Below are 56,811 nucleotides of genomic sequence, written 5' to 3' on the forward strand. Positions count from 1 at the left end.
CCAACCGCCCGCGGAGGCGTTGGCGAGGTCGCGCGCGATGCTCGAGCAGATCGCGGGCGCGGAGTTTCCCGCGGCGTTCTCCGACGCCGACGCGCTGTTGGTGGGCACCGGGCGGCGCCGCGCCAACGACGTCGAGAGGTCGGCACTGGGGGAGTTGGCCGCCAAGCTCCCGCTCGTGGTCGGCTGACGCGATTTAGGCGCGCGCAGCGGCGCTCAGCGCACGCCAGCGCGCCGAAATCACACCGACGACGACTAGCGTGTGCCCGGGGACACCGGCGATGCGGAGGCGATGTGCGGATCGATCTGAGCGGTAAGACGGCATTGGTGACCGGATCGACGCAGGGGATCGGCCTCGCGATCGCCAAGGGCCTTGCCGAAGCCGGGGCCCGTGTCCTGATCAACGGGCGCCAGGCCGCGCGTGTCGACGCCGCCGTTGCCGAAGTCGAGGGCGACGCGGTCGGGGTGGCCGCCGATGTCACCACCGACGACGGTGTCGCCGCGCTGCTCGACCGCGCACCCGACGTCGACATCCTCGTCAACAACCTCGGCATCTTCGGCGCCACGCCGGCACGGGAGATCACCGATGAGCAGTGGCGCACCTACTTCGACGTCAATGTCTTGGCGGCGGTGCGACTCATTCGTCGGTATCTGCCAGGGATGGAAGCACGCGGTTGGGGGCGAATCATCCAGATCGCCAGCGACTCCGCGATCGTCACACCCGAGGAGATGGTCCACTACGGCGTCACCAAGACCGCGTTGCTCGCGGTGACCCGTGGATTCGCCAAGGACACAGCCGGTTCCGGTGTCACCGTCAACTCCGTCATCGCGGGGCCCACGCACACCGCAGGCGTTGAGGAGTTCGTCTACCAGTTGGTCGATCGCAGCCTGCCGTGGGACGAGGCGCAGCGAGAGTTCATGAAGAAGTACCGGCCGCAATCGCTGCTGGGCCGCCTCATCGAGCCCGAGGAGATCGCGAACATGGTGACCTATCTCAGCTCGCCGCTGGCCTCGGCCACCACCGGCGGGGCGGTGCGGGCAGACGGCGGATACGTCGACTCGATCCTGCCGTAGGCGATTTCGGCGCGCGCAGGGGCGCTGAGCGCACGTTAGCGCGCCGAAATCACGTCAGCAGGCCCTCTTTGATCAGCCAGTCGCGGGCGACGAGCGCCGGATCGTCGCCTTCGGTGTCGACCTTGGCGTTGAGCTCCAGCATCACCTCGTTGGTCAGTCGCGGGCTCAGCGCACCGAAGATCTCCGCCAGTTCCGGATGCTCCTCGAGCACTTTGCTGTTCACGACGGCCGACAGGTTGTAGTGCGGGAAGAAGTTCTTGTCGTCCTCGAGCACCCGCAGCTTCAGGCCGGGGATGCGGCCGTCGGTGGTGAAGACCTCGCCGAAGTTGCATTCGCCGTTGGCGGTCGCGGTGTAGATGACGCCGGTGTCGAGCATGGTGACCCGACCCAGCTGTTGGCGAGACAACCCGTAGGTCTTCAGCATGGGCTCGAAACCGTCGTTGCGGCTGGCGAATTCGCTCTCGATGCAGAAGGTCAGATCCTCGCGGTTGAGCTTGGTCAGATCGGACAGCGTCGTCACTCCGAGGCGCTGCGCCTCCGACTCGCGGATGGCGAACGCATACGTGTCGTCCATGGGGGCGGGCGGTAGCCAGGTCAGGCCGTTCTTGGCGTCGGCATCCTTGATCGCCTGATACTGTGCCGCTTCGCCTTTCACCGGGTTCTCGTTGCCCAGGTAGTTGATCCACCCGGTGCCGGTGTACTCCGGCGACACGTCGGCCTCGCCGCTGGTCATCGCGTGCCTGGCGCCGAAGCTGCCGGGGATGTTGGTCAGGTTGGTCACTTCGGCGCCCGCGGCGGCCAGCACCGTCGCGTACATGTTCCCGAGGATCAGCTGCTCGGTGAAATCCTTGGCGGCGACGGTCAACTTCACCCCGTCGAGTGAGTCGTAGTGACCGATGATGCCCGGCCGCGCCTCGAGCACCGCGCCGCTGGCCGACTGCAACCCGCAGCCCGCAACCAGCCCGGCGAGCAGAACACCTAACAGCATCAGAGCGCTTCTCTGGCGAATCCTCATGATTCACAGCCCCTTCGGCGCGGCGAGTATCTCCGCGACCCGCGCCAGCCAGTCGATGAACAGCGCCAGTGCCGCCACCAGCACCGCGCCGACGATCAGCGTCACGCTCTGCTGCAGCTTGATCCCGGTGGTGATCAGTTGGCCGAGTCCGCCCGCGCCGGTGAACGACGCCAGCGCGGCCGTGCCTACGATGAGCACAAGCGCGGTGCGGACGCCTGCGACGATCACCGGAAGCGCCAGCGGCAGTTCGATCCGCATCAACGTCGACCATGCCGACATGCCCATGCCGCGCGACGCCTCGACCAATCGGGGGTCGACGCCGTCGAGGCCCGTGACGGTGTTGGCGATGATCGGCAGCGCACCGTAGACCGTCAGCGCGATGACCGCGCCGAGAGGGCCGATGCCGAACAGCACCGCACCCAACGCGATCAATCCGATCGCCGGTGCGGCCTGACCGAATCCGGCGACGGTGATGATCGGTTTCGAATAGCGCCGAAACCTTCCGCGCGTCAACGCAATTCCCAATGGGATCGCCACTGCGCAGGTGAGCACGGTCGCGGCGAGGCTGACGGTCATGTGCTCGCGGAGCAATGTCAGCAGCTGCGGAACCGCAAGCGAGCGGCGCTCGGACTCCGAAACCTGCGCGTTGTGCACGAACAGAAGCGAGCCGACGACGATCACAATGCAGACGAGCGGCTGCACCAGCAACCGACCGAGGCCGGGTCCACGACGGCGCGCCGACGGTTCGGTACCGGCGCCGACCTCGTTCTCGACACTGACGACGGTCACGACGCGGTCCCCGACGGTTCTCCGCTGCGGCGCAGATTCTCCATCGCGTCCATGATCGTTTCGACCCTGACCACGCCTTGATACGTGTTGCGCCGACCGGTCACCACCACGACGCCGTGCGACGACGTCAACATCTCGTCGAGCGCGTCGTTGAGGGTGGACGCCAGGCTGACGCATTCGAGCGCCTCGTCGCGCGCGACGCCGGTGAGCGCGCCCGAATCCTCCAGCTCGGTCAGCGACATCCAACGCTGCGGCCGGTCCTGTTCGTCGAGCACGATGACGTGCTCGCGATCCAGGGCGCGGGCCGCCTCGATGGCCATGGCCGGATCGCCGCCGACGTGTGCCACCGCGGCCTCGTGCAGGTCGACATCGCGAACCCTGGTCAGCGTCAGCTGTTTGAGCGCGGCGCCGGCGCCGACGAAACTGCGCACGAAGTCGTTGGCCGGCTCGGAGAGGATGCGGTCAGGGGTGTCGTACTGCGCGATCCGTGATCCCTTCTGCAGGATCGCGATCCGGTCGCCGAGCTTGACCGCCTCGTCGAAATCGTGGGTGACGAAGACGATGGTCTTGCGGAGCTCGTCGTGCAGGCGCAGCAATTCGTCTTGCAGCCGCTGCCGGGTGATGGGATCGACAGCACCGAACGGTTCGTCCATCAGCAGCACAGGGGGGTCGGCGGCCAGCGCGCGTGCCACACCGACTCGTTGCTGCTGGCCGCCCGACAGCTCGCGGGGGTAGCGGTCGCGATATTGGCCCGGCTCCAGGCTGACCAGATCGAGCAGCTCGTCGACGCGGGCCGCGATGCGTTTCTTGTCCCACTTCAACAACCGCGGCACGATCGCGATGTTGTCGCCGACGCTGAGGTGTGGGAACAGCCCCGCGCCCTGGATGACGTATCCGATGTGTCGGCGCAACTGGTCGGGATTGCGGTGGGTGACATCGTCATCGCCGATGAGGATCCGTCCGCTGGTCGGCTCGATCAGCCGGTTGATCATCTTCATCGTCGTGGTCTTGCCGCACCCCGACGGCCCGACGAGCATGACGATCTGGCCCGCCGGGATCTCCATCGTGATGTTGTCGACGGCGGGTTCGTCTTGTCCGTCGTAGCGCTTCGTCACACCCTCGAGCAGGATCCTGGCGCCTCCAGCCGCTGCACCGGCCTCCTCAGCGGCTGCAGCCCTGGTGGTTGTCGATTCAGACACGAATCCCCCTCGGAACGGTAAGACGAGTAAGCAAATTCAGCACGGTATCGAGAATGACGGCGAGAATCAGAATGCCCACGGTGGCAGCGACGATCGAATTGGTCGCATTGGCGCCACCCATTCGGGAAATCCCGGAGAAGATGTAACCACCCAGACCAGGGCCCAACGCGAAGGCGGCAATGGCCGCGATGCCCATGAGCATCTGCGCGGACACACGCACGCCGGTCATGATCACCGGCCACGCGAGCGGCAATTCCAACCGCACCAGCGTGGCCAGGCGGCTCATCCCCATGCCGCGCGCGGATTCGACCAGCGTCTGGTCGACACCGGTGAGGCCGACCACCACGTTCCGCAGGATCGGGAAAATGCCGAAGAAGACCAGCAGAATCACCGACGGCAGCACCCCGAGCCCAACAATTCCGACCAGGATCCCGAGCAGCGCATAGGACGGCACGGTCAAACCGATGGCAGTGGCGCTGTTGCCGATGGCCACTCCGACCGGCGACCGGTAGATCAACACCCCGAGCACGATGGCGATGACGGTGGCCAGCAGGAGCGTCTGAACCACGAGGCTCATGTGCTGGTAGGCGAGGAATGACAGAACCGGCCATCGGTCGCGAACAAACTCTATGAAGCCCATAGCGGTAGCAAGCCCTCGCCTCGGTGCACGTTTTTATTGCTTAGGCAGAACCCCAAGCTAACGGCGTCCGTACCCAAAATTCCACTCAGCTAAACGTCGAATTGCGACGATTTCGATCTTGGCCACATCTACTACCGGGCGTAGTATTCGGGGCGAACCCCTACCGACAAGCCCGAGAGGTGCAGTTCGTGAAGTGGAGTTTCGCTCAGATCGGCCTGTTCATCATCGCCCTCTTCCACGTCATCCAGGCGGTGATCGGCTTCATCGCAAACCCGAGTTTCGCAACCGGTCCCGACGCGCCGACCGTGCAGATCTTCTGGATGGATTACAACGGCTGGCATGCCGTCGGCGGACTAGCACTGTTCGCGCCGGGACTGGTGTTCGCGATGCGCAAGTCCTGGTCCGTGCTGTATCTGCTGATCGCCGCGGTTGCGGGGGCGCTGCCGGGGATCTGGGCGTTTTTCTCGCATCAGGTCGCGTTCGTCCTGACCTTTCCGAACAACCTCACTGACGCGGTGGTGCACCTGGTGACCGCGGCGGTGATGATCGCCGTGGCCCTCATCCAGATCTCGATGGACGGCGGCCTGCGCAACTCGTTCGCCGATCTTCACAAGGACAATCAGGCGAACCGAAAGACGGGGTAGTCGTCGACGATTCGGGCGAAGTCCTCGAGCGGCGCGCGCCGGTCGACCGGAAAGAACGGCCGCGCACCGGGAGCCAGTTCGAGATACCGGCGCAGGATCGCGGGGCGTTTCTCTGAGAAGTCCTCGACGAGCGAGACGTTCTCCCGCCGACGGCGTGTCAGCAGCACGGCGTGTCCGTCGGCGCGCAGGTTGTGCACCCAGTTCGTCTTCTGCCCCAGCATCGCCACCACATAACGCTCACCGTCATGGTCGACGACCACAATGGGAAACGAGATCGTCCGCCCGGATTTGCGGCCGCGCACCTCGAGGGTGGCGGCCTGGCCGGGACCGATGCCTGCGGCAAATGCTATGGCGCTGAGTCGGTTCGAGATGCGCGCCGACCAACTGGGGCGGCCGCCGCGGTAATTCCAGCGTTGGTATGCACTGAAGACTTCGCGGAGCATGGCCCCGACTCTAGCTTTTCAGTCCGCCGTCACCGCGAGGCGGCGGCGCGCATAGTTCTTCAGTTCGGCTGACAGCGCGTCAACCGTCAGCAATCGGGGCAGCAGAGCGGGCTCCGACATCCGGGCACGGAAAACCAGGCCCACAGTCACGTCGTGATCGGGCCGGTAATCCAGCGAGATCGCATCGCCTGCGCGCACCTCACCGGGCGAGATGACGCGCAGATAGGCGCCGGGCTTGCCGGCATCGGTGAACGTCTTGATCCAGCCCTTCAATTGCAGGAAGGCCGAGAACGTGCGGCACGGTGTGCGAACCGCACAGACCTCCAGCAGGGGGCCGTCGCTGCCGACTCGCCAGCGTTCCCCGATCAGCGCGTTGGTGACGTCGATTCCGGCCGTGGTGAAGTTCTCGCCGAACATTCCGTTTGTCAGCGGACGCGAGAGCCGGTTCTCCCACTCGTCGAGGTCTTCGCGCGCGTAGGCGTAGACGGCCTGGTCGTCGCCGCCGTGCAGCCGCCGATTGCCGATGGTGTCGCCGACCAGTCCGCTGCCGGCCCCGCCGCGCATCGGGCCCGGAGAACGGACCATGACCGCATCGGAGGTGGGCGCCTTGTCGATACCCGTCGACCGCGACGGCGCGTCGGGATTGGTGCGGACGCGTGCCAGGTTCACCGACAGGACATGCGCCACCCCCACAGGGTATTAAGCGTCGCCCCGGTGCGCTCGCCGGGTGTGCGCTCGACGCGGGCTTGAATCTGCCTTAGCAGAAGTCCTCCTTGCAGCCGGCGCTGACGGCATGACATTGAACCGATCCGCGCCCCAGGCACAAAGGCCGCTGCTGCGTGTTGCGATGTGGAGAAGACCGTTGAGCCGAGGAGGCGTGGGTGAAGATCCGGTTCGGAGTCAGTCTGGGAGCCGACACCGGCCCCGGTGAGCTGTTCGACGCCATCGACTATCTGGAGAGCGCAGGCGTCGACTCGCTGTGGTTCTCCGAACTGGTGTACTCCACCGCCGTCGACCCCGTCGTCGGCATGTCGGTGGCGTTGGCGCGCACCAAGCGGCTGAAGGTCGGCACCTCGGTCGCGGTGCTGCCCGGGCGCCATCCGGTGTTGGTCGCCAAACAGTTGGCGTCGCTCGCGGCGGTGGCACCCAAACGGGTGCTGCCCGTCTTCGGTCTGCGCTCGGCGCTGCCCGTCGAGCGCGACCTGTTCCCGGTTCCCGACGGCAAACGCGCCGAGGTGTTCGACGAGGCGTTGCGCCTCTTGCGCGTCGCGTTGCGTGACGACGACGTCACCTTCACCGGCAACCACTTCACCGTGCGCGACGTGCGGGTGATGCCGAAACCGTCTCCACCGCTTGATATTTGGATCGGCGGCGCGTCGCCTGCGGCATTCCGGCGCATCGGCGCGCTCGGCGACGGCTGGCTGGGCAGCTTCCTGACGCCCGCCGAGGCGGGCCGCGCCCGTGACGCGATCAGCACCGCCGCCGTGCAGGCCGGCCGCGACATCGAGAACGACCACTTCGGGATCAGCCTCGCTGTCGGCGGCGGCGAACTGCCTGCGCCGGTGGTGGCGTCGATTCGCAAGCGTCGACCCGATCTCGACCCGTCCGAGCTCGTCGCCGCCGACTGGCCGACACTGCACCGTCGGCTCGACGACTACATCGACGCCGGGCTGAGCAAGTTCGTGATCCGGCCCGCCGGAAATCTGCGCACAGCCGAATTCCTCGAGACCTTCGTCGCCGAGCTATTGCCGCGGCAGAACTGAAATACCCTGCGACTGCGCGTGTTTCAGCTGCGGCTCGATGCGGGGTGGTAGTCCAGCGGCGGTGGGGCGTCCGGCGTACCCGGGATCTCGGTGCCGTTGATCGGGCATCGGGCGGTTTCGGGCAGCCTGAACAACGCGACCAGGCCGACCACACAGGCCACGATCATGTAGAAGGCGGGCACCAGATCGTTGCCGGTCTCCATCACCAGCCAGTCGTTGAACGCCGGTGCCGTGCCGCCGAACAGCGATGTCGCGACGTTGTAGGCGATCGCGAAGCCGGCGTAGCGCACCTGCGTCGGGAACATCGCCGGGAAGGTCGCCGAAATGGTGGCCAGCTGCGGCACATACAGCAGCCCCAACACCGCGTAGCCGACGGTGGCCCCGACGGCGCCGGTGGCGATCAGCAGGAACATCGGCACCGCCAGCACGATCAGCCCGATCAGCGAGACCCGCCACAGCGGCTTGCGCCCGAACCGGTCGGACAGGTGGCCGGTGAACGGCACGAACACCATCATCGCCAGCATCCCGATGATGGGCACCACCAGTGACATGTCGGTGGACAGGCCGATGGTGTTCTTCAAATACGTCGGCATATACGTCAATAACGTGTAGTTGACGACGTTCAGCGCGACGACCAGGCCGCCCAGCCGCAGGATCGGCGCCCAGTAGTCGAGGAACAGCTGCTTGAACTCCGTGCCGACGCCCTCCTGGTCGTGGCCGCTGTCCTCCAGTTCCCGGAAGACGGGGGTCTCGTCCAGGCGGCTGCGCAGATAGAGGCCGATGAGGCCGAGCGGCGCGGCGACGAGGAACGGCAGGCGCCAGCCCCACGTTCCCATCTGATCCTCGGTGAGCAGGAGTTGAAAGCCGAGCATCAACAGCGCGCCGATCGAGAATCCGGCGAGCGTGCCGAACTCCAGGAACGACCCGAGGAAGCCGCGTCGACGCGACGGCGCGTACTCGGCCATGAACGTTGCGGCGCCGCCGTACTCGCCACCGGTCGAAAAGCCCTGGATGACACGCAAACACACCATGATGACCGGCGCCCAGATGCCGATCGAGGCATAGCTCGGCACCAGCCCCATGCACACGGTGGCGCCCGACATCAGCAGGATCGTGGTCGCCAGCACGCGGCGGCGACCGAGACGGTCCCCGAGCGGGCCCCACACCAAGCCGCCGAAAGGACGCGCCAAAAACGACACCGCGAAGGTCATCAACGCCAGCAACGTCGCGCTGGCGGTGTCCCCGGGAAAGATCGCCGCCGAGATGTAGCTGACGCCGTAGGTGTAGATGCCGTAGTCGAACCACTCGGTCATGTTGCCGATCGCCGACGCCGAGATGGCCTTCCTCAGTACGGGCGTCGATTCGTCGTCGACGGCGGGGGTTGACGCGTTGTCGAATTGTTCAGGTGGCACGGATCCTCCCTCTTATCCATTTGCCTGTGCCACAGGTCTGTGTTCCCCCTCACGGGGTGGAGCAACCGGATAACGCCTACCCTGGCCGGAGTGGCCGAAACGTCCGCTCGAGAGTTGCGCAAACGTCTCGACGGTCTGACCATCCGCGACGCCGCTCGTCTCGGCAGGCGCTTGAAGAACCTGCGCCGCCCCGAACCCGCGAGACTGCAGCAGCTCGCCGACCAGATCGCCGAGGCCGAGGCGCTCGTCGCCACCCGGCAAGCCGCAGTCCCGACTATCACATATCCAGATCTGCCGGTCAGCGACCGGCGTGGGGAATTGGCCGAGGCGTTGCGAAAGCACCAGGTGATCGTGGTGGCCGGGGAAACCGGCTCGGGCAAGACCACGCAGCTGCCCAAGATTTGCCTCGACATCGGCCGCGGGGTCCGCGGCACCATCGGCCACACCCAGCCGCGCCGCCTGGCCGCCCGCACCGTCGCCCAGCGGATCGCCGACGAGTTGGGCACACCGCTCGGCGACACCGTCGGCTACAGCGTCCGGTTCACCGATCAGGTCAGCGACCGCACCCTGGTCAAGCTGATGACCGACGGTATCCTGCTGGCCGAGATCCAACGCGATCGCCGCCTGCTGCGCTACGACACCCTGATCCTCGACGAGGCCCACGAGCGCAGCCTCAACATCGACTTCCTGCTCGGCTACCTGCGCGAGTTGCTGCCGCGCCGCCCCGACTTGAAGGTCATCGTCACGTCGGCGACGATCGAGCCGGAGCGTTTCTCCGCGCACTTCGGCGGCGCTCCGATCATCGAGGTGTCCGGTCGCACCTATCCGGTCGAGATCCGTTACCGCCCATTGGAAGTCGTCGTAGCGCCCGACGACGCCGATGACCCGGACGACCCGGATCACGAGGTGGTCCGCACCGAGATGCGGGACCAGACTGAGGCCATCGTCGACGCCATCGAGGAACTGCAGAGCGAGCCGCCGGGCGACATCCTGGTGTTCCTGTCCGGCGAACGCGAAATCCGCGACACCGCAGAGGCTTTGCGTCACCTCAAGAACACCGAGGTGCTGCCGCTGTACGCGCGGTTGCCGACCGCCGAACAGCAGCGCGTCTTCGCCCCTCACACCGGCCGTCGAGTGGTGTTGGCCACCAACGTCGCCGAGACGTCGCTGACCGTGCCGGGCATCCGGTACGTCGTGGACCCCGGCACGGCGCGCATCTCGCGCTATAGCCGCAGAACGAAGGTGCAGCGGCTGCCGATCGAGCCGATATCGCAGGCCTCCGCCGCGCAGCGGGCGGGCCGGTCCGGGCGCACCGCACCCGGCATCTGCATCCGGTTGTACTCCGAAGAGGACTTCGCGGCGCGTCCGCGCTACACCGACCCCGAGATTCTGCGGACCAACCTCGCGGCAGTGATCCTGCAGATGGCGGCGCTGAAACTCGGCGACATCGAACACTTCCCGTTCCTCGACCCGCCGGAGCAACGCAGCATCCGCGACGGCATCCAACTGCTGCAGGAACTCGGCGCCTTCGACCGCGACGGAGCGATCACCGACATCGGCCGCCGACTCGCCCAACTGCCGGTCGATCCGCGGCTCGCCAGGATGATCCTGCAGGCCGACGCCGAGGGCTGCGTGCGGGAAATTCTCGTGTTGGCCGCCGCGCTGTCGATACCGGACCCGCGGGAACGCCCAACCGACCGCGAGGACGCCGCGCGCCAGAAGCATGCCCGCTTCGCCGACGAGAACTCCGACTTCCTGTCCTATCTGAACCTCTGGCGCTATCTGAGCGAGCAACGAAAAGAACGCTCGGGCAACTCGTTTCGACGCATGTGCCGCGAGGAATTTCTGCACTATCTGCGCATCCGCGAGTGGCAGGACCTGGTCGGCCAACTGCGCAGCATCGCCCGTGACATGGGCATCCGCGAGCAAGACGAGCCCGCCGATCCGGCGCGCATCCACGCGGCGCTGACCGCAGGCCTGCTATCGCACATCGGCATGCGCGCAGACGATTCCCCGCGCGGGCGAGGAGCGCGAGGAGCGGGACGAGCGGAGTTCCAGGGCGCGCGCAATACGCGGTTCGTGTTGGCGCCGGGCTCGGTCCTGACCAAGCGCCCGCCGCGCTGGGTCGTCGTCGCCGACCTGGTCGAGACCAGCCGGCTCTACGGACGGATCGCGGCGCGCATCCAACCCGAAGAGGTCGAACGCGTCGCCGCGCACCTGGTGCAGCGCGCCTACAGCGAGCCGCACTGGGACGCCCAGCGCGGCGCCGTGATGGCCTACGAACGGGTGACGCTGTACGGCCTGCCGCTGGTGGCGCGGCGCCGGGTGAACTACGGGCCGATCGAGCCGCAGGTGGCGCGCGAACTGTTCATCCGGCACGCCCTGGTGCAAGGGGAGTGGCAGACCCGCCACCACTTCTTCCGCGACAACGCCCGGTTGCGCGAGGAACTGGAGGAACTCGAGGAGCGGGCGCGGCGGCGTGATCTGCTCGTCGGCGACGACGACATCTACGCGTTCTACGACGCCAGGATTCCCGCCGACATCGTCTCGGCGCGGCACTTCGACGGGTGGTGGAAGAAGCAGCGGCACAAGACACCTGACCTGCTGAGGTTGACCCGCGATGATCTGCTGCGCACCGACGACACTGCGGCCGATGAGCGGCCCGACACCTGGGAGACGGGCGATCTCTCGTTGCCGTTGAGTTATCGCTTCGAGCCCGGCGCCGCCGACGACGGCGTGACGGTGCACGTCCCGCTCGACGTGCTCACCCGGTTGGGTGGCGATCAGTTCGCCTGGCAGGTGCCCGCGCTGCGGGAGGAGTTGATCACCGCGCTCATCCGCTCGCTGCCGAAAGATCTGCGCCGCAACTTCGTTCCCGCACCCGACACCGCCCGCGCGGTGCTGGCCCATATCGATCCGGACCGCGAGCCGCTGCTGGAGGCGCTACAACGCGAATTGCGGCGCCGCACAGGGGTCTTGGTGCCGCTTGACGCGTTCGACATGGACAAGCTGCCGGCGCACCTGCGGGTGACGTTTGCCGTCGAGTCGGCGGACGGCCGAGAGGTGGCCCGCGGTAAGGACCTGACGACGCTGCAGGAACGGCTGGCGGGCACGGCACGCGACGCCGTAGCCGATGTGGTCGCCGGTGAGCTGGAACGTACCGGATTGCGGGGCTGGCCAGAAGATCTCGACGAGCTGCCGCGCGTGGTGGAGCGCACGGTCGGCGGCCGTGCGGTGCGCGGTTACCCCGCATTCGTCGACGCGGGCGCCGCGGTCGATGTGGCGGTGTTCGCCACGCAGGGTGAGCAAACCCAGGCGATGGGGCCGGGCCTCCGGCGGCTGCTGCGGCTGAGTGTGCCGTCGCCCACCAAAGCAGTTGAGCGGCAGCTCGACCCGCGAACGCGGCTGACCCTTGGCGCGAACCCGGACGGCTCATTGACGGCGCTGATCGACGACTGCGCCGACGCCGCGACGGATTCGCTTGTGTCCGGAGCGGTTTGGACACGAGCGGAGTTTGCTGCGCTGCGCGATCGTGTCGCGGCAGAGCTGGTGTCGACGACGGCCGACATTGTGGGCCGCGTCGAGAAGGTGCTGTCGGCCGCACACGACGTGCAGCTCGTCCTGCCCGCCGATCCGCCGCCGGCGCAGAGCGAGGCGATCGCCGACATCCGCGCGCAGCTCGAGCGGCTGCTGCCTGCCCGCTTCGTCACGGCGACGGGAGCCGCGCGCCTGGCCGATCTCGTCCGCTACCTGACAGCGATCCGCAGGCGCATCGACCGGCTGCCCTACGCGCTCGAGGTCGACCGTGAGCGGATGCGGCGGGTGCACGCCGTGCAGGAGGCCTACGACGAGCTGGTGGCCGCGTTGCCGCCGTCGCGGCGGGCCGCCGCAGATATCCGCGACATCGCCCGCCAGATCGACGAGCTGCGCGTGAGCCTGTGGGCGCAGCAGCTCGGCACGCCGCGACCGGTCAGCGAACAGCGCATCTACAAGGCGATCGACGCGGCTAGCATCACCGGATGAGCGAGCCGCCGCTGACCGACGACGGGCACTACGTCGTCATCAAGGGCCGACGGTGGCGCGCGACCGATCCCGCGATCCCGGAGGCTCGGCGGACGGAGTTGACCCGCATCCTGATGGCTTGGCGTCGCGAGGTGCGGCGTAGGAAAGGCACCGCCGAGGAGGCCGCGGCGCGCGCGGGCGTTCATGCGGCGAAAGTCGCACTCGGTGAACGGGGAACACCGCCGTGGTGGGAGCAGACCGACGCACAGCGGCGGGCACGCTGGGAGGCTGACGTGCCGGAGCCGGATGGCGGTGATTCGCCCTAACCGTCGCGGTTTTCGCGGTCGCGGCGGTAGTCGGACAGCGTGTAGGTCTGACCCGATCGGCGTCGGCGTTCGAGTTCTTCGATCGCGCGCTTGCGTTCGTCGGCGGGGGCGTGGATCAGTTCCCGGTACAGGTCGTTGTCGACGGCGTAGACACCCTCGACGGGCTCGCGCAGATGCCGGCGGTAGATGATGGTTGCGTAGGCGAGAACGTCCTCGCCGGCGTTCTGTCTGCGGGTGAACTCCTCACCCAGCCGTTGCAGCGCCTCGGCGCGGGTACGCCCCGAGGCCGACCAGTCCGCGCCCGGATACGCCGCCGTCCACTCGTCGCCGACCTGACTGGTCTGCGGTTCCATGTGGAAGGCGTAGCGATGCAGGTCGCCGGCCTCAGCACTCACTTCGTCCTCCTCGTCACAGCGACCCGCCGCTGTCGTCAGTGGGACTCCAGTATGTGCCGACGCCGAGGTCGGGATAGAGCACCGAGCACCGGTACATACCGAAGGTTCCTCTCGGTCGGATACACCACACCACCGGCCCGGCGGGGAGCGGTGCGAAAAGGGCACCGCTGTTCAAGCCGTGCACCGCGGGAGTCGGCTCGGGCGCTGGAAGGGTGGCGAGCGGATAGCGAAGAGAGCGAACGTGACTGGCGACTTGCGCTGCGGAGTTCTGGACCGAATCGACGACTTCGACGGCTTGGGCCAGCTGTGACCGCAGCGCGGACAAAATCGCCCGCTGAATCGAAGGCGACGGGGCAGTCGCCCCGGCTTGAGTAGTCGCGCGTGCCTGCGCAATGAGCGTGTCGAGGCGTCGGGTCCCTGTCTGGGTTGCCGCTTTCGCCCACGCACACTCCTGCATGATGGCCATAGTTGATTATTGGGCCCTTGATCGGTGCCTTCGAGCACCAGTTTCCTCGCGCCGAACGTGCAGAATTTGTGGAAAATCGGCCGGAATTTCGCAACACCTTCACGTTGGGCGACGCGGGTAGGGTCACGTCAGTGACGGTGTATGCGCTGAACCTCTTCGATGTCGCCGACCGCGACGAATACCTGGCCTACTCCAGACGCTCGCCGCAGGAGGTCGCCAAGCACGGCGGTCGCGTCGTCGCTCTCGGCCGGTTTCGGGAATCGATCACGGGGGACATCGCCCCTCGGACGGTGTTGATCCTCGTCGAATGGGACTCTCGCGAAGCCTTCCAGAGTTATTGCGACGACCCCGAATTGGCAGACCTGCACCCGCACCGGGACAACGGCGCGTCGTCGTATATTTGGCACTTGTTCGACCGTCTGGACGATCTGCGTCCCCTGCTCAAGACGGTGACGTAACCGAGCCTGCGTATCCTGCACCTCGATGGCCCTGGAACGAACGCCTGGCACCAACCGCGTCCGCCGTGGACTGCGGCTGGCGCTGCGCGGTAGCCGCGATCCGGCGCCGGTCGCCGGTCAGCGCAGGCGCACCTCGGCGGAGTTGGGTGATCTGCACACCCGCAAGGTTCTCGACCTGACCATCCGCCTCGCCGAGGTGATGCTGTCGTCGGGGTCCGGCACGGCAGACGTCATCGCGACGGCCAGGGACGTGGCCCAGGCGTACCGGCTCACCGACTGCGTCGTCGACGTCATCGCCACCACCGTCATCGTGTCGGCGGTACCCACCGTTGACAGCGCGCCGGTGACGATCGTGCGGTCCGTGCACAACCGGTCCACCGACTACACCCGACTGGGTCACCTCGACCGGCTGATCCAGCGAATCACCACCGGCGGTGTGAGCGTCGACGAAGCCCACGACGCCATGGACGAGTTGACGCAGCGACCCCACCCGTATCCGCGGTGGCTGGCGACGGTGGGCTGGGCGGGCTTCGCGTTGGGCATCGCCATGCTGCTCGGCGGCACCTGGGTGACGTGCGTGCTGGCCGCCGTCACGTCGGCGCTCATCGACCGGGTCGGCCGGCTGCTGAACAAGATCAATACGCCGTTCTTCTTCCAGCACGTCACGGGTGCGGCGATCGCAACCCTGGTCGCCGTCGGCGCCTACCTCTACTCCGGGCTCAACCCGACCGCGCTGGTGGCTACCGGCATCGTGATGCTGCTGTCCGGGCTGACACTCGTCGGCGCGATGCAGGACGCGGTGACGGGGCATCTGCTCACGTCGATCGCGCGGCTCGGCGAAGCCGTGCTGCTGACCTCGGGCATCGTCGTCGGCATCCTCGCCGGTCTGCAGGTCGCCGCGCTCAACGGGATCTCGATCTCGCTGCACGTCGACGCAACCGAATCGTTCATCGCGCCCCGCGGACTGCTGCACATCTCGATCGCGGTGTTCGGCGCGGCGTTGGCCGGCGCGTGTCTGACCGTCGCCAGCTATGCGCCGCTGCGCGCGGTCGCCACGGCCGGGCTCGTCGCCGGGATCGCGGAGCTGGTGTTGATCGGCCTGGGAAATGCCGGGTTCGGCCAGATCTTCGCCAGCGGTATCGCGGCGGTGGGCGTGGGTCTCATCGCGCCGTTGATCTCTATCCGGCGGCAAGCGCCCGCCCTGGTGACGGCGACGGCAGGCATCATGCCGATGCTGCCGGGTCTCGCCGTCTTCCGCGCGGTGTTCTCGTTCGCCGTCGACGGGAACATCGACAACGGCCTGCGCCAGATGATGACGGCGATCGCCATCGCGCTCGCCCTCGGCAGCGGAGTGGTGCTCGGCGAGTTCATCGGCTCCCCGCTGCGCTATCGGGCGGGACGGCTCGGCGACTTCGTGCGCAAGGAAGGACCGCCAGGGGTGCGCCGCGCCGTCGGCCGCGTCGCACGGCTACGCCCAGCCGAGGACCTGCCCGCGGGCGCGGTCGCCGGCCCGCGGGTGCGAAGTGTCGCGCTCGAGCCCGCACCGGACGAAGACCCGCGCGACGCCGAGGACGACGCAGAGGACACAGAACACACGGAGGGCCAGGACGGCGATGAGCGATAGCCCGCAGGCGCTCGCGGCCGATTCGCGGCGCGCGCTGATCGCGGGGACTCTGCTCACCGTCGCTGTCTTTGTGGTGGGGCTGACGTGGGCGAAGTGGCTGCCCTATACGCACAAGGCCCTCGCGGCCGCGCAAAACCACCACTGGTCAGGCTCGGACATTATGGGCGTCGGGGGCGTGCACGCGGGCGATGCCCCGAGTTGGCACGCCGCCACGACGTTCTTCCACGCCTACACGGCGTCGATATGGCCCGCGCTGGTGGTGGCGCTGCTGCTCAGCGCGTGTGTGCAGGCGTTCGTGCCGCGCGACTGGCTGCCTCTAGTGCTGAATCGGCGACGCCTGCTCCCCAGCGCGGTGGCGGGCGGACTGGCCAGCATGCCGTCGATGATGTGCACCTGCTGTTCGGCTCCCGTCGCGGCCACGCTGCGGCGAGCCGGCGTCAATAATGCTGCGGCGGTGGCGTATTGGCTGGGCAACCCGTTGCTCAATCCGGCGGTGCTGGTCTTTCTGTGCCTCGTTGCGCCGTGGCAGTGGACGTTGACCAGGCTGTCGGTCGGCGTAGCGGCGGTGGTGTCGGGGTCGGCACTGGTTGCGGTGATCACGCGGCGCCGCGGGGAGGCCTCCGCACGGGACGACGACGACGTCGTCGCGATTGGCGGCACAGACGATCGCGGGCCCGCAGCGAAATTCACCGCGGCGCTGCTGCGGATGGGCCTGATCCTGCTGCCCGAGTACGCGGTGTTGGTGCTGCTCATCGGCGCGGGCCGAGGTTGGCTGCTGACGCTGCTCGAGCCCTCGCGCCTTGGCCTGCTGCTCGTGGTGATCGCCGCGGTGGTGGGCACGTTGATGGTCATTCCGACCGCGGGGGAGATCCCGATCCTGCAGGCGTTAGCGCTCCTGGGCGCCTCATCGGGTGTCGTTGGCGCGCTGCTGATCACCCTTCCCGCGGTCAGCCTGCCGGGGGCAGCGATGGTGGCCCGTAGTTTCGGGTGGAGAGCCACCGCGGCCACCGCCGTCGTGGTGATGGCCGCGGGACTGCTCGGCGGGGCGGTGCTGACGCTCCTCTGACGGTCAGCGGTTCAGCGGCTTGTAGAAGACCACCCCGTTGCCCTTGTTGTCGTAGACCACAGCGCGGCGTTCATGGGCGTCGTCGTAGGGACCCTTGACGATTCCCCCGCCGCTGACCTCGACGGCTTTGGCGGCGCCGTCGACGTCGTCGGTCTTGATGCCGACCACGACCTGCCCGGGGATCGGATGGTCGACGCTGGTGGCCAGCGCGAGCGTGATCGGTCCGCCGTCGAGGGCCGCGAAGTGCGTGCCGTCGCGGAACTTCAACGGCATACCCAGGGTTTCGCTATAGAAGCGGATCGACTCGTCCAGGTCGTCGGTGGACAACACAATCATCCGAACTTCATGACTACTCACTGGTGCCTCCTGTGCTGACTATGGCTGCACGCCTTCCGGATTCGTCGAAATTCTATCGAGGCGGATCACTGCAGCGGTTCGAGTTCAGCCGTCCTCACGGGCCGGGACAGGCTGACGGTCGGCTTGATCGGCCCCGGGGATATCCGGGCGCAGGTAAAGCATCAGGCACACGATGATCAGCCCCATGGCCACGGCAGGCCATCTAAGCGCGATGAGCGCCGCAGCGCTGAACGCGACGACCGTCACGAAGGACCGCATCTGGAGCATTCGCCGCAACCGATGCGAGGTGCTCTCCCGCGACTGCTGATCCACCGCTTCCCAGCACAAGGCCAAGTAGGTGCAATTGACCAGCACGAACACCGCGGCGTAGAGCACCACAGGAGCCGATGACGTCAGTCGTGTTTCCGCATTCCACTCGGTGGTGAAGGGAATCAGTGACACCGCGAACAAGTGCAGGAAATTTGACCACACCAACTTTGGTGTCGCCGCACCCGCGTAGCTGAACAGATGGTGATGGTTGATCCAAACGATCGCGATGAAGAAGAAACTTACCGCGTAGCTTAACCCGGTGGGCCACAACGGGATAAGGGCAGCGAAGGTGTCACCCTCCGGCGGCGTCAACTCGAGCACCAGGATCGTTATCAGCACGGCGAACACCCCGTCGGAGAACAGGCTCACTCGCTCCAGGCGTGGTCGTCGGTTAGTCGACATCACAAGTCCAGAACCAGATCCGTGCTGGGAATGCTGCAGCAGACAAGGGCAGAGCCTTGTTCGGGTGGTTCCAACGGCGCTGCCACGTAGTCGACTTCACCGTCGACGATCGCTGTTATGCAGACGTGGCAGACCCCGCTGCGGCACGAGAAGCGCGTCGGTACGTCGCATGCTTCGCTGAGTTCGAGCAGACTGCGGTACTCCGACGACCACGGGACCGTCAGCGCTGATCTGGCGAAGGTGACAGCGGGACCGCTGCCGGTGATCGCCGGTTGGTGCGGTCGAATCACGGTGCGCGGGTGTTGCACACCGGGGTTGATCGGCGGTCGAGCGCCGAATTGTTCGGTGTGGATGTGGTCCTCGGCGACGCCGAGGTCGACCAGGGCGGTGTGGACGGCGTCCATGAATGCCGTTGGTCCACAGACATACACATGAGCATTGACCGGAATGTCGATCGACGCCAGGCGTGCGCGGTCGAGGCGTCCTTCTCGTGCGCTGTAGACCGTGTACTGCTCGGCATGGGGGAGCGCTTGGATAAGGGCGTCGGTCTCTTCGGCGAAGACGTGCGAGTCACGGTCGTGGGTGGCGTGGATCCATATGATGCGACGGTCGCTGACGTTGCCGGAAAGCCAATGCAGCATCGCCAACACCGGTGTCGCGCCGATGCCGGCCGAAAGCAACACGACGGGGCTGGAAGCCTCAGCGTCCAAGGTGAATTCTCCGCGCGGGGCGGCGGCCTCCAGAGTTCCTGCAGTTTCTGCGTTGTCATGAAGCCACTGGCTCACTCGGCCGCCAGATTCGCGCTTGACGCTGATGCGGTAAATGCCATCGGCGGGATCACCAGACAGTGAATAGCTGCGCAACGCGGCTGGACTCCCGGCGGCGTTCACACGCAGGGTCAGGTACTGGCCGGGCAGAGGTATTGGCAGCGGCTCATCGGCACCGAGTTGGATGGAGACCACATCGGAGGATTCGCGGTGGACGGAGATGATTCGCAGGCAACGAAACCCCCGCCAAGCCGGTTCAAGCGCAGCATCGGATGGCTTGCTCAGCATCTCTTTGAACGATTGAACCCAGCCCGGGCTGAGCGCCGGGACATCAACCGCTTGACGAAGCCGGGCTGGATCGGGGTCGGGCAGATAGAGAAGCGCATCGACCGCAGCAACGGTCAACTGATGACGGCCGCGGCCCGTTTGGACGATGGGGTCGCCTGCGCAGACGTGTCCTTCGGTGATGACGCGGAGATAGAAGCCCGAGCGGTGGTGAGCGACAAGAAGCCGCGGCATATCCGGTATCCCCAGGCGCATGCCGACCCGAAAACAGGTGACACGTGGCTGCGTCACCTCGAACTCGGCGCCTCCGATACGAAAGCGGTCCCCGATACACACGGAGTCATCCGGCAGGCCGGAGACGGTGAAGTTCTCGCCGAACGCGCCGGGCTCGAGGTCACTGCGCCCGAGAAACGAGCGCCAGTAGTCATAGGACTCGGTTTGGTAGACCAGCACCGCACGGTTTTCACCACCGTGGCCGTTGAGGTCACCCTGCCCATCGCCATCGATGTTGAGGTGGCGAACCATGACGGGGCCGCCGACGGGCGATTTGTAGACGCCGGTGAAGACGCTTTGATCCCGCCAGGCAACCGCTTTCGGCATTCCCACGTTGACCGATATCAAGGTTGCCACTCCGGCTCCTTCCGGCGGCCCGGCTGCATCGACGACTCGTCGACGGTGACCCGCATCGTTATCGACGGCCGCATGCCGTGAAGTTTTCCGGCCATTCAGCTCCGGCGACGTCCGCCGGTTGAAGAGCACCTAAAATGGGTGATGCGACCCAATATTGCACTCAAACCAGGTGCGGTCAATAGGTTCGCCCCAACCCGACGAACTCACGACGAACTCACCTGTCCTCGCCCGTGGCGATCCTCCCGCAGGAGTGCTCCGTGGACACAACGGCCAGAGAATTGGGTCTGTTCACCCAATTCAGCGGGCGTACGGGCTATCCTTTGTAGCAAATGGCCACCGAAGAGGGGCGGACGTTCACCCCGAAAGGACGCGCGACCCGCGAGCGGATACTGCAGGCGGCCGCAAGCATTGTCCTCGACGAGGGACTCTCGGACCTGAGTCTGGACAAGGTACGTCAACGCGCATCGGTGAGCGGGTCTCAGCTAAGCCACTATTATTCCGACAAGCAAGCGTTGCTGAGGGCTGTGCTCGAACGCCAGATAGAAGTGGTTCTGGAGTTCCACCGTCAACCACAACTGCGCGGCCTCAACACATTTGACGACTTCGAACGCTGGTTGGTGTTGAACCTGCGTTACCTGCGCAAAATCGGTTACAGGGGTACACCCACATACCATGCCCTGGCGGGACGACTGATCAAAAGCGACGACGCGACGCGCCAGACGTTGGAAGCGGGCTACGCGCGGTGGGTCGAACTGCTGGAAGAGTCGTTCGGTCGCATGAAGGACCGGGGGGTGCTGGTGACGGCCGCGCAGCCTCGCGAATTGGCCTATGTCGTCGTCGGCGGTCACCAAGCGGCAGGCACACTGACCTACGCCTACCGGGAAGAGTGGCCACTGGCCGAGACGCTTAGGTTCGTCGTCAACTATCTGCGGCTCTTTGCCGCCGATCCCACTGAACGGATGGCGCGGCGCACCCGACGCCCGCGCGGCCGTCGCGTGCGTGCTGCTGTCGACGGTGAGACCACGCCGACATTCACACGCAAAGGCCTCGCCACCAGGGCGCGCATTGTCAACGGTGCTGCGCATCTGATGTTCGAGCGGGGCGTGCACGCGACCAGCCTTGATGATGTCCGCCGAGTGGCCGGTGTCAGCGGTTCACAGCTCACCCACTACTTCGGAGATAAGCGCGATCTCATTCGCCAAGTCATTGCCGCGCGCGCGAAAGACGTTGTCGACTTGCACGCTCAGCCGGTGATGGGGCAGTTCGACAGCTACCAAGCCCTGCGGTCGTGGGCCGATGCATGTATTGCTGACATTGATTCTGTCTATCTGCACGGCGGGTGCATTTACGGGTCCTTGACCGCTGAGTTGCTCGAAGCAGACAGTGCCGTATTGGATGATCTCGCTGAAGGTTACGACCGATGGCTCGAACTCTTCCAAAACGGGCTGAAGCAAATGCGTCGGCGAGGAGAACTCACCGATGGCGCGGATCCTCGTCATCTCGCCGTCGCGCTGGTCGCCGCGCATCAAGGCGGAACAATGCTGACATTCATATCAGGAACCGCAGAGCCGTTTTTGATCATGATGGAAGCAGCACTCCGATATGTGAACTCCTTCCGGATGGCACCGACAACGCGTGCGACTCGGGTTCGTTCGCGATCGAAGAACCGGACCTGACCTCGCCGAATCACGGGTCTGCCAATCCGTCTGCATCGATCGCTGGACTTTTTGGGTTATATGGCCCAGTATTGTGGGTGATGTAACCCAGGCCGCTGTGCATGTCTGAACATTCGCCACTCTCTCAGCCGGGTTACCGCGCCACTGCGCCAGAAAGCGAGATGTGACAATGGGTTTGGCTTGGCAACAGGGTCCACTCGCGGCCGGCACCGTGGGTGAGTTCCTTACCCCACAACCGCTGCCCACGAAACTGATGTTCGCCGAGCCTTTGCGGCGACGAATGCGGGTGAAACTCGGTGACACGTGGATCGCCGACAGCGAGGATGTTGTGCTGCTACACGAGCCCGGCCGTTATCCGGTTGCATACTTTCCGCAGAACCAGATTGCGCCTGGCTTCCTCGTGGCCGAGAATCGGGTCACCCAGCATTCGGAGCTCGGCGCCGTCACGTGGTTCGGCGTCGAAACACCCCAACGCGAAGTCAAGCATGCGGCGTGGCAGTACACGGAACCGCCGGGCTATGCGAGCGTGCTTGAGCACCGAGTGGCCTTCGCTTGGCGGGCGATGGATGCCTTCTATGAAGAGGATGAACGCATACTCGGACATGCCGCGGATGCCTATCACCGCATCGACATCCGCTCTACGTCAAGGCATTTGATGGTCTGCGACGGCGACGTGCTGATCGCAGAGAGTCGCTGCCCGCTGGTGTTGTTCGAGTCGGGTTTCGCACCGCGCTGGTATGTGCCACGCGACGACATCACTTCCGGTGCGTTGACGGAGGCCGACGGCCAGACCTTCTGCCCCTACAAAGGATTGGCGAGCTATTACGACGTTGGCACGCACCGGCGCGCTGCCTGGTCGTACACCAACGCTTGGACCGAAGTTGACCGTGTTCGCAACCTGGTCTCATTCGAACCGGACAAGATCGACGTGTACCTGGATGGTCAACAACTGCGCCTGGAACCGGGACAGTCAGTGATGCCGCACGGCGTCGATCGAGGGTTGGACGCCGACGAGATTCTCGGCCGCCCTGCCGGATCGAAGTAATCGATGGATACGCTGCTCGAGGTCGTCACCCTTCCGGTATCCGATCCCGACCGATCACTGCGGTTTTACCGCGACCAGATGGGATTCGTGCTCGACGTGGATTACGAACCCGCTCCGGACTTTCGGGTGGTGCAGTTGACGCCGCCGGGGTCTTGCACCTCGATTCAATTCGGCAGCGGATTGACCGACGCGCAGGCCGGCAGTGCGTCGGGCCTGTACTTGGTTACAACGGATCTCAACCGCTTTCGCGATGAACTGCTGAGTCGCGGGGTTGCGGTGAGCGACATTCGGCACAAGGCCACCGAGGGCGGTTGGCGCGGGCGGTTTCACGTCGGGATCGATCCAGCACGCAGCGATTACGCGAGCTTTGCGGATGTCATTGATCCGGATGGGAATTCGTGGATTCTCCAAGAACGTGGATACCGATAAGTCCCCGGATGAACACCGCAGCCATCCGATGCTGGCCATACAAGACCGGTCAGAACCGCAGGAGAGGAAACGATGAACGCACTCACCGCCACCCAGGTCGCCGACCCGCAGAACGGAGCCTACGATGTGGTCGTCCTCGGTGCCGGGCCGGTGGGACAGACCGTCACCGCTCGTATCCAATCGGCGGGGTTGACAGTCGCGATTGTTGAGCGTGAGCTCGTCGGCGGCGAGTGTTCCTACTGGGGATGCATTCCAAGCAAGGCGCTGCTGAGACCGGTGCTGGCTATCGGCGACGCTCGCCGCGTTGACGGAGCTCGCGACGCTGTAACAGGTCCGATCGCGACGGCAGGCGTGTTCGGTCGTCGCGACCGTTACGTGACTCATTGGGATGACGCTGGCCAGATCGGCAAGGTCGCCGCCACGGGCGCACATGTGATCCGCGGCCACGGCCGTCTGCAAGGGCAACGACGAGTCACCGTCACAACCACCGACGGCAAAGAGCGGGTGCTCACCGCACGCCACGCGGTCGCTATCTGTACTGGGAGCACCGCCGCAGTACCCGCCATCCCCGGCGTAGCCGAGGCGCGGCCGTGGACGAACCGTCGGGCCACCGACAGCAGCGAAGTCCCGGCTCGGCTCGCGGTCGTCGGCGCCGGGGGCGTCGGTGTCGAGATGGCGACCCTCTGGCGCGGCTTGGGATCGGAGGTGACGCTTCTCGCACGTGGCCCGGGTTTGTTGCCGCGCATGGAGCCGTTCATCGGCCAGTATGTCGCTCGGGGATTATCAGATGCCGGCGTCGACGTGCGCACCCGGGCTCATGTGGTCGAACTGCGCCGTCGCACATCCACGGACCCGGTCACGGTGGTCTTAGAAGACGGTGAAGAGCTCGTGGTGGACGAGGTCCTCTTCGCGACCGGCAGAACGCCGAACACAGCCGATGTCGGGCTGGAAACCGTCGGTTTGACGCCCGAGAGCTGGCTAGACGTCGATGACACCTGCCTTGTTGATGGCGCGGACGGTGGTTGGCTGTATGCGCTCGGTGACGCCAACCATCGAGCCTTGCTCACCCACCAAGGCAAATATCAGGCCCGTATCGCAGGAAACGCCATCACCGCGCGAGCCGAGGGGAGGCCGCTCGATACCGACCCGTGGGGCACCGACGTCGCCACAGCGGATTCCGCGGCGGTCCCGCAAGCGTTTTTCACGGACCCCGAAGCGGGCTCTGTGGGCCTCACCGCCCTCGACGCAACCCAACGTGGCCACCGGATACAAACGATCGACGTCAACATCGGCGAAACTGTTCCTGGAGCAAACTTTTTCGCCGACGGCTACGCCGGCCAGGCCAGAATGGTCGTTGACGTTGACCACGGCTATCTGCTCGGCGTCAGCTTCGTTGGGCCAGGGGTGGCCGAGCTTCTGCACTCGGCGACCATCGCGGTCGCGGCGCAGGTGCCTATCGAAAGACTGTGGCATGCAGTGCCATGCTTCCCGACCATCAGCGAGGTGTGGCTACGGCTGCTGGAAGCCCATCGCGAGACGGTGGGCGCACACAGCGAACCAACCTCAGCTCGGGAGCCGGGAAATGGTCGTGTCAGGACAACTCCGGTTCAGCCGAATTCGAGCAGGGTGTAGGCACCGCGGAAGTTCCTGGTCAACTTGAGTTGCCAGAATGCGGGGAACACCTTCTCGAAGAAGAAGCCGCGGCCCTTGGGCATCGGCAGGTCGTGCACGGCGCGGATGCCGGGCACAGTGTGGGCGAGGTCGGCCAATTGGTCTGCCGACAGGCTGAATGGCATCGGCGGAACGCGGTATCGGCGCGAGGACCGCAGCCCCTTGGGCGCCAAATTCTTCACCAGCACCGGGGGCAGGTCGAAAATCATCTGGCCGCCTGCAAACCGGTTGGCGCACGCGGTGATCAGGCCCATCGCCTCGTGGGATTGCAGATACATCAGCAGGCCTTCGGCGGTGATGAAGACCCCGTTGCTGGTGTCCACCGCGTCCATCCAGCTGTAGTCGAGCGCCGACTGCGCGAGGGATTTGATGCGTGGGGACGAGGGCAGGAGCCGACGGCGCAGCTCGATGACGGGCTCGAAATCGACGGTGAGCCAACGGAATGTCGCGTCCGGGAGGGCCGCGTTGAGGCGCCAGAACGTGGTCTGTAGGCCTTCGGCCAGTGCGACGACGGTGGCCGACGGGTGCTCGGTCAGGTATCGAATTGCCGCGCGGTCGAACGCCAGCGAACGCAGGGCCATCTCCTGGCCCTTGCGGCCGAACTTGTCGAAGTCGAAGTCGATCGACTCAACCAGGCGGATCGCCATCGGGTCGTCGATGATCGCCTTGGGGTGGCGGGCTTGATGCGCGCGTCCGTTCAGCGTCAGCAACGCGGTCTCGGAAACTCCCTCGAGAGCGCTGGCGTCGATTTTCTCGCCGTCTGCGTGCGTCACAGACCAAAGCTACCTGTGGCCGAAAGGGTGCGACCTAGGGACGTTTGTCCCTTGGCACCGTGGGGGAATAGAGAGAAGCTAGTACGCACCGACGCGGGGAGCCTCATGCAGCCGATATCACCGACCGATTCGATCTTTCTGCTCGGCGAATCCCGGGAGCACCCAATGCATGTCGGTGGCCTGCAACTGTTCGAGCCGCCCGAGGGCAGCGGACCGGAGTTCCTGCGCGAGTTGGCCGACGCCCTGCTGGCCCAGACCGACGTACAGCCCCTCTTCCGCAGGCATCCGGCGTTCTTCGGCGGGGTCACCAACGTGGTGTGGTCGTCCGACAAGGAGGTCGAACTCGACTATCACCTGCGGCGCTCGGCGCTGCCGGCGCCCGGCCGGGTCCGTGAGCTGCTGGAGCTGGTGTCGCGGCTGCACGGCACCCTGCTCGACCGGCACCGTCCGCTGTGGGAGGCCCACCTGATCGAGGGCCTGACCGACGGCCGCTTCGCCGTGTACACGAAGTTTCACCACTCGCTGATCGACGGGGTTTCGGCGATGAAGCTGATGCAGCGGGTGCTGTCGACCGATCCGGCGGATACGCAGGTGCGGGCGCCGTGGAGTCTGCCGCCGCGGCGTCGTGACGGGACAGAGTCGACGCCCGCGTCGCTGCTGCAGACGTTGGGGCAGGTCGCGGGTTCGGTGGCCGGTGTCGCGCCCAGCACGCTGACGCTGGCCCGGTCGGCGCTGCTGGAACAACAGCTCACGCTGCCGTTCCGCGCACCGAAGACGATGTTGAACGTGCGCATCGGCGGCGCACGGCGGGTCGCGGCGCAGTCGTGGGCGCTCGAGCGGATCAAACGCGTCAAGGCCGCGGCGGGGGTGACGGTCAACGACGTGGTGCTGGCGATGTGTGCGGGCGCGCTGCGCGCGTATCTGGCTGACCAGGATGCGCTTCCCCGTACGCCGCTGGTCGCGATGGTTCCGGTGAACCTGCGCACCGAGAAGGACGCCGACGGGGGCGGCGGCAATCTGGTCGGTGCGATCTTGTGCAATCTCGCCACCGACATCGATGATCCGGCCCGCCGCCTGGAAACCATCGCCGCGTCGATGCGCGACAACAAAAAGGTGTATTCCGAACTGCCGCGGCTGCAACAGCTTGCGTTGTCGGCGGTGCTGGTGGGTGGGGTGGCGTTGAGCTTGGTGCCCGGGTTCGTCAGGACCGCGCCGCCGCCGTTCAACATCGTGATCTCCAATGTGCCGGGCGCTCGGGGGCCGCTGTACTGGCGGGGCGCCCGCCTCGACGGCAACTATCCGCTGTCAATTCCGCTCGACGGTCTGGCGCTGAACATCACCCTGACCAACAACGCCGACAACCTCGACTTCGGTTTGGTGGGCAGCCGTAGCGACGTCCCGCATTTGCAACGGCTGCTGGGGGACCTCGAGACGGCGTTGAAGGACCTGGAGCGCGCGGTCGGCAGCTAGCGAGTTAAGCAAACAGCTTCAACCTATGATGAAACTATGACTGCTAGTGAAAAGCCGTCGGCTCGCCGCCGGACGTCGCCATTAGATCCCGCAGTCTCCGAAGCGAATGAGGTTTCGGCCGTTGACGAAACCGACCGCCAGATCATCCGGCTGCTGTGCGCCAACGGACGCGCTCGGAATGTCGACATTGCCAAGACAATTGGCGTTACCGAGACGACGGTGCGCAAGCGTATCGCGCGGCTGCTGTCCACCGGTGCGATCGAGGTCGTCGCAATCCCGAGTCCGAGCCTGGCCGGGTTGAATCTGTCGGCCATCATTGGCATAAAAACCGAATTACACACTCTGCGTGCGGTTTGCCGAAGCCTAGCAGCCCTCCCTGAGGTCCGTTACTGCGGTTACTCGACGGGACGTTTCGACCTCATCATCGAGGCGTTCTTTGCCGACCAGGCACACGTACTGAGTTTCACGACGGACGTACTCGGCGCAATGGAAGGAATCACGGCGGTCGAGACGTCGCTGATTTTGGAGATCGAGAAGTTCTCGTTCGACTGGTAGACGGTTATTCGGGTACGCCGTCATCAACCTTGTAGACATTGGTTCGTGTCAGATGTTCGTACAACGCGGGGGCGCGGGTTCGCAACCAATTGGTGCGCAACACCCCGATCAGAAGCAGAACGGGAAGGCTGAGCAGCAGCACGGTATTGATCCACCCGGTTTGGCCCGATAGAAGCGCGAAGTTTTCAACGACGAGATACGACGCGACCAGCAGCCCGACAAAGCTCAGCAATGGCGCCACGAGAGTGCTCCATCGCGACAACCCATGGTCGGTCTGGCGGATGTTGAAAAACACCAAGATCGAAGCTGAGCACAGCGCTTGCAGGACGATCACCGCAAGCACACCGCCGGAGACGATCGGCAGGAACACGCCGAGATAGGCGTCCTTGGTACCGGCAAGGATGAAGGCACCAATGACCACCAGGGCGAAAACGCTCTGCACGATGTTCGCCCGGTATGGCGAGCGATGCGTCGGGTGCACTCGCGCGGTGAACGACGGCAACAAGCGCTCTCGCCCCAGCGTGTGCAGGTACCGGATAGCTGTGTTGTGGAAAGCGAGGGCCGATGCGAACGCGCTTGTGACCAAAAGGATCTCGGTCACTACCACAGCGGGGTGGCCGACGTAGCTTTCCAGCGCGGTGAAAACCAGACCAACCGGATCATCGGTCGCTGCACCGACGATCTGTGACTTGCCGTACGCGGTGAAGATGATCCAGGCCATCAATGTGTAGAAGAAGCCGAGGAACCCAACAGCGAGGTAAATGGCGCGGGGAACGGTTTTTTCGGGTTGGCGGGACTCCTCGGCGTAGATGGCCGTGGATTCGAACCCGATGAATGCGCCGAACACGATTGCGAACATGGCGCCCGTTCCGCCTCCGGCGAAGATCGATGAGGGCGTGAAGGAACTGAAGTTGAATCCCTCGGGACCTCCGGTGATCAGTACGCACATCGCGAGGACCAACAGAACGCCGGCCTCCGTCATCAGGGCGACGCCCAAGACCTTCGCGCTGACCGATATTTGGCGATGCCCGAGGACGGCAACGATTGCTAGCGCGATCAACGCCCATACCCACCAGGGGATCTCGACGCCGGTGACGCGATCCAGGGGTGTCGCCGCGAACGCGCCCACGACGGCAATCTCGCCGATCGCGATCGTCGAATACGCCATGAACGCGAGGATTGCCGCGCCTCCGCCCGCCATTTTTCCGAACGCCTGACCGATGTATGCGTAGAAAGCTCCGGCATTCGGAATGCGGAGGGCCATCCTGGTCAGTCCCACTGCGAAGAACAGCAACACCAGGCTGGCGACGAGTTGTGCACCCGGCGCACCGATGCCTCCGATGCTGAACGCCAATGGCGTGTAGCCGGCGACGACCAGCAGTGGGCCCGCCGCCGCGACGACGAAGAACGCCAACTCGAGAGGCCCCATACCCCTGGTACGGGCGGTCCTCCGGTTCTCGGGCACGACGACGATCGGCTCTGACGGAATTCCAGTCATCGGGCGCTCTCCTGAGGGGTGCGATCAGTCGAATCCATCCGTGTAGCCGGGACGGCACCTGGATCATATTGGTGGCAGTACGCCTGGTAGGCGGACTCGAAGCTGTCGAGCTCGGGGACCAGCAGTCCCGCGCCGATCTGCCCGCCCGACCGCCCCGCCAGACCGCCATCGATCATCGGCGTGCGATGGCGACGAAGCACCTCGATCAGATCGATGCCGGCCGGCGTTCCGCGGAAACCTAAGGCGGGGATGGTGAAATGGGGATGCTCAGCAAGGGTGATGTCGTAGAGCGACAGGTTGTTGTCGATCATCGTAGTGAAGTCGCCGCCTTGATAGGCCTGCAACGCGGGTGCGGCGCCCTGCGCGAATGCCCCCAGGCCCGTCACTTCGGTGAAGCAACTTTCGCCGCCGATCCATTCGACGTCGCGCGGGCCGAAGCCGTCGAAGAATTTGCCGTTGAGCCGAGGATGGGCTCCGGTGAACCATTGGTTGCCCAGCCCGCTGATGCGAATAGCGAACGATTGGCAGTTGATCGCCATCCCGGTCAGCAGGGTGCTCGCTTCGACGCCGTGTGCCGCGTCGGCGGTCGCCTTTGCCGCCGCCATTCCGATCCTCAGGAACATGTAGTCGTTGTCGCGGAAGAACCCCAGCACGTCGGAGACCGCCGCGGCGCTTCGCGTGCTGCCCAGCTTGATGAACGCGGAGGTGAGTTCACGCTCGAAAAGCATGCTGGCTGCGGTGTTTCGGCTGTGCAGTTCATCTCCGAGACGCAGCGCGCGTGCCATGAGCGGCTTCAGGGGGATGGGGCCCCGGAGTTGCAGCGCGGCGGACAGCACGGGGGCCATGGTGTTCTCCAACCAACGCAACCCGTCGCGCACCTCGTCGTTATAGGACCCGTAGTTGAGCCGGTGCCGACTTTTGCCTTCGTAAAGGTTGCAATAGGCCGTCCCGCCGTGGGTGTCATCGCGCACTACCAGAACGGGCATCGACGCGGTATAGATCCCTGCGACTGACCCGATGCACTGATGCTCCTGGGTGCTGTGGACAACGATCCGACCCTCGTCGAGGGCCTTCTCTGCCTCCTCGACCGATTCGGCGAGGCCCTCATAGAGCGCAGCGTAGAGAATCGACCGACGCTGGCCGCCGCTGTATTGAGGCCATGCGAGCGGCGCGCCTGAAGTCAGAATGGTGTTGTCGGTCAAGCCGGGGACCACATCGCGAGCGGCGGCGACATCGACAAGAACGGGTTCGGCATTCAGGAGTCGTTCCAACGCAACGGCATTAGCCTGTTGCCGGGCGGCTTCGACATTGTCAGACAACGCAACCGGATGAATTGTGGTCATGGTCAGATCCGCTGCAGATAGGTACGCGTCTCCCAGTCAGTGACCACTGACTGGTACTGGTGACATTCGCGACTCATATAGTCCACGTAGGTCCTGTGGAAGTCCTTGCCGAACGTGCGTTGGGCCAATTCGTCGGATTCGAAGGCGGCAAGGGCACGCTCGAACGTGGCCGGCAGCGCGATATCACGCAACTCGGCGGAGTCGAGCTTGTAGGTGTCTACGTTCAGGGGCTCGCCTGGGTCGAGCTTCTTCTCAATTCCGTCTAGACCGGCCGCAAGGACCATGGCGATACCGAGGTAGTAGTTCACTGCGGCGTCGGCGGTGCGCACCTCCAAGCAGTGCCGATTGACCGGCAATCGGCACATCAGGGTTCGGTTGTTGTTGCCCCATGCGCGATATATTGGCGCCCAGGAGATTTCGTCCATGAAGCCCTTGCTTGTGAAGCGCTTGTAAGAGTTGACCGTCGGGCAGGTCACCGCCGTGATCGCGTCGCCGTGAGCTAGGACACCGGCGGTGAAGTGCCTGGACAAGTCGCTGTAACCGGACCGGTTAGGATCGGCGAAGACATTGCGCCCGGAATTGACATCGGCAAGGCTGATGTTGATGTGCGCAGCCGAGCCGAAATCGTCTTGGAAGGGCTTCGGCATGAATGTCGCGATGCACCCGAGTTTGCGCGCGCAATGCTTGGCCATCAGCCGAAAAATCACCATTCGGTCTGCCATCGTCAGTGCGTCTGCGTAATTGAAGTTGAACTCGTACTGGCCGTCACCGCCTTCGTGATCGAACGAATACAGCCCCCAGTCGAGCTCCGCCATGTACTGAGCCATCGGGTCGAGGAAGTCCCGCGCGAGGATCGTGGCCTCCAGGTCGTAACCTCGGGTCGGTTCATTGAGTTGGTCGCTGGGAACCAGCGGCTCCCAGCCCTTTTCGGTTTGCCGGATCACGTAGAACTCCGGTTCGATACCGACGTTGGCGGTATATCCCATGTCTGCCGCCCGCTCCACCTGCTGGAGCAGCACATTGCGCGAGTCTTGGCGGTAGAGTTCGTGGTCCAACTTCAGCGTTGACGGTGCGAGCGCGATCTGCTTGTCCCATGGCAGCACGACCAGGCGGTCAAGGTCGGGGAAGCCCTGACACTCGTCTTCGTGCGGGCCCAACTCACCCATACCCTCCAGCGCACCCACCGTGTACAGCTCGGATCCGTTCGCCATCGATTCGAGTGAGTCCACCGGAACGCACTTGCTTTTGGGTACGCCGTGGATGTCGACATAGAAGCCGAAGACGTAGCGCACTCCTTGGTCGGCAAGCGTCTTGCTCAGTTCGGCGGCAGATGGCACAAGCGGTCTCCTTCGTATCGATTTAGAGCATCAAAGCACCACCGATAACCGATTTCAAGCATCAATTAGCCGCCTATGGTCCGAAAATCGAACCCACGGGAAACCGACGCGTCGTAGTAGCAACGTTTCGCCCGTGGTCGGCAAGGCGTGGAGCGCCGAATGAATTGCAACGCGAATGTTTCGCGCCCACCCGAACTTGAGACATGAAGCGCTGCAGTTCGAGGTCAGCGAGACACGGTTACCCACTGACCGCGGCGGGCGCTGTCCGCGATCGCTTCGCCGATGAGGACCTGTTCCAGACCGTCGACGAACGTCGGAAAACCGGGCGCCTCAGGGGATTTGCCGCTGTCGATGGCCGCATAGACGGTCCGGAACAGCGCCTTGAAGGTGTCGGGGTAGCCCTGCGCGTGGCCGATGGGGTAGTCGCCGGTGTCACGCAGCTGGATCTCGTTAGGCCCGTCGCGGTGACCGATCCACAGCCGCTCGGGGTTTTCCGCGCCCCAGCTGAGGGAGGCCTCCGAACCGTTCACCTCAAAGCTCAGGTGATTCTTGCGACCTGGCGAGATCTGCGACAAAGCCAGCACGCCGCGCGCGCCGCCGTCGAACCGGAGCAGCATGCCTGCCACGTCCTCGGTGGTGACCGCGGTCGGCTCGCGCGCAGAGGTGGTCTGCGCGAAGGTGCCGACCGATTCGCGGGGACGCAACCGGTGGGGGATCAATGTCGTGAGGTCGGCCATCACTGCCTCGACGCGTTGGCCGCTGATGAAACTCACCAAATCCAGCCAGTGCGAACCGATGTCGCCGACCACGCGAAGAGAGCCGCCGAGTTCCGGGTCCAGCCGCCAATTCCAGTCGGTGTCTTTGGCCAACCAGTCCTGCAGGTAATTGCCGGTGATCAGACGCACCGCGCCGACGCTCCCGGCACGCACCCGCGACGCCGCCTCCTGGCACAGCGGATAGTACCGCTGGATGAAACAGACCGCGTTGACAAGGCCGAGTTCTGTTGCCACGTCGCAGAGTTCGCGGGCCTGGGATGGTGTCATCGCCAATGGCTTCTCGCAGATCACATGCTTGCCGGCGCGCAGCGCGGCCAGCGATTGCTCGTGATGCAGATGATTGGGTGAGCAGATGTGCACGGCGTCGACGCGGTCGTCGGCGAGCATCTCGGCCAGGTCGTTGTAGGGACGTGCGATGTCTGCGGCCGCGGCGCGCTCCGGCGATGAGCCGACCATACCGGTCACCGAAACGCCGATGCGCGCCAACGCTTCCGCGTGTACCCATGCCATGAATCCGGTGCCGACGATGGCTGCGTTAACGCTCATGCGCGGAACAGGAACCTTTCCACCTTGCCGAGACGCAAGACTACCGCGAACGCCAGTGCGACGACGGCGATGAAGAACGCCGACACCGCGCCCAGGGCGGGAGAGATGGCACCACGCAGACCCGAGTACACGAACACGGGCAGCGTTTGGTTGTCGATCGTGGTGAGCACCTGGCTGACCACGAAGTCGGTAATGCTGAGCACGAATACCACAAGGGCACCCGTGACGATACCCGGCGCCAACAGTGGCAACCGCACGAACAGGAACTGTTCGACGGGATCGGCGCCCAAGGTGGCTGCGGCGGGCACGACGTTGGAGTCGGTGTCCTCGATCGCCGCCAGCACAGTCCACAGCATGAAAGGAAAGCAGGTGATCGCCACGGCGACAGCGACGGCGGTGAGGTTGCCCCGCACTCCGATACGGTTGTAGAGGTCGAAGTATGCGAACGCGGTGACGATGGTCGGAGAGCTAATTCCGAGGGACAGCAGCACAGTGAAAAGCGTCCTGCTGTAACGGCTCACGTGAGGTAGTGCGAGTGCGGCAGGAACACCGCAGGCTACGTTGATGCCAACGCTCAGCGCGGCGACGTAGAGGCTGTTGCCGAGCGCCGTCCACACCGCTGGGGTGCTGAACATCTCCGCGTACCAGTTGGTCGTGAATCCCTGTGGAGGGAAGGTCAGCACCTGTCCTTTGGACAGCGACGCCGACACCACCAGCGCCGTCGGCGCCAGAAGCGGGACGAGCGCGCACACGGTAACGACGACGGCGAGCCGAACACGCTTCATCGCGACCTCCGCCCTCGCGCCCTGCCCGCCACCAGAATCGCTGCCGTTCCGAGGCTGACGATCAACAGAAGCATGATGCCGATTGCGGCGCCCTGGGGTGGGTTACCAAGTCCGAGGTAGCGGTCCTGCAGAAAGTTCGAGACGAAGTTCCTCAAGCCGCGACCGAGGATGGCGGGGTCGGCGAAAGCTGCCATCGTCAGCGCAAAGCATGCCGCGTATGCGGCCACGATCCCGACACGCAGCTGGGGAACTGTGATACGCAGGAACACCGTCGACGGCTTAGCCCCGAGAGTGGCTGCAGCAGCGGCTAGTTCGGGATCGATACGCAACACTGCGGGCAGCAGGACGATTACAGCCGCCGGCAACAGGATCTGCACGATTCCGAGCCCGACCCCCAACGAGCTGCCGGCCAGATCGAGCCGCCCCGCGGTCAGCCACTCCAACGGACCGCCGGGCCCAATCATCACGAGCATTCCGAATGTGCGGGTGATGTCGCCGGTCAACAACGGGACGAATACGCCGATGAGCAGGGCCAGACGCAGCCACCGCCGACGAATGCGGACCAGGGTAATGACGTAAGGGATCGCGATGACGATCGCTACCATCGGCGCGATCACCGCCATGATCACTGACCTGGCCAGCACGGTGTGGAACTGGGGGTCGGACACCAATCCGCTGTATTGCGTCAGCGAGAACCCTCCTTGCACAGCGAGGAAGCTGTCATAGGAATGCACACTGCGCCACAACAATGCGGCCAGACCAGTCATCAGCGATGCCGCCAAGAGCAGGCCAGGTAGCAGCGCCAGCATCTGCCGCAGGGCGCGCGGTACCGCCCTGGAGAACCCCAGCCGGATCGTGATGAGCGCATCCACGAGCCGCCAGGTGGGCGAGGACGCACGAGTCTCCAGATCCCGCCACTGTTCGGAGACCAAGCCTGAATGCATCGCTAACCCTGCGTCACGATGGGGATGTCGTCGGCGTTCCATGCCACGATCACACGCTCCCCGGCCTCGTGCCGGACGCCATTCGCCCCTGCCGGAACATGCACGGCCGCTGTCGGTCCACAGTCGAGCCGTACCTGGTAGAAGGTTCCGTGTCCATCGAACGCGGAGTGCAGCACCTCTCCGTGCAGGCCGTTGTCGTAGCGCTGGCGCGGTCCGTCGGCGCTCAGCAGCCGCAGTCGCTCAGGGCGCATAACAGCTACCCCCTTGCCTAAAGGAACCGATTCCCGCACCGTGACCGAAACACCAGGGCTGTGCAGCGTCCGCGTCCCGTTCATGGCGACGACATCGCCTTCGAGCAGTAGGGGATCGCCGAGGAACCCGGCCACGAACGGGGTGGCCGGGCTCGCGTAGAGATCGGGTCCGGGTCCGCACTGCACGATTCGCCCACTTTCCATGATCGCGATACGGTCGCTGACAATCAGCGCCTCGCGCTGGTCATGAGTGACGTTGACAATCGTGACGCCGAGTTCGCGATGGATGCGGGTGAGTTCGAGTTGCATCGATTCACGCAGTCGCCGGTCCAATGCCGACAGAGGTTCGTCGAGCAACAGGATGCGAGGCTCGTACACCAGTGCCCGCGCGAGTGCCACTCGTTGGCTCTGCCCGCCGCTGAGCTCGCTCACGCTGCGGTCCTGCATGTCGGGTAACTGCACCAATTGCAGTGCCCCGCTGACTCGGCGGGCAATCTCCCTGCGACCGACCCGGCGCATACGGAGAGGGAAGCCGACGTTGTCTCCGACGCTCAGGTGAGGAAACAGCGCCAGTGATTGAAAGACGACGCCGAGCTCGCGGGTGTGCGCCGGACGACCGGTCATGGTGCGCCCGCCGATGACCACCTCGCCGGTGTCGGCGTCGAGCAGGCCGGCGATGATGCGCAACAAGGTGGATTTGCCCGACCCCGACGGCCCCAGCAGAGTGAAGAACTCACCGTCGCCGATCTCGAGCGACACATCGTCGAGCACCACCGAGTCGCCGTACCGCTTGCCGACGTTCTCGACGCGAATGGCGGTTCGAGTCACGTCACGCGTCCTATCGCCCGATCGCGCTGTCGAAGGACTTCTGCCATGCCTCATCATTCTTGGCCATCAACGGAATGGGCGCCACGATCGCGTGGATGGCGGCCAGATCTTGTTCGGAGCGCGGGAAAACCGCGGGATTATCCGCCATATAGGAGGGCACGGTGGCTTCGGGATTGACCGGCACGAGACCCAACTTGCCGGCCACTTCGGATTGAACTGCGGGATCCAGAAGGTAATTGGCGAACACCTGTGCGTAATAGGCGTTGGCGTCAGGGATGCCCTTGTGGATGTAGTACGCGTCGCCGACGACGTAGAGTCCGTCACTCGGTGCGACGAGCGCGATGGGCGCGCCCGCGCTCTGCGCCTGGATGCCGGAGCCCGTATTGCTGATCGCTACCTTCACGGATCCGTTGGTCAGCGCCGTCACAACGTCGGCGTTCGACCCGAGTTGGGCCAGGTTCGGCCGCAGTTCGGAGACCCGCGCCCACACAGGGTCCATGCCCTGCGGCGGGTTCTGTGCCGGATCGACGCCGATGGACTGGGCGAACCCGAAGGCGGTGCTGGAGTAAATCGTGTCGACGGCGAGGCTCTGGCGGAGATCGGGTTTGAATAAGTCGTTCCAGGTACGGATCGATGCAGGATCGACCTTGTCCGTGCGAACGATGAACGGCACCGACAGCGTGTAGGGGTTGATGTAAGCCCACGGGCCATCGCTATGGTCAGGGGGAGCGGCTGTTTCGGCGACCACCTTATGGAGGTTGGGCGCCAACTCGGGATGTATCGGAATCGTCCACCCGCGTGCGGCATTCGTGTAGGCGCGCTGCTGGGCGTTGAAACTGGCGTCGGCGCTGGGCCGCTGGCCCGACGAAATCTCCTCGTTGATCTTGGCGTAGCTGACGGCTTCGTCGGTGGTGTCCCAGACGATCGGAATGCCGGTGTCTTCGGTGAACGCCTTACCGGCAGTGTCGGCATACACCGTCTGCTGATCACCGCTCCAGATGCGGATGACGAGGCGGTCGGGCTTGGTGGCCGGTTCCGCGGGAACGCCGGTGCTCGCATTGCCAGACGCGGTATCGCTCCCTTCGTTGCTGCAGGCGGTAAAGCCAACGACGGCAAGGGCACTGGATGACCGCGATCGCGATGGCAGATCTGGCATGACTCATGGACGGCTCCTCAAAATCAGTGCGGAAGCAGTTCGGTGGAGTCCAGCGGCATCATCGGTGCCAGATAGCGGTAGCCAAGAACCAGCGCGTTCGGTTCTTTCCCGAGCATCTCGACGATGTCGGCTTCGCCTTCGATCTTCGAAAGGGCGGCGGCGGCGAACACTTCGTCCTCATGCTTACGACTGACCATAGAAGCCGAGGACTCCCCGCTTGCGCTCGTCAATGTCGATGTCCTTGGCGTGAAAATGCACTATGCGATCGCCGAAATCGCGTATCGCTTGGATGTAATCGATGCCGAGGAAGACGAGGTGCGACGGGTCGATCTCCAATCCGAGCGCACGTGAGGGGACAGCGTCGAACATTGCCTTCCAAATCTCAGGGCTGAAAGCCATGTTCTCGCCGGTGCGATTCTTGTGGTGCAGCATGGGGCAGTTTTCGATGCCGATGCGGATGCCGAGATCTTCGGCTTCTGAGGTTAATTCTGTAAACAAGTCGGTGAACGGCTCCATGCAGTCCTCGACGGTCCAACCCGGTGTCATGCCGGCGAAGGTGCATACCGCTGAAACTTCCATGCGGCTTGCGAGTTGGATGACCTTTCGGAAGTAGCGCTTGTACTCGGCGGCTTCGGCCTTGTCGGCGGTCAGAAAGTTGGGGTAGTAACCGAGCGCCGAGATCTCGATGCCGCGGCTGTCCAGGTCGGCGCGGATCTCCTTGATTCGTTCGTCGGTGATCTCGTCGGCGTTGAGCGATGACTGGGGCCAGGCAGACAATTCCATCGATGTAAATCCGGTGTCCTGGGCGAACTGCGCGATGTCGCGGCTGTAGTCGGTGTAAAAGCCGAGCCTCATGAAATCCCTCGCAACCTGTAGGTCTTGCTGACATCACTGAAGCTATGGAAACCTTCTGTCGATGTCTAGAACAACTTACGTCGATCTGTGACAGAAGTGTTGCCGTTGTCCGCACTCCAACGGCGCGTCGTGGCCCTCTTGTTGCGGCGTGGACCGCTGGCGCGTGCCGAGTTGACCAAGCTCCTCGACGTCAGCCGGTCAAGGTTGTCGCCCGAAGTCGCTCATCTGATCACGAAAAAGGTTGTGCGGGAGGAACTATCGGATGTTTCGACCGGAGGACGTCGGGCGACGCGATTGACTCTGGGTGACAGGGGATTTGGTCTGGTTGCCGGGGTGGACGTTGATCCCGCCGGGGTCTCATTGGTGCTGATGCTCTTGGACGGGACAGTGGTCGCGCGGCGGACAGTCGAGTGCGATCAGGCTTCTGACCCCGGGCTGACGCTGAAGGCAGTCGATGCCGCGTTGAAGTCCGAGGTGGCCACGGCCGGCAGCACGCTTCGTCTGATCGGCGTGTCGATCGCGGCCGACATTGACAACGTCGGCCAGGTGTCCGAGCCGCCGCCGACGATGCCCGCATGGGCGGGCGTGTCGATTGGGGGGCACTTCGCGCGGCGGTTCGGCGTGCCGGCATATGTGGAGAACGACGTCAATGTGCTGGCCGTGGCGGAGCGGTCTCGATGTGGGCCGGCTTCTGAATTGCAGAACTATGCCGTGGTGAAGGTTAGTAGTGGTGTCGGGTGCGGCTTGGTGATCAATGGCAGGTTGGTGCGGGGGAGCGACGGCTATGCAGGCGATATCGGACATGTCTGCATCGATCCGGCTAGCGAATTCATGTGTGCCTGTGGGAATTTGGGATGCCTGGAGGCGGTGGTGTCTGCGCCAGCGTTGATCCGTGAAGCGGAGGCGCTGGCGCGGTCCGGGCAGAGCTCGACCCTCGCCGAGTTGCAGGGCGCTGGTCCATTGTCCCTGGAGGCGGTCGGGCGTGCGGCACAGCTGGAAGATCCCTCGGCGACGGCGATGCTGCGTCGCGCCGGCAGGCATGTCGGCTTTGCCATTGCCGGGTTGGTGACGATTCTCAATCCCGCGGCGGTGTTCCTGTCAACGGGCATTCGAGGTGCGGAGGACGTGGTGCTGAGTGCTGTGCGGCAGCGGGTCTATGAGCATGCCCGCCCGGCGGCGACGAGGCAGCTCGTCATCGGGACGTGCCAGTTCGGACGCGAGGACGGTGCGGTAGGCGCTGCTGAATACGCGTGCCATGCCATGGTGACGTCATACGGCCAGAAGGACCGTGGCTGACCCGGCTGCCAACAGTCCTGCCGTCTGTTTTGCAGTGAGACGCTCGCGGAGCACCGTGACGCCGAGAATAAATGGAATCACGGGATATAACGACGACAGAACCACAGCGACGGCGGCAAGTTGGTGGCGTGTCGCAACAGCGTAGGCGGCCAGTGCGGCCGCCGCCGTCACACCCGCGGTGATCGCCAGTGCCGCCGAGGCCTCCGGCATCCGCCGGACGAATGATCCAAGTTGCTCTCCGAATTGGCCCCGGACGAGAGCGACCGACATGGCAAGCAGGACGACGACCGGCCACAGTCCGGAGGCAGCAGTCGCGCGCGCCAGCGCGAGATATTGCACCGCAATACCGACCCCTGCGGGGCCTCTCATCGAGGACCGCTTGGGCGGCCGCTGTGCCCTTCGGCGTCAGTTCGATATAGCGTTCCCGGCCATGGGAATTCGCGCGGAGAATCAACTCGCGGCGCTCCAACAAATCGGACCGATTTCGTGCAGGACCACGGTGACCGCGATCGCGCTGCCGGTCAGCTGGTGGCGTCGAGGATCTTGATCGCGAAGATCAGCGAGTCGCCCGGCTCGATCCCCGCGGCGGGCTGACCGTCGGGGTAGCCGTCGGCCGAGGTCATCGCCACGGCGACGGTCGAGCCGACCTTTCTGTCCGGCGATGGCCTTCTGGAAACCGGGGACGACCCCGTCGAGCGGGAACTCGACGGGCGCGCCGCGCTCGTAGCTGTTGTCGAACACGCTGCCGTCACGTCCATTGACGCCCATGTAGCAGACCGAAACCGTGGCGGTGTCCGCGACGACCGGGCCGTCGCCGGGCTGCAGTGTCTGCACCTGCGTCTCTGTGACGCTGAACGGCGCGCCGACGTTGACCGCCGGCGCCGTCGTGTCGGTCGAGCCGGTCACCTCGACGTTGCCGGTGGCGCCGGCCAACGACCAGTCCGGTGTTCCGCCGTCCTGCGGCGCGGCTGTCGGGCATGCGCTGGCAGGGGTTGCCGGTGCGGTGACGGCCGTGGTGGTGGCGACCTCGGCGACCGACGGCGTGGTGGCCGGTGAACTTTCGGTATCAGAACCGCATGCGGCGAGTCCGATGACAAGCGGGGTGGCGCAGATAAGCGCCGCGCGGGACGTCAGACGGAAGGATTTCACTGTCGCCACGCTACAGCGGTGTGATACCGGCCTTCCGGCTGCGGGGCCTAGACCGGCCGCAGAATCGCGACCAGGAAGTCGGAGTCCTCGCTGAACGGGCGCAGATCCCACGTCGAGAGCAGAAGATCGGAAGCGAATCCGGCCTGCGTGGCGTCGTCGAAGAACTGTTCGAATTCATATCCGCGACCGGCGCCGAAACCGATCACCGCGCGGCCGGTGTCGCGCAGGTGTGCACGCAACCGTGTCAGCACTTGAACGCGGGTGCTGGGCGCCAGGAACGTCATCACGTTGCCGGCCGACAGCACCAGGTCGAACGGCTCGGCGATGCCACGGGCGGGCAGGTCGAGTTCGGCCAGGTCGCCGACGAACCAGCGCGGTCCGGGATGGTCCTGCTCGGCGGCCTCGATGAGGGCAGGGTCGACGTCGACGCCGACAACGCGGTGACCCGCCGCGGCGAGATATCCGCCGAGCCGGCCGGGCCCGCAGCCGGCGTCGAGGATGTGGGCGCCGCGGGGCGCCATCGCGTCGACGAGACGAGCCTCGCCGGCCAGGTCCTCACCGGCACGCGCCATCGATCGAAATCGCTCGATGTACCACTGCGAATGCCCAGGATTAGCGGCGACCTTCTTCATCCAGAGGCTCGGCTCCACCATATGTCCATTGTGGCAAGGTGCGCGCCAGTGGCGGCGATGAGATCTCTGCGCCCCGGTGGTCTAACCCGTTGGGCGTAAGAACAGGGGAGCAGATGGTGGCAGAGCCTTCGCGCAGTGGTCATGTGCCGGTCAACGGGCTGCATCTCTATTACGAGGTGTACGGCGACCTGGACGGCGAACAGCCGCCGTTGCTGTTGATTCCAGGGGCGTTCATGGCGACCGACTCCATGACGCCGTGGACCGAAGCCTTTGTCGGCGACCGTGCCGTTGTTTTATTCGATCAGCAAGGCCACGGCCGCACCCCAGACGCTGCACAGGCAATGTCGTACGAACAGTTCGGTGACGATGCCGCAGAACTGTTGCGAGCGTTAGGGGTCGCGCGCGCCGATGTGATGGGCTACTCGCAAGGCGGCGGGGTGGCGCTGCAACTGGCCATCCGTCATCCCTCGCTGGTCAGCAAGCTGGTCTCGTTGTCGGCCACCTTCCGCTGGGATGGTTGGTATCCGGAGGTAATGGAGTCGATCGGCGGCCTCACCGCCGCCGCGTTCGCCGGTTCGACCGTTGAGAAGGCGTTCAAGGCGCACACGCCCGACGACGACGCTTTCGCGGCCTACATCGAGAAGATGACGGTGCTGAACATCAACGATCAACAGATCTCCGACGACGAAATGCGTTCCATCTCCGCCAAGACGATGATCATCGTCGGGGACGCCGACGGCGTGAAGCTCGAACACGCGCTGGAGATGTTCAAGCTGCGGGGAGGGGGCGACACGGCGGCGGCAGCGACGGGTGTGCTGCAGAAAGTTCCAGACGCGCGCCTGGTGGTGCTGCCGGCGATGTCGCACATCGGCTTGTCGGGAGAGTCGAAGTTGTTGGCGCCGTTGATCACTGCGTTCCTCGACGATGTGGCGCCGACGACGCCGGATCTCTTTTAGGGTGCGGTGGATGCGGCCTCGTCGGTGTTGCACGCTGAAGCATCGCCCACCGAAACCGCCTGGCCAGGGCGTTGGTGGCCTTTGACGTCGGCTCTTCTGCCCGTCAGGGTGGTGAGTCGGTTGGCCACTTCTCCGAAGACTCGCCTGACCGCGGCCCGGCCATTACCGACTGTTGATGCGGCGGGCGCGGCCCGGAGCGGGGTTCGCGATTTGACCCGGGTTCCGGTCAACGCCTGGGTGGTGGTGAGGGAATCGGCAGCATTGCGGACGCGATTCAAGACCCGCCTTGGCGTGGCATTCTCGTCGTGCGCCGAGGGCAGCTCAGTAAGGCCGGCGAGCTTTCCGTGTGAGAAGTAGGGCCTGCGTCGGGCGCCAGTCTGGAGTAGCCGGAATCGATGGCCGGCTTGAGTCCCGCGTTGATCCAATCGACGACCCGCGCGGGCACCCCGAGCTGTTGCAGTGGTTTGAGCATCGGCACGGTATCTGATGGGATCATGTATGTCGTTGTGGTGCCACGCATTTCATTGGTCCTGCTTGACACCACAACGGCGTCGTCCGGTAGCGACATCGCGGTGTTGTTGTGGTAATACGCCATCGAGAAGAATGAGTTCACTACGGCCAACAGGTTCCATGGGCGGTCTGGGAAGTCCGACCAGAATTCGTACTGGTGGTATACGACGCTGACGTCGTACTGACTGTCGGCAAGATCGTGCACCGTGTAGTTGATTATCGGCAGAGTCGTGCCCACTGGCAGGTAGATGTTGGCAAGCCCGATCTCGGGACTCGAGAACATGACAAACGTCAAAGAACCCGGCGGGGGAGCATGGGGATCGTCTGCGAGATAGGCCAACTCGCGATTGATGACGAGTGTGCCTTGAGACAGCCCGGCGATCACCACCGTGGTCTCGCCGTTCTCAAGAGATCTCCGGATTTTTTCATCGAGGTCCCGACGCCCGATCTCGACCGCATCATCGACCACCGGCGCGGACATACTGCCGCTCACCATGCCGATGCTGGCCGGATAGTTGACCACCTGAGCCGTGCTGGAGGGGAACCAATTCTCGCCGATCATGTGATTGAGCACGTCGTAGCCGCCCAGGATGGAAAGCGGTTCGCCGCCTTCCTCGCGGGTGTCCAAAAGGTAGAACCGTCCCAGCGGCAGTGAAGTGATCATGCTCGGGAAATGCTGCGGTCCCGCGCCTGGGACGGTGATCCTTGTCTGCGCCTGCGCGGCCGGTGCTGTAGCTGATGCGACAATAGTCGTCGCGATGGCGAATGATATAGCCGTCGCTGAAGATAAGACGTGTAGCTTCATTTCCCGCCTTGCACTGGATCAACTTCGGTCGACATGTATTTATTAACACGCAGTCTCACTGAGACAGTAGTACATCGCCGCACTTCTCGTTCGCGCACGGAAAGGCATTACTGATCGTGAATAAGCAAATATTGATGCTACCTATAGCTAATAGCTGGACGCCCCGAGCGGCAGGCCGGCGCAGAGGCGTTTGATATCAACTGCGTATCAGTAGAGACCAGATCGATATTGGACACATTCAACGCCGTCTTTTAACGTCCGTCGCAAGCCGCGTGAGGAGGCCCTGTATGGATGCGCCCGAACCCACCAACGGAACGCGCGGACTGCGTCGTGTCCTGTTCTCGAGCTTCGCGGGCACATCCATCGAGTGGTACGACTTCTTCCTGTTCGGCTCCGCGGCGGCCCTGGTCTTTCCGCACTTGTTCTTTCCCGGCAGCGATCCGACGACGGGAACACTGCTTTCCTTCGCGACGTATGCGGTCGCTTTCCTCGCACGCCCGCTGGGCGGCGTCATCTTCGGCCGGATGGGCGACACTGTCGGACGGAAAGCAGCACTCGTGGCGACCCTGCTCCTCACCGGGGGCGGCACGTTCTTGATGGGCTGCCTGCCCGGCTATGACTCCATCGGGGTCTGGGCCCCGGTTTGTCTGGTGATTCTTCGCCTAGTGCAAGGCCTCGGTCTGGGAGGGGAGTGGGGCGGCGCCGTCACCCTGTCCGCCGAACAAGCCGACGCGCACGGGCGGCAACGGACGCGCGGGACGCTCGCGTCGTGGGTTCAGCTGGGGGTGCCCGTCGGAAACCTCGCCGCGGTCGGCGCGTTCACCGGCGCGAGTGTGCTGATGCCGGACGACGATTTCCTGTCGTGGGGTTGGCGCTTGCCGTTCCTCGCCAGCGCGGTGCTCGTCGTGGTCGGACTCTGGATGCGACTGGCAGTGGAGGAGTCACCGCTGTTCCGCGCCGTCGAACGGCCACGCGCACCGATCGCCGAAGTGCTTCGCACGCAATGGCGCCCGGTGCTGCTGACGATCGGGATGCGGATCTGCTCGGACGTCTCCTACTACGTCTTCGCGGTGTTCGCCCTGTCCTACCTGGCGAGCAACCTGGGGTTGCCGAAGAACTGGGGGCTCTACGGCGTCATCCTGGGATCGGTGTTGCAACTGGCCGTGATCCCTGGTTCGGCGGCCATCTCCGATCGCGTCGGCCGCAGGCCTGTGTACGTTGCCGGCGCAGTGTGGGTCGGCGTGTGGGCGTTCGTGGCTTGGCCGATGATCGACTCTGGCAATCTCGTGGGCGTACTCGCCGCGCTGGCGATCGGAATCGCCGGCCAGGGCGTGATGTACGGCCCGATGGCCGCCTTCGTCGCGGAGCTTTTCGACACCAGGCTGCGCACCTCCGGCGCGTCATTCGGCTATCAGGTCGCCGCCATTTTCGGCGGAGCGCCGGCGCCGCTGGTCGCCACCCTGCTGATCGACCGCTTCCAAACCACCTTCGCGGTCACGGTGTATGTGGCGCTGACCGCCGTACTCGCCTGTGTCAGTGCGCTTCTCGCCCGCGAGACACGAGACAGGGAACTCGCCGACGACTTCGCGACGTCGGACGTTTCGAAACCCGTCGCCGAAGGGATGCGATGAACACCACCGCGCTCGCCAAGATCAGACACCACCTCCGCGCCGCCAATCTCGCTGGCTATGTCGCGGCGACCCCGTCAAATGTCTTCTACGTGACGGGTTTTCGCAGCTACTTCCTGTCGGAGTGGTGGCGCATGCACGGTACGGTGTTCGCGGTGATTCCAGCCGACGATGCGGCTCCGGTGACCCTGGTGCTGAGCGACTTCGAACGCAACGCAGCCGCGGCGGCGGCGCCGGAGGTGGAGATGTCGCCGTATCGCCTGTGGGTCGACCTGCACACCGAGGCCCAGCTGACCGTTGCCGACGAAGCTGGGCCACCGCGTCCGGCGCAGTTTGACCCCAAGGAACTGGACGCGGCGCTCGGCAGCGCACTGCAGCAGTCGCGCATGACCTCGGGCGCCGTCGGAACCGACCTGCCGTTCCTCACGGTCGACACCTACCAACGTCTGTGCCGAGTGGCGCCGGACGTGACGTGGACCGATCTCTCCGAGCAGGTGTATGGGGTGCGGTTGATCAAGGAACCCTGGGAGGTCGAACGGCTCGCACTGGGCGTGGAGTTGTCCGAGGCCGGCATGCTGCACGCGGCCAAGCAGCTCTCTGCCGGGCTCAGCGCCGCGGATGTGCGGCTGCTCTTTCAGACAGGTGTTGTCGAGGCCGCGGCCGCCGATACGCGCTTCGCCGGCTACACCGACAACTGGGTGTTGCCCTCGGTGGGGGGCAGGACATCCGCGAGTTACGGCGACCGCGGAAGCGGACTGCAGCCTGGCGACCTCGTCAAGTTCGACTGCGGCACAACGGTGGACGGCTACCGCTGCGACGGCGGGCGCACGTTCTCGTTCCAGCGGATCGATCCGGTGGCCGATCGGTTGTACGGGGTGCTGGCCGAAGCGCAACAGATCGCCCGCGAGATGATCCGACCGGGCACTGTGATCGGCGACATCTATCGCGCGGCTATGGCGCACGTTCACGCGAACGGGTATCCGGGCTACAACCGCGGGCACATCGGACATTCGGTCGGCATCGACACCTTCCACGAGGAGCCTCCCTACATCACCCCCGATTGCGCCACGGTCCTCGAACCGGGCATGGTGTTCGCCGTGGAGTTACCGACCTACACACCGGATGTCGGCGCAATCATGATCGAGGACATGCTGGTGGTCACCGACGACGGCGCACGGCAGCTGCATTCGCTGACCCACGACCTTGTCGTCGTCTGAGCCGCCGCGGGAAGTCCTCGGCCTGGAGATCAGGCTGCTCGAAGCGGTCGTCGCCGTCGCCGAAGAATTGCATTTCGGTCGGGCGGCCGCCCGACTCGGCATCGCTCAACCGCCGCTGAGCGCCAGGATCCAGCGCGTCGAACGGCTGCTCGGCATTGGGATATTCGACCGCGACCGCAAAGGAGTCGCGCTCACGGCCGCGGGTGCCGAGGTGGTAGCGCAGGCGCGTCGAGTGCTCGCCGAGGCGCAATCGCTCGGCCGACTGGCCGAGGGGCTGCAGGCCGGGACACGCGGCAGTGTGGCGATCGGCGCGGTGGGGTCTGCGTTCTACCAGGCGCTGCCCGAGTTGCTCGGTCCGGTGCGGGCGCAACTGCCCGACCTGCAACTGCGGATCAGCGAGGTCGAGACGCCCGATCAGGTGGATGTCCTGCTGGCCGGTGAACTCGACGTCGGATTCCTGCGCCCACCGGTCGATCGGCGGTTGGACGCGCGGGCGATCTGGCAGGAACCGCTTGTCGTAGCGCTGCCGGCCGAGCATCGGCTTAGTCGCAAAAAGCACGTTGAGGCAAGCGAACTCGCCGACCAACCGATCGTCTTCTTTTCCCGCGACCGCGGCCCCGGTTACTGGGACGAGGTGAGCGATGTGTTCCGTTCGGTGGGGGCGCAATTCGACCCGACCGCCGAGGCCGACCACACGACGACGATGCTCGGCCTGGTCGCGCTCGGTGTCGGCGTGACGATCGTCCCCGACTCGGCGCGCGCGCTGCGCCTCGCCGGAGTCTGCTATCTGCCGTTGCGCCCGACGCGGGATCTGACGTTGTCGGTGGCCGTACTGCCCGACACCGCCGCGCGCAATCCAGCCATCGGCGCATTCCTCAACACGTTGGGGCAGAACCAAGTTGGTCAGTAATCCCAGACGGCAGGCACGCATCGGAATGCGTCGCCAGCGGCCGCCACGCGGCAGACCGAGGGGAACGGCAGGTGGGTGGCCACCAACGACTCGCCGGTCGCGGCCAGCTCCTGCAGCAGCGCGATCCGCACGCGCGCCGCTTCTTCGGGATCGTGTTCGAATCCGTTGAACCATCCGGGATTATCGAATCCGACCTGGAAGACGGCGTCACCGGCGAATGTCAGCCGCTCACCTGCGGACTCGACACGGACGACGCTGTGGCCGGGGGTGTGTCCGCCGGTACGGGTGACGAGCACTCCTGGTGCCACCTCGTACTCCGTCTCGAAAGGCCGCAGCTGGCCGTGGTAGTCGCTGAGGAATTGTGAGGCGACGCGCCGAAGCGTGCCCGGCACGGGCGCGGGCATGGCGGTGTGCGAGAAGTCGGGCTTCTCCCAGAACTCGGCCTCGCGTGCCGCGACGTGGATGCGCAGGTCTGGGCGCAGCCGGGCTTTCACGCCGTCGGTGAGCAGGCCGCCCACGTGATCCATATGGAGGTGGGTGAGCACGACGTCGGTCACGGATCCCAGGTCGATACCGGCGGCCTCGAGGCGGCGGACCGTCTGGCCGGCGCGCGGGAAATCGGGAAACTCCATGCCCAGTCCTGCGTCCACGAGGATCGTCCGTTCGCCGCTGCGCACGACGACCACATTGAGCGGCCAATCGAGCACCTCCGGCGGCAGGAACATCTCGTCGAGCCAGGTCGACAGCGTGGCCGAGTCGGCGTTGGTGGCCATCACCGGCGCGGGAATCGGCAGCACGCCATCGCTGATCACCAGGACTTCGATGTCGCCGACCGGTTGCGCGTAGCGGGACGGAACCAGCTCGTCGTGCGTGGGCGTACCGGGCCGTGAGATGTCGACCAAACTCATTTCGCTTCCTCCTGCACCTACCCGAAGACAGTGTCGAATGTGGACGGTCGGGAATCCGTCTTTCGCTAAGACCGATCGGCGGCGCGATTTGTGACACCGAGATCGTTTCGGGTCAGCGGAAGGGTGTGCCGCGCGGCGACGTTGCAGCCGTCATGACACATGGGCTGAAGTTGGGGTTGTCGGCGGACGAAGTGCTCACCACCACGCGAGCGGTGCGCAAACGGCTGGACTTCACGCGGCCGGTGGAACGCGAAGTGCTGCAGGATTGTGTCGAGATCGCTCGCCAGGCGCCCAGTGGTCGTAACCGGCAGCGGTGGGATTTCATCTTCGTCGGCGACGAGGCCACCAAAACGGCTGTCACCCGGTGGTGGCTCGCCGGACTGCGGGCCGGAGCACCCGGCGGTTCCGACACCCGGGATCCGTCTCCCACTGGCTGGCAGCGGATCGCCGAGAGCCTGGGCGACCTTGCCGCCCGACTTCACGAGGCGCCTTGGTTGTTGATCCCGTGCGTGCGGGTGGAGTCTCGTGCCGAACTCGCCGACGTCCGCGGCCAGGCCGGAGCATGGGGGTCGGTGCTGCCGGCGGTGTGGAGTTTCATGCTGGCGGCGCGGGAGCGCGGGCTGGGCACGGCGTGGACGACCGCGCACCTGACGTATGAGCGCGAAGTTGCTGCGGTTCTTGGTATTCCGTACGACACGGTCGTGCAAGCAGCGCTGACTCCCGTCGCCTATACGGTGGGAACGGACTTCAAGCCGGCCCGCCGCGCGCCAGCGGAGTCGTTCCTGCACTGGGACCGCTGGTGAGGGCCGGATCAGTTAGCAGCGGATATCGCGATGACCGCTACCGCATGATTCTCCGCATCTACTCCGTCAACGCCGATGCGTCGCACCAGGCGTGCACGCACCTCGGATCTCGTCTTCGAGCCCAGCGTAAGGACATTGGAGTAGGTGAAGACCATGTTCACCCAGGCATCCGTTGAATAGTGCAGCGCCTCGGCGAGACCACGCTGTTGGACCTCGTAGCCACACGACCGAATCATTTCCATCAGTTCGCGCTCGCACACATCACTGATCGTGGCCCGCTGAGAGGTGTTGACGTGAGGTGCATATGCCTCATCCAACTCATCTTGGGTCGGTGTAATCGGAATGATGCGGTTCCACAGCAGCGCCAGGCGACCGCCGGGACGCAGAACAGAGGCGACTTTGTCCAGTGCCACTTGTGGTTCGACCCACTGGAATGACTGGGCGAATATGACGAGGTCGAAGGAACGCCCTGCCGGATCCCAGTCCTCGAAGCGGGATTTCTCGACGCTGATGCCGTGCTGGGTGGCGACTCGGGCCATACGGGCGTCAGGTTCCACAGCCAGCACCTCCATGCCCGCATCCTGCAGCTGTGCCGCTGCGATTCCGGTTCCCGCTCCGACATCGAGTGCAGCCGTCTTATCGGCGACCAGCTCGCTGATCAGGCTGTGTGGATAACGCGGCCGGTAGCGGTGGTAGTCGTCTGCGGCAAGCCCGAAGGCCTCCGCTCGCAGCCGATCCGCGTTGCGGGATCCTTCCATCTGCTCACTGCAGCATGTCCACGATTGCCGACTCATTTGGGGTCTTGACTGCGGTCCACGTCGCTCCTACGCTCCGTTGTAAACGTTTCCTGAAAACGTTTTCAGAATGGAGTGAATCTTGGACAGTGCGAACGCGATGCCGGCGACCATCGAGAAGATCGAGACGATCCCGCTACGTGTGCCCTTAGGTCGGGTCTACCGAGGCAGCTACTACTCGATGTCTCACCGATCGACCATCATCACGCGAATTCACCTGAGCAACGGCGTGGTTGGTGAGGCGTTCGTCGGAGATGAAGACGACACCAACGCAGCGATCGAACGGGTCATCCACACCGAGGTGTTGCCCAAGATTCAAGGCGAGGACGGGCTGCGGATCCAGCGGATCTGGGAGCTGATGCGGCCGGTGACCTTCAACATCTTGCGCGATCGCCGCATCGGGCTGGTCGCGATGGCGTGCGTAGATACCGCGTTATGGGACGCGATCGGGAAGACGTACGGGCAGCCGTTGTGGAGGCTGTGGGGCGGCTACCGCAACACCATTCCGATGATCTGGACCGGCGGATACTACGACGAGCCCGGCGGTATCGACGCCGAACTCAAGCGTGCCCGCGACGCTGGCGTACACGGGATGAAATTCAAAGTTGGCGCCCTGAGCCCTGAAGAAGACGCCGAACGATTCCGGGCCGCCCGCAAGGCAGCCGGCGACGACTTCGTTCTGATAGCCGACGCGAACCAAGGCTGGTCTCCGGACCAGGCAGTGCGATTCGCCCAACTGGTCTCTGACTTCGACCTGTACTACTTCGAAGAACCGGTCCGCTGGGATAACGACCATCGGGGTATGCGGGACGTCCGCTTCCGGTCGGGTGCACGGATCTGTGCTGGGCAGAGCGAATTTTCGGCCGGAGGCTGCCGCGACTTGATGGTCGCCGGCGCTATCGACTTCTGCAACTTCGATGGGTCGTGGTCGGGTGGACCAACCGAATGGCTTCGGGTGGCTGCCATCGCCAAGACCTTCGACGTCACGATGAGCCACCACGAAGAAGCGCACATCGGCGCGCACCTCCTCGCGGCGATTCCCAACGGAACTTTCGCCGACACCATGCACGTCGACCGTGATCCCATCTGGCACAACCTGATCGCCAACCGCCCGGCTCTTGAGGACGGCATTCTTCAACTAAGTGAAAGGCCGGGCCTCGGTTGGGAATTGGATGAAGACTACATCGAGAAATACCGGGTGAACTTCGACGAGAACGGGCTGATCCGATGACGGCGCAGGCAACCGCGCCGCGGCAGCTCACGACCGCGGAACTACGCCGGGTGACGTCGTCTAGCATCATCGGCACGGCGGTGGAATGGTATGACTTCTACCTGTTCGCGGTGTCGTCGTCGGTCGTGTTCGCGCCGCTGTTCTTCCCTCAGTTTGACCCGGCAGCCGGCACCATCAGTTCCTTTGCGACGTTCGCCGTTGGGTTCTTCGTCCGGCCGTTCGGCGCTTTGTTTTTCGGTCATTACGGCGACCGTATCGGCCGCAAGAACGTCCTGATCATCACGTTGATCCTGATGGGCACCGCATCCACCCTGATAGGTGTGCTGCCGACGCACGCGTCGATTGGTGTCTGGGGTGCCGTCCTACTCACCTTCTTGCGTGCTGTGCAAGGGTTTGGCGCAGGGGCTGAATATGGCGGTGCTGTACTGATGCTCGCCGAGACGGCACCCAAGAAGCGTCGTGGCCTCTACTCAGGACTTCCTACGTTGGTGTCGCGCTCGGGCTGCTCGCCGCCAACGGTGCATTCGCGGCGGTGTCGCACCTGCCCGAAGAAGATCTGCTCAGTTGGGGGTGGCGCATCCCGTTCCTGTTGAGCATCGTCGGTGTGGCCGTGGGCCTGGTTATGCGCCTGCGGTTGCACGAAACACCCGTCTTCCAGGAAGTCAAAGCCTCGGGGCTGCGGGTGAAGCTCCCATTTATGGTGGTCTTCCGTCACTCGTGGCGAAACCTATTCTGCGCCTGGGGCGCTCAGATGGGCGACAAGTCACTGGCCTACATCTTCGAGTCGCTGGTCATTGTGTACGTCACCAAGCAGGTCGGGCTGTCGACCTCGCTGGTGCTTACCGCGCTGCTCGTCGCGTCGGCGGCACAATTCATCACCGTCCCTGCCTTCGCCGCCCTGTCCGACCAACTCGGTCGACGGCCCGTCTACATACTGGGCGCGGTTCTGTCGGCGGCATTCGCGTATCCATTCTTCCTGCTGCTCGACACCGGTAACACGTTGCTGCTGTTCGGGTCGGTCCTATTCGCCTCGGCCATCGCCAAGACGATGATGACCGCCGCCCAAGCGGCGTGGTTCGCCGAACTGTTTCCCGCCCAAGTTCGTTACAGCGGTTTCGCGTTGGCTCGCGAAGGCGCCGCACCGATATCCGGTGGGCTGGCGCCGGTCATCTCGGTGGCGTTGTTGTCATTGGGCGATGGACAGCCCTATTGGGTCGTTGCCTACATGGTCGGTATCTGCCTCATCACCGTCGTCTCGGTATGGCTGGGGCCGGAAACGTACAAGATCGACATGTTCCCTGGCGACAACTCGGGCGACGCAGAAGGCGTGGCCCAACAGCCTGCTGCCGCCACTGCGAAAGGAGAACGGTGAACGCGCTGACCATCACCGCGGTCGAAGCCATACCGATCAGGGCGCCGTTGGCGACCGAATTCCGCGGCAGTTTCTATCACATGACCCACAGGGCCACCATCGTTGTGCGGTTGCACACCTCCGATGGGATTGTGGGAGAGACCTACGTGGGGGACGAGGATGCCGGTGCCTCCGACATCCTAAGTGTCATCCACAAGGAGTTGACGCCGCAGATTATCGGTTTGGATGCAATGGCCACCGAGAAGTGTTGGAAGGCCATGTATCCGGCCACATTCAACATCCTGCGCGATCGCCGCATCGGTCTGGTCGCGCTCGCGGCGATCGACTCGGCGATCTGGGATGCGGTCGGCAAGGCACTGAACCAGCCATTGTGGCGGTTGTGGGGCGGCGCGCGAGACCGAGTCCCGATGACGGCTATTGGTGGTTACTACGGAGAGCCGCTCGGCTCGATCGCCGACGAAATAGCCTACTATCGCCACGAACTCGGACTCGCCGGTGTCAAGTTCAAGGTCGGTGGACGCCAGCCGGAAGTCGACGCCGAACGCGTCGCTGCCGCGAGGGAGGCAGCTGGCCCCGACTTCGCGATCTGTATCGACGCCAATCAGGGCTATTCGGTGCGCCAAGCGATCGAATTGTGCAACAGGATCCGTCATCTCGACATCCGCTGGTTCGAGGAACCGGTGCTCTGGCACAACGACAGACGCGGATTACGGGACGTCCGCGCGATCGGTGGCATTTCCGTCGCTGCAGGGCAGACCGAGTTGACCCCGAGCGGGTGTCGCGACTTGATGGAAACCGGCGCGATCGACGTGTGCAATTTCGACGCGTCATGGTCTGGTGGGCCGACCGCCTGGCGGCGAACAGCGGCCGTCGCGACGACATATGACGTCGAGATGGGGCATCACGAGGAACCGCAAGTCAGTACGCATCTCGTCGCCAGCGTGCCGCACGGCACGTTCGCCGAATGCTTCCACCCCGACCGCGACCCCTTCTGGTGGAATCTGATCGCCAACCGGCCGCCACTGCACGAGGGATACCTCACGCTGCCGACAGGCCCCGGATTCGGTTGGGAGCTGAACTGGGACTACATCGATAAATTTCGGGCCGACATTTCATAGGTGACGGTCTGCCTGGCCGTACCATCAGTGCGGCTAGGTTTCTGTCTGCCGCAAGAGGGCGGTCATGACGACACGGAGTTTCGGTTGAGCGCAGATACATCGCGCATTACCCGCGTCGGCGTTCGCGAGGTCGCCGAGCGTGCTGGCGTGTCCATCGCCACCGTGTCGAGAGTGCTCTCGAATCACCCCAACGTCAGCCGGGCCACCCACGAGCGAGTCACGGCCGCGGTTCGGGAACTCGGATATCAACCGAATGCGCTCGGCCAGATGCTGCGCCGCGGGGCCACCCGCATCGTGGGGTTCTCCATCGGCGACATCTCCAATCCGCTTTTTGCGCAGATCGCCCTCGGCGCCGAAGCCACGCTCGCGCAACACGGGTACTCGTTGGTCCTCAGCAACTCGCACGGCGAGCAGGAACGCGAGCTGACCAATCTGGCGATGCTGGAGAACCGCCGGGTCGACGGTTTGCTTTTGTCCGTCACCACCGAGACCGACTCGCAACTACTACAACAGTTGGCCCGATTCGACGGCCCGCTCGTGGCAATCGACCGCGACATCGCCACGCCGACAGCGAGTGTGAGCTGCGTGCAGTCCGACCATGCCGTCGGCATGACCGCTGCACTGGAAGCACTCCATGCTCAGGGACACCGACGAGTGGCACTCCTTGCCGGCCTCGCCACCCTGCGCCCAGGGCGGGAACGCATCAGCGCGGCCAACGTCACCGCCAAGGCGCTCGGCATGAAGTGCGAAGTGCTCTCCGGTGAGTTCGCCGGCCCCGACGCCGGTGCCATAGTCAAACTGCTGCGCCGGCCGAAGCGGCCCACGGCGTTGGTGGCCGGCAATAATCAGCTCATCGCGGCGGCCCTCGACGCTTTGAGGGAAGCCGGGCTGAGCTATCCCCGAGACCTCTCATTGGTCGTCTGCGATGACGTCCCTTTGTTGCGCTTCTTTCAACCGACGCTGGCCACCATCCGGCGGGACCCGTACCAGATGGGCACCAACGCCGCGCAGCTCGTGCTTGAACGCCTCGTGGGCCCAGCAGCGGAGGCACGCACGGTCGTTCTGCCGACCACGTTCGTGCCCGGCGACAGCGTCGGCCCGGCGCCAAAGTAGTCCGCTGGCTCACCTGCGGAAGTGTTGCAACCCGTACCTGGGTACGGGTTTATCGTCGGTGTATGGCAACAGATGAAGCCGCGGACTGGGCTACGGCGTCGTGTTCGTTGCCGATTGGCGAGCAGCCGCTGCGGATAGCCGAATTCGACCGGTTGTTCGCCGGATCCGCGCGGCGGTCGGTGCGGGTGAGTCCCACCCGGTTGGATGTCTCGCTCGCGGCCAGCGCCGAGGCCGCGGCCTGTGATTTGGCTGCCCGCGAGGTGCAGTGCTGCTCGTTCTTCAATTTCGAGTTCACCTCGGCAGACAGCGCTGTCGTGATGAGCATCGAGGTGCCCCAGTCGCGGATCGACGTTTTGGATGAGTTGACCAGTCGGGTGCGGACGGTAGGCGGGCAATGACTGAGACGCGATTACGCAGTGGCCAGGTCGCTGCAGCGGCCGGGGTGAATATCGAGACGCTTCGCTACTACGAGCGGCGCGGTCTGCTGCCGCAGCCACCGCGGTCGCTGGGTGGTCACCGGTTGTACCCGCCGGAGACGGTGACGTCGATGCGGGCTATCAAGGCCGCGCAGAAGCTGGGCTTCAAGTTGGCAGAAGTACGTGATCTCTTGGCGTCGGCTCGTCTCCGCGACGGTTCCGACTCCGGTTTGCAGTCCCGGGCGGCGGCGAAGTTAGCCGAGGTAGACCGCAAACTCGCTGAGCTGACATCCCTGCGCGCCACGCTGGGCGCTGCAGTCGCCGCGGGCTGCGACGATCTGATTGCGTGCGCTGAGAGTCCCTGCTGCCCATTGCCGTTCGACGATGAGATGAGGGAGTGACGGCTTTCTGATGCCGGTGCGGCTGTGATCGAAATCCTACCGGGAAGCGGTAATCATCTTCTCTGCGTGCGGTTCACCGGAACACTGGACCGTGGCAGCTACCGCGACGTTCTCAAGCCGCGAATCGAATCGCTGCTTCAGCGGCACGCGACGCTGCGGGTGTTGGTGCTCATGGATGAATCGTTCAAGGGCTGGACCCTTTCCGGAGGGTGGGCCAACACGCTGTTCGACCTCAAGCACCGGCGCGACTTCGACAAGGTCGCGATGGTCGGAGCTCCGAAATGGGAAAGCTTATGTGTGAAGGCCCTTGCCGCGCTTCTCATGAAAGGCGAGTTGCGGACCTTCCGCCGCGATCAACTCGGCGACGCGTGGAACTGGCTACGCGCATGAATGCGTTTGTCAGCCGCCGACGCGTATCGCGGACTGCAATCGGACACAACCTATGGAGCCGCGCTCAACTCGGCCGCAACCAGATTTGTGAGTCGTTCTGCGGTCTTGAAGTGAGGGGTCAACCGGGTTTTGGTGATCGCGACAGAGGTTCGGGTGGCGACGTCGGCGTAGACACAGCTGCCGTTGCCCCGGCCTTGGTGGCTAGCGGTTCTTCGGCTAACGGCCGCGGCGCGGACGCGGACATACAACATGTGTTCCCGCGGCGGCCAGCGCATTGGCAGTCTCGTCAGACAGTTCCCTTTCGGTGACCACGTCGGACACACGATCCCATCCGCAAACCACAGCGTGCGCGACGCGGCCGTCCTTTGAGGAGTCCGCCAACAGCACGCTGCGATCGGCGTTGTCGATCACCGTGCGACTCAGCGTCGCATAGTCGAGCTGGTAATCGGTGACACCTGCGTCGGCCGACATTCCGCTGCAGCTGATGAATGCGAGGTCATAGTGATAGCGGTGCAGGAACTCGTTTGTAACCGATCCGCACAGCGTTGGTTCATGCGGCTGGATCATGCCTGGTGCCACCAACACCTTGGCCCGATCGGAGCGCATCAGCTCGGTCGCGACGAGCAGTGACGCGGTGATCACCGTTCCCGTATAGCTGCGGCTGATGGCCCTCGCCAACTGCTGTGCAGTCGTGCCCGCGTCGATGAACAGAATCCGCTCCACCGTGATCAATTGCGCAGCAAGCATTCCGATGGTCCGCTTGGCCGCCGCGTTGGTCGTCACCCGAGCGGTGTGCGGTTGTTCGGGGACCGGTGGCGGTGTGAGGCTGACGGCGCCGCCGTGCACGCGACGTAGAAGCCCACGGCGCTCGAGTTCGACAAGGTCACGTCGCACGGTTTCGGTCGAGACTCCGAGCACACGCGAGGCCTCCAGCACGGACACCGAGTGGTTGGCGTGAATCTGCGCCATGATCTGGGTCTGCCGGTCCTGCGACAGCATCGATCGTCCTTCCGCTCGCGGTGGTCGGCGGCGCGATGTGAGTCGCGCGCCGCCCGGGCCGGCGCGGGTGCCGTTGCCGAGCCTGCCGCCAGGCTACGACGGCCCGCCCGCGATGGGTGCAAACGTGACGTCCCAACGAGGTGAGGGGTCGTCCCGCCACGG

The 56,811-nt window shown here is 64.7% G+C and carries 57 protein-coding genes and 2 pseudogenes (2 of these 59 cut by a window edge); 29 read left to right on the forward strand and 30 right to left on the reverse strand.

The window, feature by feature from the left end; genetic code table 11:
* Positions 1-187 carry the end of a maleylpyruvate isomerase N-terminal domain-containing protein gene (locus tag CQY20_RS10015; RefSeq protein WP_097939926.1) on the forward strand. It extends 470 nt beyond the left edge of the window, so 187 of the gene's 657 nt are visible here — the last part of the coding sequence; its start codon lies beyond the left edge, outside the window; its stop codon occupies positions 185-187.
* Between the two features lie 104 nt (positions 188-291).
* Positions 292-1,071 (forward strand): SDR family NAD(P)-dependent oxidoreductase, encoded by a 780-nt coding sequence (locus CQY20_RS10020; protein WP_097939927.1) that lies wholly within the window; start codon positions 292-294, stop codon positions 1,069-1,071.
* Positions 1,072-1,120: 49 nt separating this feature from the next.
* Here CQY20_RS10020 and CQY20_RS10025 read toward each other — a convergent pair whose 3' ends face one another.
* From CQY20_RS10025 to CQY20_RS10040, 4 genes are all read right to left on the reverse strand, one after another.
* Complete coding sequence (locus CQY20_RS10025; protein ID WP_097939928.1) at positions 1,121-2,059, reverse strand: glycine betaine ABC transporter substrate-binding protein; 939 nt, start codon at positions 2,057-2,059, stop codon at positions 1,121-1,123.
* Between the two features lie 30 nt (positions 2,060-2,089).
* The gene (locus tag CQY20_RS10030; protein WP_234816184.1) at positions 2,090-2,794 is read right to left on the reverse strand and encodes an ABC transporter permease; all 705 of its coding nucleotides are present in this window, start codon (positions 2,792-2,794) and stop codon (positions 2,090-2,092) included.
* 77 nt (positions 2,795-2,871) lie between these two features.
* On the reverse strand, positions 2,872-4,074 hold the full coding sequence (locus CQY20_RS10035; RefSeq protein WP_272938803.1) for an ABC transporter ATP-binding protein: 1,203 nt from the start codon (positions 4,072-4,074) through the stop codon (positions 2,872-2,874).
* On the reverse strand, positions 4,067-4,714 hold the full coding sequence (locus CQY20_RS10040) for an ABC transporter permease (protein ID WP_097939930.1): 648 nt from the start codon (positions 4,712-4,714) through the stop codon (positions 4,067-4,069). Before CQY20_RS10040 ends, CQY20_RS10035 begins: the two co-directional genes overlap by 8 nt.
* 188 nt (positions 4,715-4,902) lie before the next feature.
* Between CQY20_RS10040 and CQY20_RS10045 the strand changes: the two genes are divergently transcribed.
* Positions 4,903-5,358, forward strand: coding sequence for a DUF4383 domain-containing protein (locus CQY20_RS10045; protein WP_097939991.1), 456 nt, complete (start codon positions 4,903-4,905; stop codon positions 5,356-5,358).
* Here the strand turns inward: CQY20_RS10045 and CQY20_RS10050 are convergent.
* Positions 5,334-5,801: a nitroreductase/quinone reductase family protein gene (locus CQY20_RS10050; RefSeq protein ID WP_097939931.1), complete on the reverse strand. Its 468-nt coding sequence runs from the start codon at positions 5,799-5,801 to the stop codon at positions 5,334-5,336. The two genes, CQY20_RS10045 and CQY20_RS10050, sit on opposite strands and share 25 nt — an antisense overlap.
* An 18-nt stretch (positions 5,802-5,819) precedes the next feature.
* A complete protein-coding gene (locus tag CQY20_RS10055) occupies positions 5,820-6,488 on the reverse strand; it encodes an MOSC domain-containing protein (RefSeq protein ID WP_097939932.1) in 669 nt (222 codons plus the stop codon).
* 194 nt (positions 6,489-6,682) lie between these two features.
* On the opposite strand from CQY20_RS10055, the gene CQY20_RS10060 reads away from it, so the two are divergent.
* Entirely contained in the window at positions 6,683-7,564 is an 882-nt protein-coding gene (locus tag CQY20_RS10060) for a TIGR03854 family LLM class F420-dependent oxidoreductase (protein ID WP_097939933.1), read from the forward strand.
* A 23-nt stretch (positions 7,565-7,587) separates the two neighbouring features.
* Here CQY20_RS10060 and CQY20_RS10065 read toward each other — a convergent pair whose 3' ends face one another.
* On the reverse strand, positions 7,588-8,976 hold the full coding sequence (locus CQY20_RS10065; RefSeq protein ID WP_234816178.1) for an MFS transporter: 1,389 nt from the start codon (positions 8,974-8,976) through the stop codon (positions 7,588-7,590).
* 81 nt (positions 8,977-9,057) lie between these two features.
* On the opposite strand from CQY20_RS10065, the gene hrpA reads away from it, so the two are divergent.
* Positions 9,058-12,999: an ATP-dependent RNA helicase HrpA gene (hrpA, locus tag CQY20_RS10070; RefSeq protein WP_371871071.1), complete on the forward strand. Its 3,942-nt coding sequence runs from the start codon at positions 9,058-9,060 to the stop codon at positions 12,997-12,999.
* Complete coding sequence (locus CQY20_RS10075; RefSeq protein WP_097939935.1) at positions 12,996-13,304, forward strand: hypothetical protein; 309 nt, start codon at positions 12,996-12,998, stop codon at positions 13,302-13,304. Before hrpA ends, CQY20_RS10075 begins: the two co-directional genes overlap by 4 nt.
* Here CQY20_RS10075 and CQY20_RS10080 read toward each other — a convergent pair.
* Positions 13,301-13,699 carry a hypothetical protein gene (locus CQY20_RS10080; RefSeq protein ID WP_234816179.1) on the reverse strand — a complete coding sequence of 133 codons (399 nt, stop codon included), beginning with the start codon at positions 13,697-13,699 and terminating at the stop codon, positions 13,301-13,303. The genes CQY20_RS10075 and CQY20_RS10080 overlap by 4 nt on opposite strands.
* A gap of 597 nt (positions 13,700-14,296) precedes the next feature.
* Here CQY20_RS10080 and CQY20_RS10090 point away from each other — a divergent pair.
* From CQY20_RS10090 to CQY20_RS10100, 3 genes are read left to right on the forward strand one after another with little or no spacing between them, the layout of a single operon-like run.
* Entirely contained in the window at positions 14,297-14,623 is a 327-nt protein-coding gene (locus tag CQY20_RS10090) for a DUF1330 domain-containing protein (RefSeq protein ID WP_097939994.1), read from the forward strand.
* A gap of 25 nt (positions 14,624-14,648) precedes the next feature.
* On the forward strand, positions 14,649-16,247 hold the full coding sequence (locus tag CQY20_RS10095) for a threonine/serine exporter family protein (RefSeq protein ID WP_097939937.1): 1,599 nt from the start codon (positions 14,649-14,651) through the stop codon (positions 16,245-16,247).
* A complete protein-coding gene (locus CQY20_RS10100) occupies positions 16,237-17,313 on the forward strand; it encodes a permease (protein WP_097939938.1) in 1,077 nt (358 codons plus the stop codon). Before CQY20_RS10095 ends, CQY20_RS10100 begins: the two co-directional genes overlap by 11 nt.
* A gap of 3 nt (positions 17,314-17,316) precedes the next feature.
* Here the strand turns inward: CQY20_RS10100 and CQY20_RS10105 are convergent, their stop codons facing one another.
* The 3 genes from CQY20_RS10105 to CQY20_RS10115 all read right to left on the reverse strand — a co-directional run bounded on the left by CQY20_RS10105 (position 17,317) and on the right by CQY20_RS10115 (position 20,063).
* Positions 17,317-17,670 (reverse strand): VOC family protein, encoded by a 354-nt coding sequence (locus CQY20_RS10105; RefSeq protein ID WP_097939939.1) that lies wholly within the window; start codon positions 17,668-17,670, stop codon positions 17,317-17,319.
* Positions 17,671-17,754: 84 nt separating this feature from the next.
* Positions 17,755-18,381 carry a TMEM175 family protein gene (locus CQY20_RS10110; protein WP_097939995.1) on the reverse strand — a complete coding sequence of 209 codons (627 nt, stop codon included), beginning with the start codon at positions 18,379-18,381 and terminating at the stop codon, positions 17,755-17,757.
* Positions 18,381-20,063, reverse strand: a complete 1,683-nt coding sequence (locus CQY20_RS10115) for an MOSC and FAD-binding oxidoreductase domain-containing protein (RefSeq protein WP_097939940.1) — start codon at positions 20,061-20,063, stop codon at positions 18,381-18,383. Before CQY20_RS10115 ends, CQY20_RS10110 begins: the two co-directional genes overlap by 1 nt.
* A 329-nt stretch (positions 20,064-20,392) precedes the next feature.
* On the opposite strand from CQY20_RS10115, the gene CQY20_RS10120 reads away from it, so the two are divergent.
* The 4 genes and pseudogenes from CQY20_RS10120 to CQY20_RS10135 all read left to right on the forward strand — a co-directional run.
* Positions 20,393-21,739, forward strand: a complete 1,347-nt coding sequence (locus CQY20_RS10120; RefSeq protein WP_097939941.1) for a TetR/AcrR family transcriptional regulator — start codon at positions 20,393-20,395, stop codon at positions 21,737-21,739.
* 211 nt (positions 21,740-21,950) lie between these two features.
* Positions 21,951-22,784, forward strand: a complete 834-nt coding sequence (locus tag CQY20_RS10125; RefSeq protein ID WP_234816180.1) for a DUF427 domain-containing protein — start codon at positions 21,951-21,953, stop codon at positions 22,782-22,784.
* A 3-nt stretch (positions 22,785-22,787) separates the two neighbouring features.
* Positions 22,788-23,213, forward strand: coding sequence for a VOC family protein (locus CQY20_RS10130; protein ID WP_097939943.1), 426 nt, complete (start codon positions 22,788-22,790; stop codon positions 23,211-23,213).
* A gap of 72 nt (positions 23,214-23,285) precedes the next feature.
* Positions 23,286-24,752: pseudogene (locus tag CQY20_RS10135) on the forward strand (dihydrolipoyl dehydrogenase family protein); the annotation flags it as partial.
* Between the two features lie 68 nt (positions 24,753-24,820).
* Here CQY20_RS10135 and CQY20_RS10140 read toward each other — a convergent pair.
* Positions 24,821-25,657, reverse strand: a complete 837-nt coding sequence (locus CQY20_RS10140) for a class I SAM-dependent methyltransferase (protein ID WP_097939945.1) — start codon at positions 25,655-25,657, stop codon at positions 24,821-24,823.
* A gap of 105 nt (positions 25,658-25,762) precedes the next feature.
* Between CQY20_RS10140 and CQY20_RS10145 the strand changes: the two genes are divergently transcribed.
* Both CQY20_RS10145 and CQY20_RS10150 read left to right on the forward strand, forming a co-directional pair.
* Positions 25,763-27,127 carry a WS/DGAT/MGAT family O-acyltransferase gene (locus tag CQY20_RS10145; protein WP_097939946.1) on the forward strand — a complete coding sequence of 455 codons (1,365 nt, stop codon included), beginning with the start codon at positions 25,763-25,765 and terminating at the stop codon, positions 27,125-27,127.
* Between the two features lie 36 nt (positions 27,128-27,163).
* Positions 27,164-27,682 carry an Lrp/AsnC family transcriptional regulator gene (locus tag CQY20_RS10150; RefSeq protein WP_097939947.1) on the forward strand — a complete coding sequence of 173 codons (519 nt, stop codon included), beginning with the start codon at positions 27,164-27,166 and terminating at the stop codon, positions 27,680-27,682.
* 4 nt (positions 27,683-27,686) lie between these two features.
* On the opposite strand, the gene CQY20_RS10155 is transcribed toward CQY20_RS10150, so the two are convergent.
* The 10 genes from CQY20_RS10155 to CQY20_RS10195 all read right to left on the reverse strand — a co-directional run bounded on the left by CQY20_RS10155 (position 27,687) and on the right by CQY20_RS10195 (position 38,001).
* Entirely contained in the window at positions 27,687-29,180 is a 1,494-nt protein-coding gene (locus CQY20_RS10155) for an APC family permease (RefSeq protein WP_097939948.1), read from the reverse strand.
* Positions 29,177-30,523, reverse strand: coding sequence for a YlbE family protein (locus CQY20_RS10160; RefSeq protein ID WP_097939949.1), 1,347 nt, complete (start codon positions 30,521-30,523; stop codon positions 29,177-29,179). The genes CQY20_RS10155 and CQY20_RS10160 overlap by 4 nt, the downstream gene beginning before the upstream one ends.
* Before the next feature lie 2 nt (positions 30,524-30,525).
* Positions 30,526-31,860, reverse strand: a complete 1,335-nt coding sequence (locus tag CQY20_RS10165; RefSeq protein WP_097939950.1) for a hypothetical protein — start codon at positions 31,858-31,860, stop codon at positions 30,526-30,528.
* A gap of 224 nt (positions 31,861-32,084) precedes the next feature.
* Positions 32,085-33,182 carry a Gfo/Idh/MocA family protein gene (locus CQY20_RS10170; protein ID WP_097939951.1) on the reverse strand — a complete coding sequence of 366 codons (1,098 nt, stop codon included), beginning with the start codon at positions 33,180-33,182 and terminating at the stop codon, positions 32,085-32,087.
* Positions 33,179-33,967 (reverse strand): ABC transporter permease, encoded by a 789-nt coding sequence (locus tag CQY20_RS10175; protein ID WP_097939952.1) that lies wholly within the window; start codon positions 33,965-33,967, stop codon positions 33,179-33,181. Before CQY20_RS10175 ends, CQY20_RS10170 begins: the two co-directional genes overlap by 4 nt.
* Positions 33,964-34,911 carry an ABC transporter permease gene (locus CQY20_RS10180; RefSeq protein ID WP_097939953.1) on the reverse strand — a complete coding sequence of 316 codons (948 nt, stop codon included), beginning with the start codon at positions 34,909-34,911 and terminating at the stop codon, positions 33,964-33,966. The genes CQY20_RS10175 and CQY20_RS10180 overlap by 4 nt, the downstream gene beginning before the upstream one ends.
* A gap of 2 nt (positions 34,912-34,913) precedes the next feature.
* Positions 34,914-35,990: an ABC transporter ATP-binding protein gene (locus CQY20_RS10185; RefSeq protein WP_207767258.1), complete on the reverse strand. Its 1,077-nt coding sequence runs from the start codon at positions 35,988-35,990 to the stop codon at positions 34,914-34,916.
* A 10-nt stretch (positions 35,991-36,000) separates the two neighbouring features.
* Positions 36,001-37,146 (reverse strand): ABC transporter substrate-binding protein, encoded by a 1,146-nt coding sequence (locus CQY20_RS10190; RefSeq protein WP_097939955.1) that lies wholly within the window; start codon positions 37,144-37,146, stop codon positions 36,001-36,003.
* A 23-nt stretch (positions 37,147-37,169) separates the two neighbouring features.
* A complete protein-coding gene (locus CQY20_RS34790; protein ID WP_163700218.1) occupies positions 37,170-37,343 on the reverse strand; it encodes a hypothetical protein in 174 nt (57 codons plus the stop codon).
* Positions 37,330-38,001, reverse strand: a complete 672-nt coding sequence (locus tag CQY20_RS10195) for a sugar phosphate isomerase/epimerase family protein (RefSeq protein ID WP_097939956.1) — start codon at positions 37,999-38,001, stop codon at positions 37,330-37,332. The genes CQY20_RS34790 and CQY20_RS10195 overlap by 14 nt, the downstream gene beginning before the upstream one ends.
* 87 nt (positions 38,002-38,088) lie before the next feature.
* Here CQY20_RS10195 and CQY20_RS10200 point away from each other — a divergent pair, with 87 nt between their 5' ends.
* Positions 38,089-39,297, forward strand: coding sequence for an ROK family transcriptional regulator (locus CQY20_RS10200; RefSeq protein ID WP_133119056.1), 1,209 nt, complete (start codon positions 38,089-38,091; stop codon positions 39,295-39,297).
* Here CQY20_RS10200 and CQY20_RS10205 read toward each other — a convergent pair.
* From CQY20_RS10205 to CQY20_RS10215, 3 genes and pseudogenes are all read right to left on the reverse strand, one after another.
* Positions 39,271-39,666, reverse strand: coding sequence for a DMT family transporter (locus tag CQY20_RS10205; protein WP_109789722.1), 396 nt, complete (start codon positions 39,664-39,666; stop codon positions 39,271-39,273). The genes CQY20_RS10200 and CQY20_RS10205 overlap by 27 nt on opposite strands.
* Positions 39,667-39,818: 152 nt before the next feature.
* A pseudogene (locus CQY20_RS10210) lies at positions 39,819-40,446 on the reverse strand (FKBP-type peptidyl-prolyl cis-trans isomerase).
* Positions 40,447-40,493: 47 nt separating this feature from the next.
* On the reverse strand, positions 40,494-41,099 hold the full coding sequence (locus CQY20_RS10215; protein WP_097939959.1) for a class I SAM-dependent methyltransferase: 606 nt from the start codon (positions 41,097-41,099) through the stop codon (positions 40,494-40,496).
* A gap of 17 nt (positions 41,100-41,116) precedes the next feature.
* Here CQY20_RS10215 and CQY20_RS10220 point away from each other — a divergent pair, with 17 nt between their 5' ends.
* Positions 41,117-42,034 (forward strand): alpha/beta fold hydrolase, encoded by a 918-nt coding sequence (locus CQY20_RS10220; RefSeq protein WP_234816181.1) that lies wholly within the window; start codon positions 41,117-41,119, stop codon positions 42,032-42,034.
* Between the two features lie 274 nt (positions 42,035-42,308).
* Here CQY20_RS10220 and CQY20_RS10225 read toward each other — a convergent pair whose 3' ends face one another.
* Positions 42,309-43,208 (reverse strand): PE-PPE domain-containing protein, encoded by a 900-nt coding sequence (locus tag CQY20_RS10225; protein WP_163700213.1) that lies wholly within the window; start codon positions 43,206-43,208, stop codon positions 42,309-42,311.
* A 428-nt stretch (positions 43,209-43,636) separates the two neighbouring features.
* Here CQY20_RS10225 and CQY20_RS10230 point away from each other — a divergent pair, with 428 nt between their 5' ends.
* Genes CQY20_RS10230 through CQY20_RS10240 form a run of 3 tightly spaced genes read left to right on the forward strand, consistent with a single transcriptional unit; the run spans position 43,637 to position 47,104 of the window.
* Positions 43,637-44,980 carry an MFS transporter gene (locus CQY20_RS10230; protein ID WP_097939962.1) on the forward strand — a complete coding sequence of 448 codons (1,344 nt, stop codon included), beginning with the start codon at positions 43,637-43,639 and terminating at the stop codon, positions 44,978-44,980.
* The gene (locus CQY20_RS10235) at positions 44,977-46,194 is read left to right on the forward strand and encodes a M24 family metallopeptidase (protein ID WP_097939963.1); all 1,218 of its coding nucleotides are present in this window, start codon (positions 44,977-44,979) and stop codon (positions 46,192-46,194) included. Before CQY20_RS10230 ends, CQY20_RS10235 begins: the two co-directional genes overlap by 4 nt.
* A complete protein-coding gene (locus tag CQY20_RS10240) occupies positions 46,181-47,104 on the forward strand; it encodes a LysR family transcriptional regulator (RefSeq protein WP_097939964.1) in 924 nt (307 codons plus the stop codon). Before CQY20_RS10235 ends, CQY20_RS10240 begins: the two co-directional genes overlap by 14 nt.
* On the opposite strand, the gene CQY20_RS10245 is transcribed toward CQY20_RS10240, so the two are convergent.
* Positions 47,098-48,012, reverse strand: a complete 915-nt coding sequence (locus tag CQY20_RS10245) for an MBL fold metallo-hydrolase (RefSeq protein WP_097939965.1) — start codon at positions 48,010-48,012, stop codon at positions 47,098-47,100. The genes CQY20_RS10240 and CQY20_RS10245 overlap by 7 nt on opposite strands.
* Before the next feature lie 152 nt (positions 48,013-48,164).
* On the opposite strand from CQY20_RS10245, the gene CQY20_RS10250 reads away from it, so the two are divergent.
* Positions 48,165-48,815 (forward strand): nitroreductase family protein, encoded by a 651-nt coding sequence (locus CQY20_RS10250; protein WP_097939996.1) that lies wholly within the window; start codon positions 48,165-48,167, stop codon positions 48,813-48,815.
* Positions 48,816-48,823: 8 nt separating this feature from the next.
* On the opposite strand, the gene CQY20_RS10255 is transcribed toward CQY20_RS10250, so the two are convergent.
* A complete protein-coding gene (locus tag CQY20_RS10255) occupies positions 48,824-49,573 on the reverse strand; it encodes a class I SAM-dependent methyltransferase (protein ID WP_097939966.1) in 750 nt (249 codons plus the stop codon).
* Between the two features lie 118 nt (positions 49,574-49,691).
* On the opposite strand from CQY20_RS10255, the gene CQY20_RS10260 reads away from it, so the two are divergent.
* From CQY20_RS10260 to CQY20_RS10295, 8 genes are all read left to right on the forward strand, one after another.
* On the forward strand, positions 49,692-50,840 hold the full coding sequence (locus CQY20_RS10260) for a mandelate racemase/muconate lactonizing enzyme family protein (protein ID WP_207767259.1): 1,149 nt from the start codon (positions 49,692-49,694) through the stop codon (positions 50,838-50,840).
* Positions 50,837-51,433: an MFS transporter gene (locus CQY20_RS10265; protein ID WP_097939968.1), complete on the forward strand. Its 597-nt coding sequence runs from the start codon at positions 50,837-50,839 to the stop codon at positions 51,431-51,433. The genes CQY20_RS10260 and CQY20_RS10265 overlap by 4 nt, the downstream gene beginning before the upstream one ends.
* Positions 51,373-52,212 carry an MFS transporter gene (locus CQY20_RS10270; protein WP_133119057.1) on the forward strand — a complete coding sequence of 280 codons (840 nt, stop codon included), beginning with the start codon at positions 51,373-51,375 and terminating at the stop codon, positions 52,210-52,212. Before CQY20_RS10265 ends, CQY20_RS10270 begins: the two co-directional genes overlap by 61 nt.
* Positions 52,209-53,330, forward strand: coding sequence for a mandelate racemase/muconate lactonizing enzyme family protein (locus tag CQY20_RS10275; protein WP_207767260.1), 1,122 nt, complete (start codon positions 52,209-52,211; stop codon positions 53,328-53,330). The genes CQY20_RS10270 and CQY20_RS10275 overlap by 4 nt, the downstream gene beginning before the upstream one ends.
* Positions 53,331-53,414: 84 nt before the next feature.
* Positions 53,415-54,443 (forward strand): LacI family DNA-binding transcriptional regulator, encoded by a 1,029-nt coding sequence (locus CQY20_RS10280; protein WP_163700210.1) that lies wholly within the window; start codon positions 53,415-53,417, stop codon positions 54,441-54,443.
* Positions 54,444-54,505: 62 nt separating this feature from the next.
* Positions 54,506-54,841, forward strand: a complete 336-nt coding sequence (locus CQY20_RS10285) for a hypothetical protein (RefSeq protein ID WP_097939972.1) — start codon at positions 54,506-54,508, stop codon at positions 54,839-54,841.
* Positions 54,838-55,260, forward strand: a complete 423-nt coding sequence (locus CQY20_RS10290; protein WP_097939973.1) for a MerR family transcriptional regulator — start codon at positions 54,838-54,840, stop codon at positions 55,258-55,260. The genes CQY20_RS10285 and CQY20_RS10290 overlap by 4 nt, the downstream gene beginning before the upstream one ends.
* Positions 55,261-55,326: 66 nt before the next feature.
* The gene (locus CQY20_RS10295) at positions 55,327-55,650 is read left to right on the forward strand and encodes a SpoIIAA family protein (RefSeq protein WP_234816182.1); all 324 of its coding nucleotides are present in this window, start codon (positions 55,327-55,329) and stop codon (positions 55,648-55,650) included.
* A gap of 216 nt (positions 55,651-55,866) precedes the next feature.
* Here CQY20_RS10295 and CQY20_RS10300 read toward each other — a convergent pair whose 3' ends face one another.
* The gene (locus CQY20_RS10300) at positions 55,867-56,649 is read right to left on the reverse strand and encodes a DeoR/GlpR family DNA-binding transcription regulator (RefSeq protein ID WP_097939975.1); all 783 of its coding nucleotides are present in this window, start codon (positions 56,647-56,649) and stop codon (positions 55,867-55,869) included.
* A gap of 93 nt (positions 56,650-56,742) precedes the next feature.
* Positions 56,743-56,811, reverse strand: the end of a protein-coding gene (locus CQY20_RS10305) for a M81 family metallopeptidase (protein ID WP_097939976.1). It continues 1,452 nt past the right edge of the window; only the last 69 of its 1,521 coding nucleotides appear in the window; its start codon lies beyond the right edge, outside the window; the stop codon is at positions 56,743-56,745.

Origin of the sequence: Mycolicibacterium agri, assembly GCF_002553505.1 — a bacterium.
Taxonomy (GTDB): domain Bacteria; phylum Actinomycetota; class Actinomycetes; order Mycobacteriales; family Mycobacteriaceae; genus Mycobacterium; species Mycobacterium agri.

Excerpts from the sequence above, each read along its gene's own strand:
- CQY20_RS10025 (WP_097939928.1), bottom strand. The coding sequence starts at position 2,059 with ATGCTGTTAGGTGTTCTGCTCGCCGGGCTGGTTGCGGGCTGCGGGTTG.
- CQY20_RS10040 (WP_097939930.1), bottom strand. The coding sequence starts at position 4,714 with ATGGGCTTCATAGAGTTTGTTCGCGACCGATGGCCGGTTCTGTCATTC.
- CQY20_RS10050 (WP_097939931.1), bottom strand. The coding sequence starts at position 5,801 with ATGCTCCGCGAAGTCTTCAGTGCATACCAACGCTGGAATTACCGCGGC.
- CQY20_RS10075 (WP_097939935.1), top strand. The coding sequence starts at position 12,996 with ATGAGCGAGCCGCCGCTGACCGACGACGGGCACTACGTCGTCATCAAG.
- CQY20_RS10095 (WP_097939937.1), top strand. The coding sequence starts at position 14,649 with ATGGCCCTGGAACGAACGCCTGGCACCAACCGCGTCCGCCGTGGACTG.
- CQY20_RS10100 (WP_097939938.1), top strand. The coding sequence starts at position 16,237 with ATGAGCGATAGCCCGCAGGCGCTCGCGGCCGATTCGCGGCGCGCGCTG.
- CQY20_RS10110 (WP_097939995.1), bottom strand. The coding sequence starts at position 18,381 with ATGTCGACTAACCGACGACCACGCCTGGAGCGAGTGAGCCTGTTCTCC.
- CQY20_RS10120 (WP_097939941.1), top strand. The coding sequence starts at position 20,393 with ATGGCCACCGAAGAGGGGCGGACGTTCACCCCGAAAGGACGCGCGACC.
- CQY20_RS10130 (WP_097939943.1), top strand. The coding sequence starts at position 22,788 with ATGGATACGCTGCTCGAGGTCGTCACCCTTCCGGTATCCGATCCCGAC.
- CQY20_RS10145 (WP_097939946.1), top strand. The coding sequence starts at position 25,763 with ATGCAGCCGATATCACCGACCGATTCGATCTTTCTGCTCGGCGAATCC.
- CQY20_RS10150 (WP_097939947.1), top strand. The coding sequence starts at position 27,164 with ATGACTGCTAGTGAAAAGCCGTCGGCTCGCCGCCGGACGTCGCCATTA.
- CQY20_RS10155 (WP_097939948.1), bottom strand. The coding sequence starts at position 29,180 with ATGACTGGAATTCCGTCAGAGCCGATCGTCGTCGTGCCCGAGAACCGG.
- CQY20_RS10160 (WP_097939949.1), bottom strand. The coding sequence starts at position 30,523 with ATGACCACAATTCATCCGGTTGCGTTGTCTGACAATGTCGAAGCCGCC.
- CQY20_RS10170 (WP_097939951.1), bottom strand. The coding sequence starts at position 33,182 with ATGAGCGTTAACGCAGCCATCGTCGGCACCGGATTCATGGCATGGGTA.
- CQY20_RS10175 (WP_097939952.1), bottom strand. The coding sequence starts at position 33,967 with ATGAAGCGTGTTCGGCTCGCCGTCGTCGTTACCGTGTGCGCGCTCGTC.
- CQY20_RS10180 (WP_097939953.1), bottom strand. The coding sequence starts at position 34,911 with ATGCATTCAGGCTTGGTCTCCGAACAGTGGCGGGATCTGGAGACTCGT.
- CQY20_RS10190 (WP_097939955.1), bottom strand. The coding sequence starts at position 37,146 with ATGCCAGATCTGCCATCGCGATCGCGGTCATCCAGTGCCCTTGCCGTC.
- CQY20_RS34790 (WP_163700218.1), bottom strand. The coding sequence starts at position 37,343 with ATGGTCAGTCGTAAGCATGAGGACGAAGTGTTCGCCGCCGCCGCCCTT.
- CQY20_RS10195 (WP_097939956.1), bottom strand. The coding sequence starts at position 38,001 with ATGAGGCTCGGCTTTTACACCGACTACAGCCGCGACATCGCGCAGTTC.
- CQY20_RS10205 (WP_109789722.1), bottom strand. The coding sequence starts at position 39,666 with ATGAGAGGCCCCGCAGGGGTCGGTATTGCGGTGCAATATCTCGCGCTG.
- CQY20_RS10215 (WP_097939959.1), bottom strand. The coding sequence starts at position 41,099 with ATGGTGGAGCCGAGCCTCTGGATGAAGAAGGTCGCCGCTAATCCTGGG.
- CQY20_RS10225 (WP_163700213.1), bottom strand. The coding sequence starts at position 43,208 with ATGATCACTTCACTGCCGCTGGGACGGTTCTACCTTTTGGACACCCGC.
- CQY20_RS10230 (WP_097939962.1), top strand. The coding sequence starts at position 43,637 with ATGGATGCGCCCGAACCCACCAACGGAACGCGCGGACTGCGTCGTGTC.
- CQY20_RS10235 (WP_097939963.1), top strand. The coding sequence starts at position 44,977 with ATGAACACCACCGCGCTCGCCAAGATCAGACACCACCTCCGCGCCGCC.
- CQY20_RS10245 (WP_097939965.1), bottom strand. The coding sequence starts at position 48,012 with ATGAGTTTGGTCGACATCTCACGGCCCGGTACGCCCACGCACGACGAG.
- CQY20_RS10250 (WP_097939996.1), top strand. The coding sequence starts at position 48,165 with ATGACACATGGGCTGAAGTTGGGGTTGTCGGCGGACGAAGTGCTCACC.
- CQY20_RS10255 (WP_097939966.1), bottom strand. The coding sequence starts at position 49,573 with ATGGAAGGATCCCGCAACGCGGATCGGCTGCGAGCGGAGGCCTTCGGG.
- CQY20_RS10265 (WP_097939968.1), top strand. The coding sequence starts at position 50,837 with ATGACGGCGCAGGCAACCGCGCCGCGGCAGCTCACGACCGCGGAACTA.
- CQY20_RS10285 (WP_097939972.1), top strand. The coding sequence starts at position 54,506 with ATGGCAACAGATGAAGCCGCGGACTGGGCTACGGCGTCGTGTTCGTTG.
- CQY20_RS10290 (WP_097939973.1), top strand. The coding sequence starts at position 54,838 with ATGACTGAGACGCGATTACGCAGTGGCCAGGTCGCTGCAGCGGCCGGG.
- CQY20_RS10300 (WP_097939975.1), bottom strand. The coding sequence starts at position 56,649 with ATGCTGTCGCAGGACCGGCAGACCCAGATCATGGCGCAGATTCACGCC.